Raw genomic sequence first — 55,958 nt, forward strand, 5'->3', positions numbered from 1 at the left:
CTGCTGCACGACGTCGACGGGTTCGCCGCACTGCTGGACGGCAGCCGCCGCGCCCTGCAGGGGCTGGACGACGCGGTGCTGGGCCTGGCCCCGCACAGCCTGCGCGCGGTCACCCCGGACGAACTGGCGACGCTGCTGCCGTTGTGCGGCGGCCCGGTGCACATCCATATCGCCGAGCAGACCCGCGAAGTCGACGCCTGCCTGGCCTGGAGCGGGCAGCGCCCGGTGCAATGGCTGCTGGCGCACGCGCCGGTGGATGCGCGCTGGTGCCTGGTGCACGCCACCCACGTCGACGCCGCGGAAGTGCAGGGCATCGCCGCCAGTGGCGCGGTGGTCGGGCTGTGCCCGATCACCGAGGCCAACCTCGGCGACGGCCTGTTCCCGATGCAGGACTTCCTGCGCGCCGGCGGCCGTTTCGGCGTGGGCTCCGACTCCAATGTGCTGATCGATGCGGCCGAGGAACTGCGCCTGCTCGAGTACGGCCAGCGCCTGAGCCTGCGCGGGCGCAACGTGCTCACCGGCGACACCGCGCTGTCCAGCGGCCGCTTCCTGTTCCAATCCTCCGCGCAGGGCGCGGCGCAGGCGCTCGGTGTCGAACACGGTCTGTGCGTGGGCGCCCCGGCCGATCTGGTCGAACTGGACGCCACGCATCCGGCCTTGCAGGCGCGCGACGGCGACGCCTGGCTCGACAGTTGGCTGTTCGCCGCGCGCGGCGGTGCGGTGCGTTCGGTCTGGCGCCACGGGCGTGCGCTGGTCCGCGAGGGCCGCCACCTGCAGCGCGAGGGCGTCGCCGCCCGCTACGCGCGTGCGCTGACCCGGTTGCTGGACGCATGAGCCGCGACCCGCGCGCGCTGTGCGCTGCCTGCCGCGGCACGAACTGCCGATGACGCCGGCCGCGCCGACGCTGCCGCTCAGCCAGCGCATCCGCCGCGACATCGAGGCGCACATCCGCAGCGGCGCGTGGCCGCCCGGCCATCGCATTCCGTTCGAGCACGAACTGATGGCGCAGTACGGCTGCTCGCGGATGACCGTCAACAAGGTGCTGGCGCTGCTCGCCGACGCCGGCATGATCGAGCGCCGCCGCCGCGCCGGTTCGTTCGTGGCGCGGCCGCATCCGCACATGGAGCAGGTGGCGCTGGAGATCCCGGATATCCCGGTCGAGGTCGCCGCGCGTGGCCATGCCTACCGTTTCGAACTGCTGGAGCGGCAGCAGCGCGCGCCGCGCGCGGCGTTGCCGCAGGAGGCCGAGGTCGCCGCGGGCGGCAGCCTGCTGGCGCTGCAATGCCTGCACTACGCCGACGGCCGTCCGTTCGCGCTGGAAGAGCGGGTGATCAATCCGGTGGCGGTGCCGGAGGCCTTGCAGATGGACTTCGCGGTGACCGTGCCCGGCAGCTGGCTGCTGCAGCACGTGCCGTGGACCCGCGCCGAACACCGCATCAGCGCGGTCGGCGCCAGCGCCGCGCAGGCGGCGCGCCTGCAGGTGCCGGCCGGCACCGCGTGTCTACTTATCGACCGCCGCACCTGGCGCGGCGAGCAGGCGGTGACCTTCGTGCGCCAGGTGTTCCTCGGCGACACCTACGATCTGGTCGCGCGGTTCTCGCCCGGCGCGCGCTGAGCTTGGCGCGTGGCGACTGCAGGCAACTCACGTACGCCGGCGCGACGAAGGTGTCCGTGGAAGGCCGTCGCGGCTGACGTTGCTCTTCCAGGACGCGACACGACGCGCGACGAGCACGGATGATGAGGCACGCGCAGTCGCCTCGCCGGTGCCCGATGCTGCGATGCCGCACGTTCGCCATACGCCGGCGTGCGTTTGTCCTGCCCGCCGCACTCTGGCAAGTTAACGCCAGGGCCGGGCGAGGGGCCGTGGCCGCGGAACGAGGGATGGTTCGGCATGACGTATTTCGTGACAGGCGCCACCGGTTTCATCGGCCGCTACCTGATGGCCAAGTTGATGCGGCGCAAGGGCGTCGTGCATGTCCTGCTGCGCAAGGAGTCGCAGCGCAAGTTCGATGCGCTGGTGCGCGAGCAGGGCTGGGATCCCAAGCGCCTGGTGGTGCTGCACGGCGACGTCGGCGCGGCGTACTGCGGGCTGACCGCGGCGCAGCGCAAGACGCTGCACGGCAAGGTCAAGCATTTCTTCCACCTGGCTGCGCTGTACGATCTCACCGCCAAGGCCGAGGACCAGCGCATCGCCAACCTCGACGGCACCCGCAATGCGCTGGAACTGGCCGCGCAGATCGGCGCCGGCATCTTCCACCACACCAGTTCGATCGCGGTGGCCGGGCTGTACCCGGGCATCTTCCGCGAGGACATGTTCGAGGAAGCCGAGGGCCTGGACGATCCCTACCTGCGCACCAAGCACGATGCCGAGGCGCTGGTGCGCGCCGAGACCCGGATCAAGTGGCGCATCTACCGCCCGGCGATGGTGGTCGGCGATTCGCGCACCGGCGCCATCGACAAGATCGACGGCCCGTACTACTTCTTCCCGCTGATCAAGAAACTGCGCCAGCTGCTGCCGCCGTGGGCGCCGATGCTGGGCATCGAGGGCGGGCGGATCAACCTGGTGCCGGTGGACTTCGTCGCCGACGCGATGGACCACATCGCGCACAAGCCCAAGCTCGACGGCCACACCTTCCACCTCACCGACCCCGAGCCGCTGCGCGTGGGCGAGGTGCTCAACGTGTTCTGCCGTGCCGGCCACGCCCCGGAGATGACCCTGCGGGTGGACGCGCGCATGTTCGCGTTCGTGCCCTCCAGCATCCGCGCCGCGGTCGGCAGCCTGCCGCCGATCCGCCGTTTCACCGGCATGCTGTTGCGCGACTTCCGCATCCCGCGCGAGGTGCTGAAGTTCATCACCTATCCCACGCGTTTCGACAGCCGCGAGACCGAGCGCGCGCTCAAGGGCAGCGGCATCGCCGTGCCGCGGCTGGAAGACTACGCCTGGCGCCTGTGGGACCACTGGGAACGGCACCTGGACCCGGACCTGTTCGTCGACCGTTCGCTCAAGGGCAAGGTCCGCGGCAAGGTGGTGCTGATCACCGGCGGTTCCTCGGGCATCGGCCTGGCCACCGCGCAGCGCGTCGCCGAGGCCGGCGCCATCACCGTCATCGTGGCCCGCGGCGAACAGGAACTGCATGCCGCACGCGATGCGATGAACGCCAAGGGCGGCAAGGTCTTCGCCTACACCGCCGACCTGTCGGACCTGGCCGATTGCGACCGCCTGCTCAAGACCGTGCTGGACGCGCATGGCCACGTCGACGTGCTGATCAACAATGCCGGCCGCTCGATCCGCCGCTCGATCGAACTCAGCTACGACCGCTTCCACGATTTCGAGCGGACCATGCAGCTGAACTACTTCGGCAGCCTGCGCCTGATCATGGGCGTGTTGCCGGGCATGACCGCGCGGCGCAAGGGCCACATCATCAACGTCAGCTCGATCGGCGTGCTGGCCAACTCGCCGCGCTTCTCCGCCTACGTCGCCTCCAAGGCGGCGCTGGACGCCTGGAGCCGCTGCGCGCAGGGCGAGCTGTCGGGCAAGGGCATCAGCTTCACCACGGTCAACATGCCGCTGGTGAAGACCCCGATGATCGCCCCGACCAAGATGTACGACAGCGTGCCGACACTGAGCGTGGACGAGGCCGCCGACCTGATGGTCAAGGCGATCATCGAACGCCCCAGTCGCGTGGCCACGCGCCTGGGCATCTTCGCCGCCCTGGTCAACGCCGTCGCGCCGAAGGCCTACGAGGTAGTGATGAACACCGCCTTCGAACTGTTCCCCGACTCGGCCGCGGCCAAGGGCGACCGCAAGGCGCTACGCGAGACCAAGCCCAGCCAGGAGCAGATCGCGTTTGCGGCGTTGATGCGGGGCGTCCATTGGTAGGAGCTGGGAATCGGGAATGGGGAGTAGGGAATCGGAACAGCGCTGGCTGCACGCGGTGCGGGTTCTGTCCTGTCAGGCAGGAACGTCACGGGTGCATGCTCGTCGCGTGCCGATAGCCCGCTCTACCGATTCCCGATTCCCGATTCCCCAATCCCCGCTCAAAACGTCCTACATTGCCGCCACCGCACCGGTTCCTCGTGGCCGGGGCGCGGGTTGAGCTGGATGCGGACGGTGCGCAGGGATGGGTAGCGCTCCACTTCCTTGCAGATGCGCGGCCACACCTGGGCGTCGTCGCCGCTGCGGTCGACCACCAGGGTCATTTGCGTCTGCCAGATGCCGCGGATCACGCCCGGGGTGGCGGCCAGGGCCTTGGAGAGTTCCTGGCGGTTGCGCTGTTCGGTGGCGGGATCGGGGTCGGCCAGGTCGCCGGCGTCGTCCAGCGCCGGTTGGGGCGCGGCAGCGGTGGTGCTCGTTGGCGTGGTTGCGGCCGGCGTAGGCGCGGCTGCGGCAGCGGCAGCGGGCGTAGGCGATGACGCTGTTGCGGCCACGGCTGTCGGAGGCTCTGCGGGCTGCTGCAACGCCAGCGCACCGACGCCGGTCACCACGCCCAGGGCGAGCGAGGCCAGGCCGGCGATGGCGATGTGGCGCTGCGCGCGGCGGCGGCTGGCGCCGATCACGCCGTCTTCCAGTTCGCTGGGCAGGTAGGGCTTGAGCATCGGCCAGATGCGCGGGCCGTCGAGGATTTCCACCGCCTGCTTCTCGGCCGCGGCGATGCCGTCGCGCTGCACCTTGCCCTCGGTGATCAGGATGCCGCCCTGCGCGCCCATCAGCCGTGCCGCCGCGCCCAGTTCGTTGACCGCGGCCGAGCCGATCCGGTAGGCCCGGCCGTGCTTGCACGACAGCAGCCAGCGCGCCTCGCCTCGGGTCATCACGAAGTCGCTTTGCGGTTCCTGGCTCGTGTGCTCGTCGACGGTGGCGTCCTGCAGGTCGCGCTGTTCGCGCATCGCGCGCCGCACCATGTAGGAGAAATCGCGCCAGTGCAGGCCGGCCAGCGCATGCAGTCCGGCGCTAGCCTCATTCTCGCGGCGCCGTACCAGCCACAGGTAGAGGCTGGCCGCCAGCCATGCCGCGACTGCCAAGATCGCTGCCGCTATCCAGGAAAACATGCTCGCACCCGCACACGCGCCGTAAGGAAGTCAGTGTATCGCCAGCGTGTCACGGCGCCGGCAAGGCGACAGCGGTGGACGGCGGACAAAAAAGACCCGCCAGTCCGAAGCCGAGAGGGGAGGGGAGCAAACGGTCTTCTGATGGACTGGCGGGTCCGTTTCGATTGTCTGGAAAAACGTGCTGCTTTGCAACAATCCGGTTACTCGGCCGGGGTCGGCGTCTCGCTGCGCTTGCGGCTGGCGCGCTTGGGCGCGGCCGCGCGCTTGGCTGGCGCGACCTTGGCGACCACCGGGCCGGCAGGTCGGCGCGCCGGTGCTGCGCGCTTGGCGGCGCCGGCGGGCGACGCCGTGGACTTCCTGGCGGCCTTCTTCGCCGCCGGCGCCTTGCCCGCCGCCTGCGTGGCACGGCCGCCGCGCAGATGCCGCAGTTCGCCATTGAGCGCGTCCACGCGCTCGATCAGCGCACCCAGGTCCTCGCGGCTGGGGACTTCCAGGCGGCGCAGCGCGCGCTGCACGCGGTCCTCGAACACCTTCTCCAGGCGGTCCCAGGTGTCGGCGGCGCGCTCGCGGGCCTGGCCGACCCGGTTCTCCACCGCATCGCGCACCGCATCGACCCCGCCGCCGGCCAGTTTGCGGGTGCTCTGCTCCAGGCTCAGGCCTTCCTTCACCAGGGTCTCGAACAGCTTGCCGCCCTCGGCCTGCGCACGGCCGAACGCGCCGACCCCGGCCAGCCAGACCTGCTGCGCCGATTCGCCCAGGCGCTTGGACAGCTTTTCCGCCTGCGCCTGCAGGGTGTCGTCGGCAGCGGCGGTGCTGCGCTTCTTGCGGGCGGACTTCTTCAGAGTGGCCATGACGGTGCGGTTCCTTCGGCGGGTGAGTGGCGGGGTTCGAGACTCGGGACTGTGACTAGAGTAATCACACCAGCGTGCGCAGGACGTGCGCGGGGAGCGATGGCGACGTCGGTCGGCGCTGCACGCTACGCCTCCGGCGAACGGCGGGTGCGGCGCTTGGCGCGGCGGCCGGCGATGACCTGGTCGACGTCGTCCAGCGCACGCCGCAGGCGCGCGGTGGTCTCGGTCATGCGCCGCGGCTGCACGTCCACACCATCGAGGAAGGTGCGCTTGCGGTCATTGAGGATATCGTGGCGCAGCGCGATGCCGTGAGCGGCCAGCAGCGGTTCCAGCGTCTGCGCGTTGCGGCGCAGGTCCGACAGGGTGTTGCGGTAGGCGAGCTGGCACACGCGGTGGCGCGCGGCGTAGCTGAAGAGATTGGTGAAGAACAGCTCGCCGTTGTCGGCGTTGGGCTCGAAGACCAACTGATCCACCTGCGGGTACTGTCGCGCGTACTTCTCCAGCCCCACCTGCATGCGCGATTGCAGCAGGGTGCGGAAGGTCTGCGACAGCACCGCCGGCAGGCCACCGGCGAGCAGCCGCGCGCGGTCGATGTGGCCATTGCGGCGCGGCGCGTGGGTGGCGTCGTAGGGCACCAGCGGGTTGATCCCGATCATCAGGTCGATGCCGCGCTCCAGCAAGGTGGAGGCATGCATGGTGCGGCGCAGCGCACCGTCCACGTAATGGTGGCCGTCGATCTGCACCGGCGGATACAGCCCCGGCAGCGCCGCGCTGGCCTGGATCGCCAGCGAGATCGGCACGTGGTCCATGCCCGGCTCGCCGAAGCGCACCGCACGACCGCTGTCCAGGTCCACCGCGACCACGAACAGATTGGCGTCGAGGTCGCGGAAATCGTTGCTGCGGCCGCGGCGGCTGAACACGTCCTGCAGGAAACGCTCGACCCCGGCGTTGTCGAACAGGCCGCTGGGCACCAGTCCGCCGAAGCGGGTGATCAGGTCCGACCAGCGGGTCTTGCGCGGTTCGGTGAGCAGGTCGTGCCACCAGCCGTAGGCCAGCCCCGGCAGTGTCGCGGCACGGCGCAGATACTCGTAGACGTTGGGTCGCAGGAAGTCTTCCGGGCGGAACCGCGCATCGTCGCTGTTGCCGGTGACGAAGATCCGGCAGATCTCGGCACTGCTGATGCGGTTGGCCAGACCGGCGGTCAGGAAGGCGCCGGAGCTGACGCCCACGTAGCAATCCAGGCGGGTCAGGTCCAGTCCGTCCAGCGCTTCGTCCAGGGCACGCAGCGCACCGAGGCCGTACATGCCGCCGATCGGGCCGCCGCCGGCGATGGCCAGGCCGATGCGGCCGTTGGAATGGGGACGGGGCGAGGCGCTGTGGAGGGAAAGCATGCGCGGTCCGCAGGAGGCAGTGGCGCGAGTGTAGCCGAGCGCCGTGACGCTTGCGGTCGTGCCGGGCTGCGACCATCATCGGCGCCCATGGCGCGCAGCACTCCCGTCCTGGAACGACTCGGCCGCCGCCTGGCGTGGCACCAGGCGCTGCACGACCCCGCGCGCGAACCGCGCAATGCGCTGCGCTGGCTGCAGGAACTGCGGCGCTGGCAATCGGAGCGGCTGGAGCACAGCTTCGAGCATTTCCTGGAGGATCCGCAGCGGCGTCCGGCGGCGATGTTCTTTCTCACCGACGTCTATGGCGACCGCGACTTCAGCCGTCGCGACGCCGACATCGTCAAGGTGTTGCCGATGATGCAGCGGCTGATGCCGGCGTCGTTGCTGGACACGGTCGCCGACGGCATCGAGCTGGGTGCGCTGACCCACGCTCTGGACCTGCGCATGGCCGAGGCGCTGCAGGCCCTGGCGCCGCGGCGCAAGCGCCTGGACGAAGCGTTGTATGCCGAAGCCTATCGGCAGACCGGGCTACCCCGGCTGCGCCAGCGCCAGATCGACCTGATCGCCCGCGTCGGCCTGGGCCTGGCCAAGGCGGTGCACACACCCGGCGTGCGCATGCTGCTGCGCTTCGCCCGCGGCCCGGCCAAGGCAGCGGGGTTGTCGGAACTGCAGGGATTCCTGGAGCGGGGTTTCGACGCGTTCTCCAAGCTGGGCGATGCCGAGGGGTTCATCGGCGATATCGAGACCACCGAGCGCGCCGTGTCGGAACGATTGTTCGCGGGCGATCCGGATCCGTTTGCGTTGGAGTGAGTGAGCGGCCGGACCCTCACCCCAACCCCTCTCCCGACGGGAGAGGGGCTTTGGCTGCTCCCTTCTCCCGCCGGGACCATGGCCCCCTTTTGCGGGGGAAGGTGCCCCGAAGGGGCGGATGAGGGTACGTGCGAAGCCTCGTGCAACTGATCGCGTCAGCGCTTGCTACCGCACCCTCACCCCAACCCCTCTCCCGAGGGGAGAGGGGCTCGATGCACTGATCAGCCCAGCTTTTCCGACAGCACGCGACGAATCTCGCTTTCCACCGTGCCCTTCATCGCCGACAGCAGGAAGCCCAGTTCGGCAGTCACGTGCACCTGCTTGGGCAGCAGTTCGATGCGTCCGTCCACGCCCGAGCGCGAGAACAGCAGGGAATCGCCATCCCAGTGCGATTCCAGGTCGAAGCGCTCGGACAGTTTCTTGGCGGCGGTTTCGATGGCCTTGCGGGCCTGCGCGGGGGTCTTGTCGTGGTCGTGGCGGATGTCGATGCTGGACATGCTGGCTCCTGTGCGGGCGGGTGCCCGCGTGAACGATCAGGCATTGTGCGTATGCGCGGTGCATTGTCCAGCGCGCGCGCTTCTGCACTCGCAGGCAACCTGCTAGGCTGCCCGCCGTGCACGATCTGCAAGTCCATTTCAGCAACCGCCAACATCCCGACCGGCCCCTGCGCGCGGGCGTGCATCGCATCGTGCGGTTGGCCTCCGGCCAGGTCAGCGTGGTCGACGACACCCAGGGCGCATTGCTGCTGGCGCAGTTCTGCCTGGACCGGCGCGGTCTGTGGCTGCAGGTCGCCAACGGCAGCCGCGGCATTCACGTCAACGGCCGCCCGGTGCGGCGCATGGCGCTGCTGCGCGCCGGCGACGCGGTCTACGCCGACGGCGTCGAAATGGTGGTGCAGGGCAAGTGCGAGCCGCTGCAGCGCCTGCCTGAGGTCAGCGAGGCCGAGTACGACGATCCGCGCCTGGTCCTGCGCGGCGTCGGCGGTCCGCACCATGGCCGCAGTTTCACCGTGGACCGGGTGCGCAGCATCGGCCGTCTGCGCGAGTGCGACATCCGCATCGACGATCCGGCCTGCGCCGAGCAGCACGCGCGCCTGGAACGGCATGGCGAGCGGGTGCTGCTGCGCGGCTTCGGCGAGGCGCAGACCCAGGTCAACGGCGTGGCCGTGCGCAGCTGCTGGCTGCAGCCCGGCGACCAAGTGGTGTTCGATGCCCAGCACCGCTTCGTGCTGGAGGTCCCGCAGGTCGTCGGTGCCGAGCCGCTGCGCGACGACCCGGCCTTGGCTGCGTTGGCGCTGACCCCGGCGGTGGCGCCACGTCCGGCCACCGCGCGGCGCTGGCCGTGGCTGTTGCTCAGTGCCTTGCTGCTGGCCGCCGCGCTCAGCGGGCTGCTGTGGTTCGGCGCGCGCTGAGCGCCCGCCAGCCGCGCCAGCCCAGCAGCACCGCCAGGATCGCCGCGTACAGCAGCGGTTCGCGGATGTCCGATTTCACCAGCCACCAGAAGTGCAGCACGGCGAGTACGCCGATCGCATAGATCGCCTTGTGCAACTTGCCCCAGTTGCGCTTGAGCCGGCGCATCCAGCCCTGGGTGGAGGTGACCGCCAGCGGCACCAGCAGCAACCAGGCCAGGAAGCCGACGGTGATGTACGGGCGTTTGACGATCTCCTCGAAGATCTGCGTCCAGTAGCCGCGCAGGTCCAACCCCAGATAGGCCGCCAGATGCACGGTCGCGTAGAAGAACGCGTACAGCCCGAGCATGCGCCGGAAACGCAGCAGCACCGATTGCCCGGTCAGCTGCCGCAGCGGGGTGATGGCCAGGGTCAACAGCAGCAGCCGCAGCGCCCACAACCCGGTGCGGTGCTCGACCTCGGCCACCGGATCGGCACCGAGCGCATCGCTGCCGGTCTGCCACACCTGCCAGAACTGCCAGCCCAGGTACGCCATCGGCGCCAGCGCCAGCGCATGCACCACCGCCTTGGCAGCGATCAACGAAGCGGAGGTCTTAGCCATGCGCCGTCATCGCGCCGTGTTGGCACAGGTGCCACGCGGCACGCCGACTGCGATTCCAGCCGTCGCGCGAGGCAACCACCAGGCGCCGCGCTTTTCCCATTCCCGATTCCCAGTTCCCCATTCCCAGCCTCTCCTCAATACCATTTCTTCAGATCCATCCCCGCATACAGCGACGCCACCTGATCGGCATAGCCGTTGAACGGGCGGGTGGGAATGCGCTCGGCGAACAGCTTGCTGGCCTTGCCGGCGATACGGCGCTCGGTCTTCTGGCTCCAGCGCGGATGGTCCACCGCCGGATTGACGTTGGAGAAGAAGCCGTACTCGGAGGGTTGCAGCTCGTGCCAGGCGGTTTCCGGCATGCGCTCGACGAAGCGGATCTCGACGATCGACTTGATGCTCTTGAAGCCGTACTTCCACGGCACCACCAGCCGCAGCGGCGCGCCGTTCTGCTGCGGCAGCGGCTTGCCGTACAGGCCGGTGGCGAGCAGGGTCAGCGGGTGCATGGCCTCGTCGATGCGCAGGCCTTCCTTGTACGGCCAGTCGATCGAGCTGTAGCGGATGCCGGGCATCTGCTTGGGATCGGCCAGGGTGGTGAAGGCGACATACTTGGCCTTGGAGGTCGGCGCGAAGCGCTTGAGCACGTCGCCCAGCGGCACGCCCAGCCACGGGATCACCATCGACCAGCCTTCCACGCAGCGCAGCCGGTAGATCCGCTCCTCGGGCGTATGGCCCTTGAGCAGGTCGTCCAGGGACAGCGTGCCGGGCTTCTCGCATTCGCCGGACACCTTCACCGACCATGGCGAGGTGCGCAGGGTCTTGGCCGCCTTCGACGGATCGGTCTTGTCGGTGCCGAATTCGTAAAAGTTGTTGTAGCTGGTCACGTCCTCGTAGCGGGTCAGCTCCTCGTTGGTGCGGAACCCGCTGCGCGCCTGCTCCGGCGTCACCACGGTCTTGGGCGGGGCCGGCGGCTCGGCGTCGGCGCAGCCGACCAGGCCAGCCACCGGGGTCAGCGCCAGGGCCTGCAGCAGGCGCCGCCGGTCGCGGTAGACCGCCTCGTCGGTGATCTCGCGGCTGGGGACGGTGAGGGCATCGCGCAACGACATGGCGGACTCCTGGAGCGAAGGGGGCGAGCAGTGGCGGGGACTTCACCACAGACTACGCATGCGCAGGGCGAATGGATGCAAATGCAACCTAAATTGCCCGGGCCGCAAGCTGTTGCGCTGCGGCATACTAGGGGTCCTGTCCGATAGGTGCCCCATGACGCGCGCGTTCAATTTCAGTGCCGGCCCCGCTGCCTTGCCGGAATCGGTCCTGCGCCAGGCGCAGGCGGAGATGTTGGAGTGGAACGGCGTGGGCGCCTCGATCGTGGAGCTGAGCCACCGCGGCGCCGAGTTCATGGAGGTTGCGGCACAGGCCGACGCCGACTTGCGCCGGCTGATCGGCATTCCCGACGACTATGCCGTGCTGTTCCTGGCCGGTGGCGCCACCACCCAGCAGGCGCTGCTGGCGCTGAACTTCGCCGCGCCCGGGCAGACCGTGGACTACGTGGTGACCGGGCACTGGGGCAAGACCGCGATCAAGCAGGTCGGGCCGTACGTCGACGTGCACGTGGCCGCCAGCAGCGAGGCCGACGGCTTCCGCGACATCCCGCCGCGCGCGGCCTGGCAGTTGCGCGACGATGCCGCCTACGTGCACATCACCGCCAACGAGACCATCCACGGCGTGGAGTTCCGCGACACGCCCGACGTCGGCGACGTGCCGCTGTTCGCCGACTTCAGCTCCAGCATCGCCTCCGAGCCGATCGACGTCTCCAGGTACGCGCTGATCTACGCCGGCGCGCAGAAGAACCTCGGCCCGGTCGGCGTCACCGTGGTGATCATCCGCCGCGACCTGCTCGAACGCGCCGGCCAGCCGCGCGCGGACATCTTCGATTACCGCTCGCATGTGGCGCGCGACTCCATGCTCAACACGCCGCCGACCTGGAACTGGTACCTGGCCGGGCTGGTGTTCAAATGGATGCTGGCCGAGGGCGGCGTGGAGGCGTTCGCCGCGCGCAACCAGGCCAAGTCGGCGCTGGTGTATTCGGCGATCGACGCCTCCGGCGGCTTCTATCGCAACGAAGTCGCGGCGGCGGTGCGCTCGCGGATGAACATCCCGTTCTTCCTGCCGGACGAGACCCTGACCACGCGCTTCGTCGCCGAGTCCAAGGCGGCCGGATTGCTGGCGCTGAAGGGCCACAAGGCGGTCGGCGGCATCCGTGCGTCGCTGTACAACGCCATGCCGCTGGCCGGTGCGCAGGCACTGGTTGCGTTCATGCGCGACTTCCAGCAGCGCCACGGCTGAGTCGCCGATTTTTGTAGGAGCGGCTTCAGCCGCAACCGGATCGCTGCGGCGATCCGGACCACCGAGGAACCCCCGATCCATGGCCGCAAAGCCGAAGAAATCTCCCTCCGCCGACGCCAAGCCGGCCAAGCCCGCGAAACCCGCCGCCACGCCGGCCCTGGCCGACGTGCGCGCCAAGATCGACGAGATCGACCGCAACATCCAGGCGCTGATCGCCGAGCGCGCGCAGTTCGCGCACCAGGTCGGCAAGGCCAAGGGCAAGCTCGCCGCGGCGGTGGACTATTACCGGCCCGAGCGCGAAGCGCAGGTGCTGCGCATGGTGGTCGACCGCAACCAGGGCCCGCTCAGCGACGAAGTGCTGGTGCACGTGTTCCGCGAGATCATGTCCGCGTGCCTGGCGCAGCAGGAGCCGCTGAAGATCGGCTACCTGGGGCCGGAAGGCACCTTCAGCCAGCAGGCGGTGCTCAAGCACTTCGGCCGCTCGGCGGTGGGCCTGCCGATGGCCACCATCGAGGAGGTGTTCCAGGAAGTGGAAAGCGGCAACGCCGATTTCGGCGTGGTGCCGGTGGAGAACTCGGGGCAGGGCACGATCCAGGTCACCCTGGACATGTTCCTGACCTCCAACCTGAAGATCTGCGGCGAGACCGAGCTGCGCGTGCACCAGTTCCTGCTCTCGCGCAGTGGGCGGCTGGACGCGATCGAGCGGATCTACGCGCATCCGCAGTCGTTCGCGCAGACCGCCGGCTGGCTGCGCGCGAATCTGCCCAAGGTGGAGAAGATTCCGGTCTCCAGCAACGCCGAGGGCGCGCGCCGGGCGCGCAATGCCGACGATGCGGCGGCGATCGGCGGGGAGAGTGCGGCGCATGTGTATGCGCTGAAGAAGGTCATCATGAAGTCGATCGAGGACGACGCGGACAACACCACGCGCTTCCTGGTGATCGGGCGGCAGATCTTCCCGCCGTCGGGGCACGATCGTACGTCGGTGCTGGTGTTCATCCACGACAAGCCGGGTGCGTTGTTCGATGTGCTCAGTCCGTTCGCGCGGCATGGGATCAGCATGAATCGGATCGAGTCGCGGCCGTCGCATCAGGCGAAGTGGGAGTACGGGTTCTTCATCGATCTGGCGGGGCATGTGGAGGATGAGGCGATGAAGTTGGCGTTGGCGGAGTTGAAGGCGCATTCGGCGCAGATCAAGGTGTTGGGGTCGTATCCGGTGGCGGTGCCTTGATTTGGTTCCGCGGTTGCTTCGTCTCTAACCGCTGCAGGGCGCTTTGGTCACTAGGAGATGTGCACCTGTAGGAGCGGCTTCAGCCGCGACGGGGCATTCCCTGGAATGTGAAACCGCTTCTTCAGCAGCAACAGCTTTAACGGCAATAGCTTTCGCGCTGACGCGCGAGTCACTTTTCTTTGCTTGTGCAAAGAAAAGTAACCAAAAGAAACACACCCCCGGGCGGGCTGCCCCGCGCTGCGCGCGGGGTCCGCGGACACGACGGGAATTTTCGGAAGGCACATCCATGTGCCTGCCGAAAACGACGCGCATCCTGCGCGTCGCCCCTCACGGGGTTTTACCCGCCATGTCCGCCAGCCCTCACGGGGGATTGAAAGCAACAGCAAAAGCCAGAACAACAGCAAGAGCAACAGCAACAGCAACAGCAACAGCAACAGCAACAGCAAGGGCAACGGCGGTGGCTGACTTGGTGTAGGCATCGTGGCAGCAGCGCAAGCGCGCTGTAGCGGCGCCGATGTCGCCGGGTGGTGGTGAATCTTCGGGTGGTTGGACTTTCAGGAACGATGATGAGCAACGAGCAAGGCTGGATCGCAACGCGCGGCACTGCGCTGCAGGGCACGCTGACGGTGCCGGGGGACAAGTCGGTGTCGCACCGGGCGGTGATGTTCGCGGCGTTGGCCGATGGCACGTCGCGGATCGAGGGGTTTCTCGAGGGCGAGGACACGCGTTCGACCGCGGCGATCTTCGCGCGGCTCGGGGTGCGGATCGAGACGCCGTCGCCGTCGCAGCGTGTCGTGCATGGCGTGGGCGTGGATGGGTTGCAGGCGCCGCAGGGCGAGCTGGATTGCGGGAACGCCGGCACCGGCATGCGTCTGCTCGCCGGGCTGCTCGCGGCGCAGCCGTTCGACAGCGTGCTGGTCGGCGATGCATCGCTGTCCAGGCGGCCGATGCGCCGGGTCACCGAGCCGCTGGCGCTGATGGGCGCGCGCATCGACACCGAGGCCAATGGCGTGCCGCCGCTGCGCATCCATGGCGGCCAGCCGCTGCGCGGCATCGACTTCGTCTCGCCGGTGGCCAGCGCCCAGGTCAAGTCGGCGGTGCTGCTGGCCGGTCTGTATGCCGACGGTGTCACCACGGTGCAGGAGCCGCATCCCACCCGCGACTACACCGAGCGCATGCTGTCCGCGTTCGGCGTGGACATCGAGTTCGCGCCCGGCCAGGCGCGGCTGCGCGGCGGCCAGCGTCTGCGCGCCACCGATATCGCGGTGCCGGCGGACTTCTCCTCGGCGGCGTTCTTCATCGTCGCCGCCAGCATCATTCCCGGCTCGGACATCACCCTGAAGGCGGTCGGGCTCAATCCGCGCCGTACGGGTCTGCTGGCCGCGCTGCGCTTGATGGGCGCGGACATCGTCGAGCACAACCACAGCGAGCACGGCGGCGAGCCGGTGGCCGACCTGCGGGTGCGCTACGCGGCGCTGCGCGGCGCTACGATTCCCGAGAGCGTGGTGCCGGACATGATCGATGAGTTCCCGGCGCTGTTCGTCGCCGCCGCCGCCGCCGACGGCCAGACCGTGGTCAGCGGTGCGGCGGAGCTGCGGGTCAAGGAGTCGGACCGCCTGGCGGCGATGGCCACCGGGCTGCGCAGCCTCGGCATCGTCGTCGATGAGACCCCGGACGGCGCCACCATCCACGGCGGCACGCTGGGCGCCGGGACCATCGAGAGCCACGGCGACCATCGCATCGCCATGGCCTTCGCCATCGCCGGGCAACTGGCGCAGGGCGAGGTGCGGATCCAGGACGTGGCGAACGTGGCGACGTCGTTCCCGGGTTTCGACACGTTGGCGCGGGGCGCGGGCTTCGCGTTGCGCACCGCCTGATCGCCTGCGCAGCCCCGGCCGCGTGCAAGCGCGGCCGGGGGAAGAGGCAAGTCGGGTTGTCGAAACGTCAGCGCGTCGGCTGCGGACGCGGCGGATCGCTGGCGGGTGTGGACTGGGTAGCGCGGTAGCCGCTGCCGTCGTCGTCGCGGTCCACCGCCAGCCACCAGCAGGCCACCGCCAGAGCCAGTGCGATCACGATCATCCAGGCCCACGGCGACCCGCGATCGGCCCGCGCATGCACTTCACCGCGCGCAGACGACGGGCGGGCGGGGCGCTTCCACGCGTCCAGCGGCTGTGTCGACTTGTACGGGGTGGGCATGGCGGCAACTCCGGTGCCGTGGGACGGGTCCAGTGTCACCCAGGACATGCCTCAGGGGTGTCACCCCGATGTGAACGCCGCCCGCGCGTCCGGGCGGCGGTTCAGTTACGGACCCGGCTTGAAGTCGAACGGAATCTCGATGCTGGCCGGCACTGCACGGCCGTTCTGCTGCGCCGGGCGGAACTTCCAGCGGCGCACGGTTTCCATCGCCGCGCGGTCCAGATCGCGCGAGCCGCTGCGCCGGAGCAGGGCCACGCCGGCGGGCGCACCGCTGGCATCGACCTCGACCCGCACCACTACCGTGCCGGCATCGCCGCGGCGCAGCGCCGCCGGGGGATAGCGCGGCGGCGGGGTCTGCCCTTCCAGCGGCACCGGGCGGTTGCCCGGTGCCAGCGCGGTGGCCGTGTTGCCAGCGACATCGCCGCCTGCGGCCGGTGCCGGCGCTTCTGTGGTCGGCGGCGGCGCCGGTGTGGTCTCCACCAGCTTCGGCGCGTCGCCGGCGGGGGCCGGCTTGGCCTGCGGCATGCTGCTGGCGGCGCTGCCGGCGGGCAGCGGCTCGGGCAGCGGCTTCACCTGTTCGGTGTCCTGCTGCACCTGCTGCGCCGGCTGCGGCTTGTAGAAATCGTTGTCCTTGCGTCCGACCAGCCACACCACCAGGAACAGCAGCAGGCCGGCGGCGAAGGCGATGCCGACGATCGCGAGCAGGCGCCGCGGCAGATGCAGCACGATGCCGGGCTTGGAGGACGAGGGCGACGTGGACATGGGACTCACCGTAGGGAACCGTTCGATTCTGGCATAGCCGCAGTGAATCGCGCGCCGCGGCGGGCGCGAGTCGGCAAAACCGCGACGGACAGGCGATAATCCCGGGTTCGTTCCCCTGGCACCCCGCGCCCATGCTCGATCCCGCTCTGCTTCGCCAACAGCCCGCCGACCTCGCCGAGCGCCTGCGCACCAGTCGCGGCTATGCGCTGGACGTGGCCGCCCTGGAGGCCCTGGAGGCCGACCGCAAGCGCATCCAGGTGCGGACCCAGGAACTGCAGAGCCTGCGCAACAGCCGCTCCAAGGCGATCGGCCAGGCCAAGGCCAAGGGCGAGGACGCGAGTGCGCTGATGGCCGAAGTGGCCGGCTTCGGCGACGAGCTAAAGGCCTCCGAGCAGCGCCTGGACGAGATCCGCGCGCAGCTGGAGACGCTGGCGCTGGAGATTCCCAACCTGCCGCAGGCCGACGTGCCGGTGGGCAAGGACGAAGCCGACAACGTCGAACTGCAGCGCTGGGGCAGCCCGCGCAGCTTCGATTTCGAGGTCAAGGACCACGTCGAACTCGGCGCGCGCCACGGTTGGCTGGACGGCGAGGCGGCGGCCAAGCTGTCGGGCGCGCGCTTCACCGTGCTGCGCGGGCCGATCGCGCGCCTGCACCGCGCCCTGGCGCAGTTCATGCTGGACCTGCACACCGGCCCGCACGCCTACCAGGAAACCAATGTGCCGGTGATCGTCAACGCCGACAGCCTGTACGGCACCGGCCAGTTGCCGAAGTTCGAGGAAGACATGTTCGCCACCGCGCTGGGCGAACAGAAGCGCTACCTGATCTCCACCTCGGAGATCTCGCTGACCAACCTGGTGCGCGACGAGATCGTCGAGGCCGAGCGCCTGCCGTTGCGCATGACCGCGCACTCACTGTGCTTCCGCTCCGAGGCCGGCAGCGGCGGCCGCGACACCCGCGGCATGATCCGCCAGCACCAGTTCGAGAAAGTGGAACTGGTCAGCGTGTGCCGCCCGGAAGACAGCGCCGCCGAACACGAGCGCATGACCCGCTGCGCCGAAGTGGTGCTGGAAACGCTCGGCCTGCCGTACCGCAAGATGCTGCTGTGCACCGGCGACATGGGCTTCTCGGCCAGCAAGACCTACGACCTGGAAGTCTGGCTGCCGTCGCAGCAGACCTATCGCGAGATTTCCTCCTGCTCCAACTGCGGCGACTTCCAGGCGCGGCGCATGCAGGCGCGCTGGCGCAACCCCGCCACCGGCAAGCCCGAGCTGCTGCACACGCTCAACGGCTCCGGCACCGCGGTCGGCCGCGCCATGATCGCGGTGATGGAGAACTACCAGAACGCCGACGGCTCGATCACCGTGCCCGACGCGCTGCGCCCGTACATGGGCGGGGCCGAGCGGATCGGCTGATCGCTCGGGCCCGGGGCGTCGGCCCCGGGCGCGCCTCGCGTCGCCGTTGCTGCGGCGACGTCCTCCTGTCCGTCCCTGCGCTCAGGCAACGTGTCCTGATGCGGGCAGTGCCCCGCCTTGCGCCACGGTGGGGCGTCGACCCGGACGGGGCAGGGCGTTCGCATGCAGTGCCCGCTGCAGCACGCGCCGCAGCGGCGTTCCGCGTGCGCCGAGCTCCCGTCCCCGTCACTTCGCGCTAGCCCGGCCGGGGTTACCCTGCGTCCGTCTCTATCCGTGCCTGAGCCACCGCGCGAGCGCGACGGGCGTCCCTGCAGCGCAAATCGTTGTAGGAGTAGAATGAACCGGATCCGATTGTCCCCATCGTTCTAAATATCGAAAGAACATGCACGACCTCAACGATCTGTACTACTTCGCCATGGTGGTCGACCACGGCGGGTTCGCCGCCGCCGAGCGCGCCCTGGGCATCCCCAAGTCGCGCCTGAGCCGCCGCATCAGCCAGTTGGAGAGCGACCTGGGCGTGCGCCTGCTGCAGCGCTCCACGCGCCGTTTCGCCGTCACCGACCTGGGCATGAGCGTGCACCGCCACGCCCAGACCATGCTGGCCGAGGCGCAGGCCGCACGCGAAGTGGTCGACCGGCTCAGCGCCGAACCGCGCGGGCTGGTGCGGGTGAGCGTGCCGGTGTCGCTGGCGCAGATGCAGTTGCCCAAGCTGCTGCCGATGTTCCTGGACCAGTACCCCAAGGTGCGGCTGCAACTGAACATCAGCAATCGCCGCGTCGACATCATCAACGAAGGCTACGACGTCGCCCTGCGCGTGCGTTCGCGCCTTGACGACGACGGCAGCCTGGTGATGCGCAGCTTCGGCCAGGTGCAGGAACTGCTGGTCGCCAGCCCCAAGTACCTGGACCGCGCCGGCCGCCCCAAGGATCCCGAGGAGCTGACCTCGCACGTCACCCTCAGCATCAGCGAGGACGAAGCCCGGCAGCGTTGGGAACTGCACGGCCCGGCCGGCGAAGTGCGCCGCGTCGACCTGCAGCCGCGCGTGGCCGGCTTCGACTTCCCCCTGCTGCAGTCCATGGTCAAGGACGGCTTCGGCATCACCCTGCTGCCCGAGACCGTCTGCGCCGAAGCGGTGCGCAACGGCGAACTGGAAGTGGTGCTGCCGGAATGGTCGCTGCCGCAGGGCATCTGCCACGCCGTGTTCGCCTCGCGCCGCGGCCTGCTGCCGGCGGTGCGCGTGTTCATCGACTTCCTCGCCGAACACCTGCCGCGCCAGATCGAAGCCTCGCGCCTGGACTGCGGCGGCAACTGCCCCGAACGCACCAAGGCGCGGCACTCCACTCTGGGTGCGATGGCGGTCGAGGCGGGTTGATCCAGACGCCGGCCGCGCACGTCGGCCGAGCAAAACCGCCGCGGGCGTGCGAAAATGCCCGCCCTTACCGACGGTTCTTGGTTACCGCCGCGTTCGCAAACGGAGAGATGGCCGAGCGGTTTAAGGCACCGGTCTTGAAAACCGGCGAAGGGTCAAACCTTCCGTGGGTTCGAATCCCACTCTCTCCGCCATGACTGCGGGTAAGTCATTGAATGAACGGACTTACCTTGCTGAGCTTCATGGCGTTCCCTACTTTGTTTCCTGAGCGCTCCTAAGGCTCAGGGCATTTCGCGGACTCGAGCATTCCGGTGCGCACGTGACGGTCTCTTGGAGGCGTTCCCGATGGGTAACCGGACCTTCGTGTATGTCGCTAGCGTGCATGCGCTTCCAGAGCGCCTGGGGCTAGCACGTCGCAGAGCCGAAACGGAAGCGCAGTAGCTGAGCCGGCCATACCGGGAGTGCCGCAGAAATGGCCCGCATTAAACGACTGCTGGGCGCTTTACTAGCGATAGCCTCTTGAATACCCGTCGAACCTGGGTGGCCGTCCACCGCTTCCCTCTGCGTGTCAGCCAGCCCTGAGCATTGAGCCAGGCTGCGTAATCAGTCAAGCTCATCCCAGTTTGCTCTTGCATTGCCCTGTAAAGCAATTTCCCAGTCTCAACGCTGTAACTGTCTGCTAGTAGGCGTCGCTTTTGATTCGCTCGATTGGTGTCCTGATTTCGGACGTGCCCTAGGTGTGGATTTCCGCCTGGCCTCGCCATCCTCTTCCTATTTGCGAAATGTAAAGTACCCACACAAATACCTCACGAGAGCACAGAAACGCAATGCTCCGCGAGGAACGCAATGGAAGACCAGAAATACGAAGCGCGACAAACTGAGCTACAGAAGGGGCTTGCAGGTCATTTCCTGCAGGACGACTACAATGCCTTCATCACCTTGACCTTCAAGTCTGAAGACTCGGTGAGCTACCAATACGCTGAGAAGACCTTTGGTCGTTTCATGCATGCGCTCCGGTGCAGCCTGTTCAAGGAAAGATGCACGTACAGGATGCCCTTGGTTCCGGTCGTTGAAGGTTATCCAGGGAGGCCGTTGTGCAGCGGCGCCCCGTATGACCCCATCGAGCGGACTCATATCCATTGCTGCATCAAGCTTCCCGGAAATCCCCTAGACCAAAAGGAACTGGTTAGGAAGAAGTGGCTTGGTGCAGGCGGAGTATGCGGAGACCCACATGTCTACGACCGAAATGGCGACAGTTGGTTCATTGAAATTGCAACGCCTGCCGAAATGAGGACGTACGTCAACTACTCATTGAAGCAGTGCTGCAGCGACCACCAGCCTGTGCTCTGGAACTTTGTGCGCGAGATTCGGACTGCTTGATTAGCGGCTAGACTGCTTCCCTGCTGGGCGCCAGAGTCAAAGTTGTACATCGCTGAAGTCGTCGGAGTTGGGGGTTGGCCACCCCCCAACCTTCGACTAATCTATTATCAAAAACATTCATCACACGTGCACCGGAACTACAGGCAACACTGCGGACGCTATGGCATACCTGGCTTGCGCAAAGGGAGCCTAATCAGGCGTTCATCCAATTTAGCTGGTTGGTCCGCTGGGCAATTGTAACGTTTCTCCCCAACAGGAATGCCGAGGTGTCGGTGCAGTAGGGATACATAGTCCAAATCCAGAGCTAAATCATGACTCGCATCTGGAATTGCAGCTCCAACTTCGAGGGTCGCGCCGCCAGTGGAAAGAATGGGAATCGGTTTTGCCCTCGGCTGCATTCTTTGGAATAGTTGGAACTCCTCCAGTAGCCCATCTTTTCCGCCGATAAAAATGCCCGCGTCAAACTGGTTCTCGCTGAACATTTGGTGGCGCATGATGTTTAGGCTCGCATCTCGGTCGGGCTCTCTTTGTGTGTACACGACATTCCGAAATTTCTCATTGTCTTCCGGGTATTCGTCCTCAAAAAACCTTGACTGATACAATGTGACCCATTGGGAGTAGTCCACGCCCAGTCCTTCAGCAACTGCGTAGACCATCGGGGTGATTGCGGGGTGTCCGCCCCACACCAGTCGTCGGCGCCCTAGCACGACATGGATGAGAGCACCTACTGCAGTGGCGATAGCTACCGTATCAGCCGTTTGAGCGTATCGATTCTCCCCGCTGCCGTCTGGAACGCTTGCTGACAGGAAGATAGCTGCGTTGATGTTCATCATCAGAACTCCATCAGTGCCCAAGCCGCTTCGCGTGCGCGTATAGCGCGGACAACGTGAATATTGTCATCTAGCCACCTCAAATGCTCCAGCCAAGCTGGCCTGATTCCTAGGTGGTCGTAGACAAGAAGGGCGTCAGATCCTTGACCAGAGCCTTGGGCCTTGTTGGCTACGTCGTTTAGCATATCGGCAGTGGGCACTCCAACCACGGGGTAAGCGAAAACACGCCTGCCATGTGGCAGCACAATTGACACGGCGCGATGTGCTCCAATACCACCTACCTGCGCTCTAATCGCCTGTGCTTCGACTCGAAGCTTTCCGACGATTGACATCATGCGAGCCGCGACGCTTCGGCTGCGAAGGTTCTCAGTGGCTGCAATGATTTGTTTCACAGTTGGCTCAACGATTGGGCCATCTGCTGCTGTTAGCTCTGAAGCTTCGAGGTAAATCGTTTCGGCGAGGTCCGTTTGTGCGTTTCGCCTGTGGTTCGGCCAGACCACTTGAAGTATGTGAATTCCAGTGGCCCTTGCTCTGCCTAGCTCTTGACGGGTCCACTTCCGTTCGAAATACGTCTCGGTATCCAGCATAATCATCACATCGGAGTCGCATAGACGATGCCATAGCGCTTCCTGGAACTGTTCGCCAGGCGAGATGTCATGGGTGTCAAGAAATACATCGAAGCCGTTTGCACTCAGCTCATCATGCAATTGCACAGCTGCAGCTCGTGCTTCAGTGCGGCGATAGCTAACGAAGACCCTGCGCTGTCGTTGCAGCAATCCCATGCATTCCAATAGGGCTGATGCTAGACGCGACATCTCTGGGTCCGCTGCCAAGTCAAGCTTGTAACCATTTGTTGCCTGCAGGCAATCAGGGACGTCGGTTTCGAATGAGCCGGTATTGCTTATGACCGGGATTACAGCTGCGCTACTCCCGACAAGGTCCGCCACAACCTGCTCGTCTGCATGGCCTTTTCCTCGAAAGCAAGCTGCAGCGAACGCGACGTGCCTGTTTCTAGTTGAAACATTCCCTCCATCTAAGAGCAGGACGTCGGCCCCAACCTTAAGGTCGTACGCGGCCAGCATTGCAGTCAGCGTGGTCTCGAGTTGTGTTCGCTCTTCGGGACTGGCATCGCCGAGAATAGCTATTTCGTAGTGGCTCATCTGAGAACTCCCTGTGTAAATGCGAACGTGGGCGCCATTCGGCGCCCACGCTGACAGGCTACTTGCCCGCGGCCTTCGCTGCTTCCTCAATGCGTGCCTTGAGCTTGTCGCCGTCCACATACTTGTAGACTTTGTACCCGCCGTTCGTCAGTGCTGCTGGCGTATTCCCTGCCGTGTCGGTCTCGCCATGCTGGTTCTTCAGCTCGTGGATTTGGATGCCTACGATGCCGTTGCCTCGAGCAATGGATTGCTGGATTTCGTAGTTGATGTATTTGCGATTTGCCGTCTGGTTGCCAATGAACACGACCGTGACTGTGGTGCCCTTAAGCCCATCATCAATCATCTTCTTGATTTCGGCGTCCCCCTTCTTCTTTGCCTCCTCCCACAGCGAAGCATCACGGAATCCTGCAGCAGCGCATCCGACAATCTCGTCCAAGTTGCGGATTTGGTTTACGCGCCAAATGTCACGCTGGTAGTGAAAGCTAAAGAACACGCTTCGCATTAGACACACTCCTTGTAGCCTGCGGCAGAGATGCGAGCCGGCCGCTAACTCGCGCCCGAGCCTCACAAGCCGGGCACGAACATGAATGGTGTCATCTGGTTCTAAATGCAACCCCTTGCACTTCGGAGTCGGTGCCACCCCACGTCTTGGCCAAAATGTATACAACCTGGGATACCTCTAGGCATGTTCCAAATCCCATTCCAAAATGGCATTCTCCAAACATCTAGAGTTTTCGAGACTCCTTGAAATGGAAATCATTGGCTACGCACGTGTCAGCTCGGCCGGTCAATCTCTGGATGTCCAACTGGACAAGCTCACCAAAGCGGGCTGCGGGAAGGTCTACCAAGAGAAGCGCTCTGGCCGTCAGGCAGAGAACCGTCCTGAGCTTCAAGCAGCTCTTGAGTACGTGCGGGATGGTGATGTGCTTGTGGTCTCCCGTCTGGACCGTGTCGCCAGGTCCGTCCTAGACTTGGCCAAGATTGCAGACAGGCTCAAGCGCAAGAACGTCAGCCTTCGCGTCCTGGACCAGGGTTTGGACACCACGACAGCAGAGGGGAAGCTGATGTTCAACCTACTGGGGGCGTTCGCTGAGTTCGAGGCGGATATTCGGGCTGAGCGCCAGCGTGACGGGATTGCGCTTGCTCAGCAGAAGGGAACCAAATTTGGCCGAAAAAAGGCTTTGACAGAGGTGCAGGAAGAGCGTTTACGCAGGATGCGTGCCGAAGACGGCTTTAGCATCGAGCAGCTGGCCGAGCGCTTCTCCATCAGTCGCAGTAGCGTATATCGAGCACTACAGACCTAGCGGATGATTTTGGCCTGGCGCACGAATTCAGCCATCTCCAACATCTGTCTGAGCTCATCATCTATACCGCAGTCCACCTCTCCGGTGAGCTCCCCGCGTAACATCTCAACCAGATGCTGCACCTCGGCAACCGCTGCTTCCCGCCATCGGGTGTTGGCCACGGTGTTGTCATATCGTGCGACTTGCTCTTCGCCCCCCAGGCCAGGGAAGAACGTCTCCCACATGTCGAGGGAATACCTGAGATTGACAGATAGCTGGTCAAAGCGAGCGGAGAGGGCATCGTAGGGCTCTCTGTCGTCCGAGTAGTCAGCCCTGTCGGCAAGGGAGCGAATGCTGTGGCGGAGTCCTCGGACCTCTCGATACAGCGTCAGCGGTTCGGTCTGACTCTTTCCTAGGAAGATGTGCGCCTTGAGAACGCACTCAGCAGCTAACAGCACGTCCACGAAATTCTTCACCCGGCCGGATTTGGTGAAATCCTCTGGCCGCAGTAGTCCATAGCGGCGAAGGAACTCCCGAGCATCATTGTGGTAGTGCCATGCCAAGCTATGTCTAATGTGATGGACCACTGGTCACTCGCGTTTAGGTCTAGTGGGACTGTGCGCACGGCGTCGGCAGACAGCTCTGACGCTAGTTTTCGCTGCTCGGATGGTGATAGCGAGGCTGCGCTCAGAATTATCTGGGCCATTGTGTCATTGTCAGCCACCAGATAGGCCAATAGAGCGCCAAGCTCCTCAGCGAGCATATCTGCCGTGGCGAAGTCGGGTTCCGAAGTTCCCAACTCGTACCTATTCACCCTGCCCGACACGGCTTCCTCCTAGAGGCCAATTCGCCTTCCAAGCTCTCCGCCACACTGGCGGTCAAGGCGTGATGGCGTTTGCGGAGTCCAAGGGTGGGACGCCTGCGTTGATCTAGGGCGGTGGGACCTAAGCAGTGTTTGCGTCCTTAAGACACCCACAGCGTCAGAACTTGGCCGCTATTGATTGCGCGCGATACTGGCTGGGCGATGCATCGAAGTTGCGTTTGAATGCAACCGCGAACGCGCTTTCAGACGAGTAACCGACAGACATCCCGATCGCACCGACCGACAGCGTCGACGTCAGCAGACGATGAGACGCCAGGGCCATGCGCCACCGGGTCAGATAATCCATCGGCGTCTCGCCGGTGACGCGCTCGAAATGGGCGGCGAAGCTGGAGCGCGACATCCGTGCGGCGGCGGCCAATTCTGCGACCGTCCACCGATGGCTGACGTTCGCGTGCATGGCCGTCAGGGCACGATGCAGTGCGGGCACGCCGAGCGCGGCCAGCCATCCCATCTGCTGCTGGCCTGTCTCGAGATGGGCGCGCAAGGCCTCGATCAAGAGCGCCTGCGCAAGGTGTCCAGCGAGCAGATCGCTGCCTGGCCGAGGTTCGCGCAGTTCGACGATGAGGCGCCGTACGCTGGCTTGAAGCGCCGCCTTGTGATCTTGAGACCGGATGTGGACCACCGGCGGTACCGCTGAAAGGATGGCCGCAGCATGTTGGCCGCGCAACGAAAAGAATCCCCCGATGCCTCGACACACCCCGCCGCCATTGAGTTCAGCGACGTGGCCAGGCGGCACCTGTGTCAGGAACGAGATGGCGTCCTGCCACGTCACGGGGGCGCCTGCGTACAGCTGCATGGCGGCTCCTGCTTGCACAAGAATCACATCACCCGGTTCCAAGGCGATAGGAGAGGGGGCGTCCTGCAGCACGATCCTGCATTCCCCCGAATCGATGGCAAAGCATCGGATGCCGTCGGCTGGCGGGAAACGCAGTCCCCAGTCGCTCCCAGCGTCCAACCCGCGAAATCCATACGAGTCGAGCTGAACGAGGGTGAGGATGTCGGAAAGCGGGTCGGTCATGTCTGGACGATAGCGACAGATGTTTCGACGATCGAACATGGGCTCGGCTGCCCGGCACCGATAGTGTTGCACTTGAAGGACGTGGCGGACATGCCGCGGCTTGAAATCCGGCCCATGGCCGCATTTGTCACTCCAGGGAGCAGCATGATGCATTCGGCGTATCGGTCGCAGGCAAGCACGACAGCGAAATCCAGACGGTCGGGCTATGCATGGGGCGTGCTCGCTGTGTTGAGCGGCATGGTCGCCCTGGTGTCCTATCGCTATCTGTTCGACCGAGGCCCCGTGCCACCTGGGGTCGCAGCCAACCGGCATGTGCATCCATGGTTGATCGTGCACGCGACCAGCGCCGCGACGGCGCTGCTCTGTGGGCCCTTGCAGTTTGTTCGCCGGCTTCGTCTGCGTCACCCGGGGTGGCATCGGGCGACCGGACGCGTGTATGTCGCGTGTTGCATGGTCGGAGGCCTCTCCGCCCTGTTTCTTGCTGCCGGGATATCCACCGGGCCTGTCGCTGGCGCGGGGTTCAGCGCACTTGGAATCGCGTGGATGGCGACAACGGCCATCGCGCTACGCAAGGTTCTGACAGGTCGGCTGGCTGAGCATCGGCGCTGGATGATGCGCTCGTTCGCCTTGACCCTGTCTGCGGTGACGCTGCGTCTTTACCTGCCTTTCTCGACGTTTGTCTTGGGCATCGAATTTGTCGTGGCCTATCGGGCAATTGCCTGGTTATGCTGGCTACCGAATCTTCTGGTGGCCGAGTGGCTGATGAAAGCGCGCCCATCGGCCCTCGGGCGAGATGACGTTAGCCCCGATTTCAAGCGCTCAGAATAGGTACCCGCGTCGTGGGATCCGCGATAAGCGCCTTGTCTCTCGCTTGGAGCATTTGCAAGGTGGTCTGGAAGTAGGATCCACAGTGCGGACGGTATCCTGCTTCTCTTCATTCAGTTGCGGGTTGCACGTCTTCGCAACCCGGTGCTACCGTCCGGCCGAGCTTCCAAAAGGGTCACCCGGTTTGGTGAGCAAAGCATCTCTAGGACAGTGGCGGACACGGATGCTGGCCGGGATCGGTGGCATCGCCGCGATCGTGGTGGGGTGGGGCATCGGGTTGTTCGAGGCCAAGGACGTGCCGGTGCCGCCCGCGCTGCAGGTTGGCAAGGACATTGCCGCGGGCGAGTGGTCGCTGCGCTTCGACCACGTGGAGACCAGCGACCGGTTACCGGATGGCGAGGTGGTGTCGCGCGACGGTCGCAAGGCGATCGTGCTGTATCTGCAGGCCACCAATCGCACCACGCAGACCAGCGGCTCGCTGGTGCAGGCGGTGGCGTTGAAGGCACCGCCGCGCGGGGCCGATGCGCGGCCGACTGCTTATCTCTTGCGCGATCGTGCGGCGAACACCGAATTGCAGCCGGGCCTGCCGGAACAGATCGCCCTGGTCTGGACCTATCCGGCGACGGAACAGGTGGCTGGCCGCGTGCGCTTCGACATCACCGCCAGGACCTTCAGGGCCTTCGACAATCTCTACGCGCAGCCGATATGGACCGATCCGCATCCGGTCGGCGTCGTGGAGTTGCCGCTTGGCGCAGCGCGTGCCGGCGCACAGGCGGGTGAACCGTGAAGCGGCTGGCCGCCATCGCGGTCCTGCTGCTCGGCTTCGTGCTGCTTGCCGGGATGCGCTGGACGATGCCGCGCTACGAGCGCATTACTGGCCCGATCGCGGTCTCCGGAGCGCCGGACGGTTGGGTGCAGACCGACAATCTGGCCGTGGACGCCGGCACGCCGCAGCTCGCGCGCACCATCCGTTTCAAAACGGCGGGCGCGCTGCAGCAGCGCGACAGCGGCGGCGTGTGGCTGGTGGTGCCGGTGCGGTCGAAGGTCGCGCGCGCGACCGCGCGCGTGTACGGCCGGGTCTGGGCAACGCCTGATGGCCGCCGCTACCGCGCCAGCGGCCGCGCCGAGATGGGCGATGCGGTGCTGTCGTCGATCAAGACGCTGCAGCCCGGGTTGGAGCGCAAGGACGTGCTGGTGTTCGAACTGCCGTCCGCGCTCGCCAGGGCCGGCGGCACGCTGCTGCTGTCGGAAGACCGCGACCCGCAACTGACGGCCGATGCGCAGGTGCGCTATCCGCCGCCCTCGCCCGCAGCGGCGGTCACCGATGTGCTCGATCTGGATGCGCTGCATGCACGCCTCTGACCGCGACGTGGCCCCGGCCGTTTCCGAGCGGCGCATGCGCTGGCTCGCACTGGCGGCATTGGTGGTGCTGGTGCCGTGCACGATGGCCGCGACCGGCTGGCGCGACGTGCGTGAACTGCTGCATGCGCGCGAATGGCGGCCGGTGGATGTGGCGATGGCGCAGACCGTGGACTACGACGGCGCCGCCGTTCGCCTCGCGTCGGTCGACGTGCTGCCGTTCGAGGCGGGGCTGCCCGCCGATCGCACCTTCGTGCGCACGCGCCTGGCGCTGGCGCCGGGCGCCGCCGGAGCGCAGTGGAGCGATTGCACGCTCAAACTGATCGACAGCACTGGCCGATCCTGGTCCGCGATCGATACCGTGCCGGACCTGTTGCAGCGTGCCCTGGCCAAGCCTGGCGAGTCGCCCGGCGTGGCCTGCGATGGACTGGCCGTGTCCGCGGCCAAGCCGGGCGTGCCGTTGGCGATCGACGGCTACTACCTGGTGCCGCGTGCGGTGGCCGCGCAGCTGCAACTTACCGTGAGCACGCGCGGCGGTCGCCCGCATTACCTCCGTTTCGCGCGGGGGCAAGGCCATGACTGAGTTGGCGCTGCGCGGCGGCCCGCTGGGGCTGATCGGCGACACGCTGCGGCTGTGGTTCCGCTATCTGCCGCAACTGCTGGCCGTGGCGCTGGCCGGCGTGTTGCTCAACGAACTGCTGCTGCAGGCCGCGGTGTGGATCGGCTACCAGAATCGGCTCGCCGGTCTGTTGTCGCTGACGCTGGTGGTACTGGTCAAGCTGGTGATCTTCGTGCTGCTGTTCGAAACGCTGCGCCCGGCCTTGCCGGGGATCGCCAGTGCGGCGCTGGCCGACCAGGCCGACGCGACGACAGCGCAGGACGAGGGCAGGGCGCGCTGGCGTCGCCTGTCGGCGATCGTCTCGCAGGCGCTGGTGCCGTTCTTCGCCTATTACGCCGCCTGGGGGTTTCTCGGCGAGACCATCCGCGCCTACGGACGCGAGGGCTTGGGACAGTTCAATCCGTTCGACCCGACTTACCGGGGATCGCTGTTCGAGGTGTCGGGCGGCTGGTGGCTGGCGGCGTCGGTGGCGCTGCTGTGGCTGATCCGGCGCGGCGCGAAAAAACAGAAGCAGCGCAGCGCGCATCCGGCTTGGAACGTGCTGATCGTGCTGTGCGAGGCCGGCTGGACCTTCGTCGGCATGTACGTGCTCACCGAATGGAAGGGCGGGGTGTTCCGCTGGCTGGCGCATCTGCGCATCGCCGATCTCGGCCAGCAACTGTGGCAGGGCATCGGCCATCCGATCGGCGTCGCGCATGCCGCGCTGCCGGGCGCGGTGGAGCAGGCGCCGCCGGGCGTGGCGGACACGTTGGTGGTGATCTTCTTCTCGGCCTTGTTGCCGGTGGTCTGGCTGGCATTGGCCGCGCTGATCTACCGCTACGACGTGCACAACGCCGAATGGAATGCGCGCGGCAAGTGGTCGAGCAAGGTCGACGGCACGCTGGGGCTGTGGCGGAAGCTGCCAACGTGGTTGCGCGACTTCATCGGCCATTTCTGGGCGGGCACCGTTTCGCGCTATCGCGCTGCGGCCAACAGCGTGCAGTTGGCCGGCGCCACCGGGCTGGCGGCCCTGGTCACCTTGATCGTGCTGTATCGCGCCCTGGACTGGGCCTCGGCCTGGGCCTGGATGGGACTGACCCGGTTGATCGGCCCGCACCCGCAGGTGGTGTGGCAGGCGATCGCCAATCAGCTGTCGGTGGTGCTGGGCACGCCTAGCGACCCGGGCGATGGCATCCTGCCGCAGACGCTGAAGATCTGCCTGCTCGCGGCGACCCTCGAGCGGGCCTTCCGTGCCGGTCGGAGCTGGCGGGCGTTGAAGTAGTCCGCGCCGCCCGAGCCGCGCGCATCGGGCGGTAATGCGTCAGCCGGCGGCGGTCGGCACCGATGGACTCAGGGCTGCGACGCCGGCAGGGCGAACTCGTCGAACAGCGCCTGCAGGACCGGCGTCCTGGGCATCCTGGCCAGCGGGATCTCGGCCTGTTCGAACCAGCTCCGGTCCGCCTCGGGATGCGGACCGCTGAGCACGACGGTGCCGCGGCCGAAGCTGTAGCGCGCCGCGGCCACATCGCCATTGGCGTAGGTGGCGAGCGCGCGGAAGCCACCCTGGGTGCTCTTCGGGAAGTAGGGGCCGTCCTGGAAGAACACGCTGTCGGGGCGGCCCTTCCAGCGAACCGCGACGGCCTCCTCATCGATGGTGGTGACGGGGAAGCCGGGTCGGCCGACCTCGCCATCGAGATCGTCGCCGATCAGGCCCATGTTGGTGTCATCGGCAAGATAGGCGCCCATGCACAGGCCCAGATAGCCGCCGCCCTGCGCGACGAAGTCGCGGATGGCAGCGATCCGGCGCTCGCCCATCGCCTGCAGCGCGGCCGGAATGTCCTGCCCGCCGCCCGGTTGCACATAGATCGCATAGCCGCGCAGGGTGGCGGGCGTGACGTCTTGCGCCTCCTTCGGGCCGATGATGTCGACCTTGTACTGCGGACTCAGTGCCTCGATCGCTTCCTTGGCGGTTTCTGAGCAATCGTCGCAGCCGGCTGCGCCGCGATAGACCGCGACACGGATCGTGGGTTGCGCGTTCGCCGCGGACACGCAGGCGAACGCAAGGCAGCACAGCGCCGCCAGTCGCAATGGAAGTTTCATGGTCGGCGCTCGTGGCGCAAGTCGAAGATTCAGTGTTTGTGCGAATGCGGCGATGCGACCAGTCGGTAGTCGCCGTCGCCGATCGACGGCCCGATCTTGCAATCGGTGAGGCGAACCGCCTCCTTGCCGGCCACCTTGCGCGGCAGGCAACTGCCGCCATGCGTGCAGAACGCGCCGCCCGACGGCGTGTCGCGCGCGATGTCCACCGGCAAGGTCTGGCCCTTGTTCCAGGTGTTCTGCATGTCGTCCTTCACCGTGGCAAGCATCATCGCGTGACAGTCCGGCGCCGGCGTGCGTGCGCTCGCCAGGGCGGGTACTGCGGCCAGCGCGATGATCGTGGCCAGAAGGGTGTTGCGCATGGGTGTCTCCTGTTCGTTGTGGGGCGGCACGGCAAGGACGCAAGGAGCGACGCGGCTGTCGCTGGAGGCGTACATTCGGCCGATCGGCCTGCAACCAGGTATGAACAGGCCAGTGCCTCGCTGCGCAGGCAACTGGTCGGAGGGTGGATCGCGCCGCGGCAAGCGCGGACGCACGCGCATGAAAAACGCCGCGACGGGTCACCGTCGCGGCGCTTGGAACAGGACTGGGATGCTTCCAAAAGCGACGCTGGGCGTCGGCATCAGGACAGGCGCGCTCAGCCGGCAGCCGGCGCCTTGGTATCGCCGGCCTTGATATCGCCCGGCTGACACTCGCCCAGGCGCTTGCCGTCCATCTTCATGTGCGTCTTCATCGACATGCCGCCCGGCAGGCCGGTGATCTCGGAATGCGATTCGGAGGACATCTCGGTGGCGCTGAAGGTGCCGGTGCTGGTGCCGGCGACCTTGATGTCGCCCATCGTGCAATGCATCTTCGCGTCGATCTTTCCGTCCTTCATGCTGAAGGAGTCGTACACGCAGTTCTTCTGCATCGGCGAGGCGCTGCCGAAGAGGCTGGTGGGATCGTTGATCTGCTCGGCGGTGAGGCAGACCTTGGCGGTGCTCGGCGGCACCTTCGGCATCTGCGGCATGTTGCCGGAGCCGCCGCTGGTCTCGCTGCTCACCTGCTCGATCCGCATCTCCCACTGGCCGGGCTGCAGCTTGGCCGCCTGCACCTTGGCCACGTCGGCGACCGAGGCGTTGGACATCGCGACGTTGTCGCCGTTCTTGTCGCCACCCTTGCCGCAGGCAGCGAGCAGCACACACACAGCAACCGTTGCCGGCATGGTCAGACGCATGAACTTCTCCCTAAGTTATGTGAGGTGCGCGGAGCATAGCCGGGGGCGTAATTAAGATGACGTCGACGCCGGGCGCTGCCGTTGGCGCGTGCCTGGTCACGCAGGAGGCGGCGGAGAGGCTGGATCCGACCGCCGCAGGCACGCGCGTCGGCGGCAGAAGAAGCAGCAAACCCTGCGTAATCGCACGCCGCCACCGCGCGTGCATGCGGTGCGTGGCCGCGCGATCCCCGCGATCACTGCGTACGTTGTCCAGGTGCCTGCCGTGCACGGACCATTCCGTTCGGCTCTGCTAGCGTCTGCGCCGCCGCGCGTGACCCCCACACCATCCGCTCCAGGTCCGACCTTCGATGCCCAGCCTCGCCGAACGCCCCGTCATCCTCGAACGCAAACGCACGTTGAAGATGGCCCGCTCCGCCCACGCCTATGTCCGCGGCAACACGCTCAAGTTCTACGAATGGCTGGCAGCGTCGCCGGCGGCGCGGCGCGTGCCGATGGGACCGGCGATCTGGATCTGCGGCGACTGCCATCTCGGCAACCTGGGCCCGGTCGCCGACGGCGAGGGGCGCGTCGAGATCCAGATCCGCGACCTCGACCAGGGCGTGATCGGCAATCCCGCGCACGATCTGATCCGCCTGGGCCTGTCGCTGGCCACTGCGGCACGCGGCTCGGACCTGCCCGGCGTCACCACGGCGCGGATGATGGAGGCGATGATCGACGGCTATGGCGCCGCCATCGAGGATCCGACCCGCGATCACCCCGGTGCCGAACCCGAGACCGTGCGCAGCATCCGCCGCGAGGCCTTCGGCCGGCGCTGGCGGCATCTGGCCAAGGAGCGACTGCAGGCGGTGGAGCCGCGTATCCCGCTTGGCGAGAAGTTCTGGGCATTGGCGCCGGAAGAGCGCGAGGCGCTGGAGCGGCTGTTCGCCGATCCGAAGGTGGCGCAGATGGTGCTGTCGCTGAAGGGAAAGCCCAAGGATCGCGAGGTGCGCCTGGTCGATGCGGCGTACTGGATGAAGGGCTGCAGTTCGCTCGGCCTGCTGCGCTACGCGGCGATCGTCGGCCTGAAGACCGGCAAGGGCCACTGGTCCTATGCGCTGGTCGATCTGAAGGAGGCGGTCGCACCGATCGCGCCGGCAGCGCCCGATGCGCGGATGCCGGCGGACAACGCCGAACGCGTCACCGCCGCGGCGCGGGCGCTGTCGCCCTATCTGGGCAGCAGAATGTTGCCGGTGCATTTGCTGGGCCGCTCGCTGTTCATTCGCGAACTCTCGCCGCGCGACCTGAAACTGGAAGTCGACCAGTTCAATCACGTCGAGGCGGTGCGCTCGGCGCGCTACCTCGCCTTCGTCGTCGGCAAGGCGCATGCGCGGCAGATGAAGCCCAGGACGCGGGCCGCGTGGCTGCAACAGTTGGACGCCGACCGGCGCAAGGCGATCGCCACGCCGTCGTGGCTGTGGGAGAGCGTGGTCGCGCTCGCCGGGCATCACGAAGCCGGTTATCTGGAGCACTGCCGCCGCTATGCGTTGGCCGCCTGACGGCGACTTCTTGAGGCGCGATCCGTTTCAGCCGCGCGTGCGGTCCAGGTCCAGCGCCATGTCCCAACGGTCGAGCCCCGCGCCGTAGCCGTTCGCGACCACGTGCTTGACCGTGAAGCCGAAGCGCGCATAGAACGCCTGGGTGTGCTGGCTGGTGTCCAGTTCGATCCGCGTGACGCCGGCACTGCGGCAGGCGTCGAGCCGGGCCTCGGTCAGTGCGCGGCCCAGGCCCTGGCGGTGCAGGCGGCGGTCGACCATGCCCCAGCCGAAGCTGGCGACGCGGCCGTCGAGGCGCAGCGCGTGGCCGCCGCAAGCCACCACCGCGCCCGCGCGGACGATGACCAGGTAGTGCCAGTCGCCGACGTCATGTTCAAGGAAGCGCTCGAAGGCGGCGCGTTCGCTACGGTCGAAGAACTGCGGGACGTTGCTGTCGAACAGCGCCAGGCAGGCCGCGCGGTCCTGCATGACGTAGGGACGGATCGTGTTCACTCGGGCAGTGTGCCGCAGGCGGCCAGGCATGTCGTGGCTGCGCCGGGTATGGAGGTCGCATCGGCCATTTCCGACGCGAGTGTCGGAAAATTTCGCCGGGCCTGTCCGGGATCCGCAGCGGGATGGTGTCCGGAAGCGGGAAGGGGGAGGGTCAGATAATTCTGACGTGAGATCAGGATTGTCCTGATAACGCTTTTCCCTCCGCACCAGCATACTGGCCTCGGCCTGACGCAGGGACCGTCGCGCGCCTTACGGGGAGAGCGCTGGCAGGTCACTCGACCCTGCGTGCCGAGCCTTGAGTAAGCTCGGCAGGGTTTTGATGACGACACGATGACGTTTCGCGAATTGCAGATGAGCACTCCGTGAAGCGTCGTCGTTTGTCTACAAATTCGTATTGCCCTGAATAATTCACGCAGATAGTCTGGATGGTGCGGTATCCGCTGCGTTGGGGTTATACGAGATGGCCATCAGGGTTTTTCTGGTCGATGATCACGCTCTTGTCCGTACGGGCATGAAGCTGATCCTGTCGAATCAAACGGATATCGAGATCGTCGGCGAGGCCGACAGCGGCGAAAATGCGCTCCCGCAGATCCGGCAGCTGAAGCCGGACATCGTTCTGTGCGATCTGCACATGCCCGGTGTCAGCGGGCTGGAAGTCACCGAGCGCATCGTCAAGGGTGACCACGGCACCAAGGTCATCATCGTGTCGGTACTGGAAGACGGTCCGCTGCCCAAGCGCCTGCTGGAAGCCGGCGCGTCAGGCTACGTTGGCAAGGCCGGCGACGCGCAGGAGCTGCTGCGCGCGGTCCGCGACGTGGCGATGGGCAAGCGCTACCTCGGCGCCAACATCGCGCAGAACCTGGCGCTGGCCAATCTGGAAGGTGGCGGTTCCCCATTCGATGCACTGTCGCCGCGCGAGCTGGAAGTGGCCCTGCTGCTGACCCGCGGCCTGCGCCAGGAAGACATCGCCAAGCGCCTGAGCCTCAGCGCCAAGACCGTCAACACGCACAAGGCGCGGCTGTTCGAAAAGGTCGGCATCCAGGACAACATCGCCCTGGCGCGCCTGGCCACGCAGTACGGCTTGCTGGATCCGACGCATCCGCTGTAGTCGGCGGTGCCTGCCGAGCTGACACGAGAGCGGCCTTCGGGCCGCTTTTGCGTTGTGCTTGCGCCAACGTGCGGACCTGTTCGCAGTGGATCGATTGCGAACCAGCGTCCGCGGCTATCGCCGACGCCCCCGGCACTGGCGCGTGCCGCGGTCGGAATGGCTGGGTTTGGCGAAAGCGGTGGAGTAGGGAGTGCGTGCTCTGCGCGAATGCATCGCTCGCGACTGCAGCGAGCGCGCAACGACGCGGACGTGCATGTGGTGGTGGATCTTCAAGACACTTCGGTAGCCTTCCGCGCAGCACGTACTCCACGCATCGCGTGTTTTCGCAGGCGCGGCTTCAGCCGCGACCGGCGCATCGGGAAAGCCCCGTCGCGGCTGAAGCCGCTTCTGCGGAGGTGATGGTGTGTCTCGTCGAGTCACGGCAAAGCGAGTTTCGCCGTGGCTTTGAAGCCGCTGCTGCCGCGCCGAACAGGACGCGCGAAAGGCAGTACGCGTGCAGACGATCGTCTTGAGCCGTAGCGATGGAAACGCTTCACGGGCGTCCACAAAAAAAAGCGGCCCGAAGGCCGCTTCTTTCATGCTGCACCGGCAGGAGCGGGGATCAGCCGCGATCCTTGTGCTCGTCGCCGTCCGCCTTGTCCGCGGCATGCGGCGCAGGCGCTGCGGACTGCGCCGCGGCAGCAGCACGTTCCTTCCGCGCCGCCTCGTCCACAGCCGCGATCTCCGCCTGCGCCAGCGTCGCCGGAGCAGCGACGGACGTTGCGCTGTCGTCGCGTGCCGGCGTGACCGATGCGGCCTCGGTCGACGCCGCGGCCGCTGCCTCACCACTGTGCGGAACCGCCGCCGGTGCCTCGGCGAAGGCATCGAGCAGGGTGGTCTGCACTGGCGCGTAGGCCGGCTTGGCCGGGGCAGCGTCTTCCGCACGCGGTTCCGCGGGAGCTGTGGGCGTGGCGGCCGGCGCTGCGCTCGGCGCGACGGTGGTCGCCGCCGGCGTGGTCACGCCCGCCGGATCCTCGACGGTGGCCTTGGCATCCGCCGCGTCCGGCTCGGCGACCGGCGCCTTGGCGGCGGTGGCAGTCGGTTGCTCGATGGCGGTGGTGACCGCCTGCGGCTGTGGCGCGACGACCGGCGTTGCGGGTTCGGCCAGTGCCGCGGCGCGCTCGGTGGCGACAGTTTCCTGCGCGACCGGCTTGGTCTCGGCGACTGCGGCCGCCACCGGTGTGGCCGCGACCACGGTGTCGGCGTGGGCCACGGCGGCATCGCTGACGCCCTGGGCTGCAGCGGCCGGCGCGGTCGGCGCAGGCGATCCGGTCACGGCCTCGACGGCCGGCTGCATCGGTGCGGTGGCCGGCGCAGGCACGGCGTCGGCGGTGATCGGCGCGGGGGCCTGGGCAGCGGCGTCGGCCGGTGCCGGCGCACCGACAGCAGCCGGACGCTCGCGACGCGGCTCACGCTTCTCCTGCGGCTCGCGCTTTTCCTGCACGGGCGGCTGCGACTTGGCCGGAGCGGCATCGGTGGTGCCGTCGTCGTCGAAGTCGAACTCCGGCTGGCTGCGGCTCGGCGCGGGCGCGCTTTCGCCATCGCTGTCGCCGGCATCCAGGTCGGCATCGTCCAGGCCTGCGGCATCGCCGGCAGCACCGGCTTCGCCATTGCCACGGCGACGGCGGCGGCCACCGCGACGGCCACGACGGCGGCGGCCGCCGGCGTCGCCGGTACCGTCCTCGCCCTCGGCGCCTTCGCCGGCGGGCACGGCCTGCGCGGTTTCGGCGGCGCTTTCGCGTTCATCGATGCTCGCTGCTGCCGCGGTCTGCGCCGGCTGCACCGGTGCGGCGGCTGCAGCGTCGACGGCTGCTGCCGGTTCCTGCGACGCGGCGATCGCGCCACCGGCGACCGCGGCGGCGGCCAGCGTGGTGGCGTCCTGCACCGGGGTCGCCGGTGCGGTGGCGACCGGTGCGGCCTGCTGCTTGGCGACGGCCTCCTCCGCACGCGGCTGACGCGGCGGCTTGTCGCCCTGCGCGGCGGCCTGTGCCGGCTCCTGCTGCGGCTTCGGCTGGCGCGGCGGGTTCTGCGGCTGCTGCTGCTTCGGCGGCTTCGGCGTTTGTGGCTGCTGCTGCGGCTTGGCCTGCTGCGCGGCCTGCTCGTTGCGCGGCGCCTTGGGCTGCTGGTTCTGCTGCCCGGCCGGCGCGGCGGCGCCGTTGCCGGCGCGGCGCTCGTCGCGGCGCGCGTTGCCGCCGCCGTTGTTGCCGTTGCCGCGCGCGGCATTGCCGCCCTGGCCGCCGTTGCGGTTGCCGTCGCGGCGCGCATTGCGGTCGTTGCGATCGCCACGGTCGTTGCGGTTGCGATTGCCGTCCTGCGGGCGCTGGCGCTGTGCCGGCTCGGCGGCGGCCGGGGCCGGCGCAGGGCTGTCGCCGGCGCCGAAGATGCGCTTCAGCCAGCCGACCACCCCGGTGGCTGGTGGCGCGACCGGGGCCGGCGCAACCACGGGCGCCGGTGCCGGTGCGGCCACCGGTTCTTCGACCACTTCGCGCACCGGGGCCGGCTGCGAGTGCTTCACATTGGTCACCGCGGGCGCCGGGATGTTCAGCTGCGCCTTGGTCAGCGCGTGCACCGGCAGCTTGCGCGGGGTGCCGCGCTGGTAGCTGGGCTTGGTGCTTTCCTCGCCCAGTTCGTTCTCGCGCAGGCGGGTCACTTCGTAGTGCGGGGTGTGCAGCTGCTCGTCGGCGACGATCACGATCGGCGCGTCGTGGCGCTTCTCGATCTCGCTAAGCGCGCGGCGCTTCTCGTTGAGCAGGTAGTTGGCGATCTCCACCGGGGCCTGGACCAGCACCTGCCCGGTGTTCTCCTTCATCGCGTGCTCTTCGGCGACGCGGATGATCGACAGCGACAGCGACTCGACGCTGCGCATGCGGCCGTGGCCGTCGCAACGCGGGCAGACGATCTGGCTGGATTCGCCCAGCGACGGACGCAGGCGCTGGCGGCTCATCTCCAGCAGGCCGAAGCGCGAGATGCGGCCGATCTGCACCCGCGCGCGGTCGTACTTGAGCGCGTTCTGCAGGCGGTTCTCGACCTCGCGCTGGTGCTTGTTGGAGGCCATGTCGATGAAGTCGATCACCACCAGGCCGCCGAGGTCGCGCAGGCGCAGCTGGCGCGCGACCTCTTCGGCCGCCTCCAGGTTGGTCTGGAACGCGGTGTCCTCGATGTCGCTGCCCTTGGTGGCGCGCGAGGAGTTGACGTCCACCGCGGTCAGCGCCTCGGTCTGGTCGACCACGATCGAGCCGCCGGACGGCAGGCGCACGCTGCGCTCGTAGGCGGCCTCGATCTGCGACTCGATCTGGAAGCGGTTGAACAGCGGGATGTCGTCGGTGTAGTGCTTGAGCTTGCGCAGGCTCTGCGGCATCACCTGCTGCATGAACTCCTGGGCGTCGCCGTACATCTCGGCGGTGTCGACCAGGATCTCGCCGATGTCGGCGCGCAGGTAGTCGCGCAGGGCGCGGATGATCAGCCGCGATTCCTGGTAGATCAGGAACGGCGCCGGCTTGGCCAGGGCGGCCTCGGCGATCGACTTCCACACCTGCAGCAGGTAGTCCAGGTCCCACTGCAGCTCTTCGGCATCGCGGCCGACGCCGGCGGTGCGGATGATCACGCCCATGTCGTCGGGGATGTTCAGCTTGTCCAGCGCTTCCTTCAGCGCGGCGCGGTCCTCGCCCTCGATCCGGCGCGAGACGCCGCCGGCGCTGGGCGAGTTCGGCATCAGCACCATGTAGCGGCCGGCCAGGGAGATGAACGTGGTCAGGGCCGCGCCCTTGTTGCCGCGCTCCTCCTTGTCCACCTGCACCACGACTTCCTGGCCCTCGCGCAGCAGTTCGCGGATCGTCGCCTTGTTGTGGTCGACGCCGGCCTGGAAGTAATCGCGGGAGATTTCCTTCAGCGGCAGGAAGCCGTGGCGCTCGCCGCCGTATTCGACGAAGGCCGCTTCCAGCGAGGGTTCGAGCCGGGTGATGCGGCCCTTGTAGATGTTGGACTTCTTCTGTTCCTTGGACGGCTGCTCGATGTCGATGTCGTACAGGGTCTGGCCGTCCACGATGGCCACACGCAGTTCTTCTGCCTGCGTGGCGTTGATCAGCATTCGCTTCATTGTTGCGTTCCTCGCGCTGCTACCGCGCGGAACGCCATGGGGTTTCGCTTCTGGTCACGCTTCGTCGCCCATCGCGCAGGCGCGGGGTGGGCGTCTTGGGTTTCCAGCGCTACGACACCACGGCGAGCCGCGGGAGCGCTTCTTGCTTTTAGGTGGTTCAGGACCGGCGGCGACTCCAGCCAGGCTGGGCGCCGCACGGGGCATGTTCAGCGCGGACGCTTGCGGCATCCGGCGATGGCCGGGTAGGCCGGTGAGCCGCTAACATGGCCGCCCCGGGGGCGGTGGTCGCGCACTGTGCCGGAATCGTCGTAAGCCGGGCTTCTGGCCCTCAACTAACTTCCAACGAAATCAAACCCTTATCTCGCCCCCCGAGTGTAACAGAATAAACTGCCTGATGACTTCCCCCCCGATCCCTCCAAAGCCGCGCGATGTCGCGACCAGCGCGGTGCGCATTCTCAAGGTCCCGGAAGACAGGGCCGGACAGCGCGTAGACAATTTCCTGCTCGGCCAGCTCAAGGGCGCGCCGCGCAGCCTGATCTACAAGCTGATGCGCAGCGGCCAGGTGCGGGTCAACGGCGGCCGCACCAAGGCCGAGCGCAAGCTCGAGGCCGGCGACGAGGTGCGCATCCCGCCGGTGCGGCTGACCGAGGAGGGCGAGAAGAGCACGCCGCCGGACGCGTTCATGGCCCGGCTGGAGGCGGCGATCGTCTACGAGGACGCGCGGCTGCTGGCGCTGAACAAGCCATCCGGCGTCGCCAGCCATGGCGGCAGCGGGATCAGTTTCGGCGCCATCGAGACGCTGCGTGCGCTGCGTCCCAATCAGTCGCTGGAGTTGGTGCACCGGCTCGACCGCGACACCTCTGGGCTGCTGATCGTGGCCAAGAAGCGCTCGGCGCTGACCGAATTGCAGGCGCTGATGCGTGAGGACGACCGGGTCCAGGGCCGCGGCATCAGCAAGCGCTACCTGACCTTGCTGGTCGGGCGCATGCCCGACGGCACCATGAGCGTGGACGCGCCGCTGCACATCGGCCTGCGCCAGGGCGGCGAGCGCCACGTGCAGGTGAACGCGGCCGGCAAGCCGTCGCTGAGCCACTTCCGGGTGCTGGAGCGGCGTGGCGGGCATTCCTATTGCGAGGTGCGGATCGAGACCGGTCGCACCCATCAGATCCGCGTGCACGCCCAGCATCTGGGACATCCGGTCGCCGGCGACGACAAGTACGGCGATCCGGCGGTCAACAAGCGCCTGCGCGAACAGATCGGGCTCAAGCGCCTGTTCCTGCATGCCGCCTCGCTGGAATTCAGCCTGGACGACGGCAAGACGCCTTATCTATTGAATGCCCCGCTGGCCGACGAACTGGCCGAAGCGCTGAACCGCCTCGGCTGAGGCGAGGCTCCTGAACCCGGGAGCGGCATCGTGGCCGCCCCCGGATCGTGCTCAGCTCTCGTGGTGGTCGTGATCGTGGTGCCCGTCGTGGTGGGCGGGTGCCGGGCGTTGTGCCGGATGCGACTCGGCCGGCCGCGGCTCGGGCATGCGCGGTGGCGGGGAGAAGCGGGCCACGCGCTGCTCCTGGCGTTGTTCCTGACGCTGCTCCTGGCGCGGTTCCGGCATCGGCGCACGCATCGCCTCGCGCGGCATCTGCGGCGCGCGCGCCTCGCGCTCGGGCGCCGGCGCATGCCAGGCCTGCGCGCGCGGGGCTTCGCTCGGCAGTGCCTGGCGCGGCGGCTCCGTGCGTGCCATCTCGCGGGCGAAACCGGACGGCTGCATGCCCGGGTCGCCGCGCCGCGGCGGTTCCGCAAAGCGCGCTTCCGGCATGCCGCGATTGGCGATGGCCTCGCGCGGCGCCTGGCTGGGCGTCAGCGCCTGCGGTACCGGGCGGCCATGGAACTGCGGGACCGGCATCGCCGGAGCCGCGCGCGGCACGTTCGGCTGGGTCATCGCCACGGTGCGTTGCGGAGCCGCGGCATGCTGGGCGAAACCGGGCAGCAGGCGCTGGTCACGTGCGGCGGCCATGGCCGCTGGCGTGCCCGGAGCCGGCAGGCGCTGCACCGGCGGTGGCATCGCCGCGACCGGGCGGCCGGCCTGCAGCATCTGGCTGGTAAAATGCGGCATGGTCTGCGGCATCGCCGGAGGTTGGGCCCGCGCGGGTCCGAACGCCGCTGCCGGCGCACGCGCCGACATCGCCGCGGCGGCCATCGCGGCGCCCGCCGGCGCACGCGCGCCAGCGAAGGCCTGCTGCCCGCCCGGACCGCCCATCGGCGCGGCCGGCGGCGGCGCACCGCGGTAGTCGTTGTGCACGTAGCTGCGGTTGTCGTAGTGGTTGTTGATGATGGTGGTGCGCGGCGCGTACACGCTGTTGCGGTAGACCACGTAGTTCGGCGCCGACGGCGGCGCGTTCCAGTTCACCCCCCAGTTGTTCCAGCCCCAGCTGTGCCACGGCGGCGCCGGTTCCAGCCAGCCGAACACGCTGTGGTGGTGGTGTTCGAGCGCGTCGCCGACCAGCACGCCAACGCCGAAGGAGATGATGCCGGCGGTGACCAGGTCGCCGGTGTCGTAGTAGGGGCGCGGCGGGCGATAGCGGTACTCGCGGTAGACGTTGACCGGTGCGCCGTAGACCACGTCGGGGTCGTAACGCGGCACGTAGACCACGTCCGGCTGCGCCGGTTCGATGACGATGGTGCGGGTCGGCGGCGGCACCGCGTCGGCGTAGGCCGGGGCCGGTTCCACCACGGTGCGCTGCACCACCTGCACGCGTTGCTGCGGGGTGCTGCGCAGGTGGCCCTGCGCCTGCGCGCGCTGGCGCATCACCTGCACCGCGTCCAGCACCTGGTTGGGATCGTGGGCATAGGCGTCGCCCAGCGCGCGGGTCCAGTCGCCGTTGCCGGCCAACTGGTCGACCACGTCGGGGAAGGCGGTCAGCGCCTTGACGCTGGGGTCCCAGGGTTGCGCCGCGGCCGCCTGCAGGCGGTCGGTGGCGGACAGGGTACGGTTGTTGCGCAGCCAATCCTGCGCGGACACCACCTGGTCTGGGTACACCGAGGCGGCCAGGGTCTGCGCCAGCAGCTTGTCCGGAAACAGCGCGATCGGCGCGACCAGTTGATAGAGCTGGTCGGCGGTCGGGGCCACATAGGGGGCAGGTGCGGGTGCCGCGGCCGGGGCCGGCGCATCGGCCTGGGCCGCAGGAGTGGGCGTGTCCTGCCGCTGGCAGGCGCCCAGCGCCACCACGCTCAGTGCGGTGAACAGGGCCAGCCTGGCCGGGGGCAGGGGACGGAGATCCATGCGACACCTCATCGAGCGGGGCGAAGGTGGCCGCAGCATGCGCCGCCTTGGGTGTCTGCGACCTTTCTGCGCAGCGCGCTCGCGCAGGCCAGCGAGCGCGCGTTCAGCCGGCGTCGGCCGCTGCCATCAGACCGGTGCGGACAGTCGGAACAGCACCAGGCTGAGCGCCAGCGTGGCCATGCCTGCGACCAGGCCGTACACCGTCTCGTGCCCCTGTGCGTAGCGCTTGGCGGCCGGCAACAATTCGTCCAGGGCCAGGAACACCATCACCCCGGCGATCAGCCCGAACACCGCACCGAACACCGCCTCGGACAAAAAGCGCGCAAGCGCGACGTAGCCGATCAGCGCGCCGATCGGCTCGGCCAGGCCGGACAGCAGGCTGGCGGCGAAGGCATAGGACTTGCGCCCGGTGGCGTAATGCACCGGCACTGCGATGGCGATGCCCTCGGGGATGTTGTGCACGGCGATGGCGAAGGCCAGCGGCATGCCCACCGCCGGACTCTCCAGCGTCGCGAAGAAGGTGGCCAGACCCTCCGGAAAGTTGTGCGCGGTGATCGCCACCGCGGTGAGCAGGCCGACGCGCTTGACGTAGGCGCGGTTGTCGTCGCGGAACAGCGGATCGCGGCTGTTGAGGCTTTCGTGCGGATTGGGCACCAGCCGGTCGATGGCCACGATCAGCACCATGCCGGCCAGGAACGCCAGGGTGGCATAGGCCTGGCCCAGGCGCGGATCGAAGGCATCGCTGAAGGCGGCGATCGACTTGCCGAGGATTTCGGTCAGCGATACGTACACCATCGCGCCGGCGGAGAACGCCAGGCCGAAGGCGAGCAGGCGCGGATTGGGCCCCTTGCTGAACAACACCAGCACGCTGCCCAGGCCGGTGGCCAAGCCGGCGCCGAGGGTCACGGCGAGCGCGACCAGGACATTGTGCAGCGGGATGTCCAGCATGCGCCGGCGGCTCCGAGGAAGAGGCGTCGATCAGACCCGGCGCGGTGCGGGTGTCGCGTGAAGGCGCGCGGTGCGCGCCTGTGGCTCAGCCGGCCTTGTGCGCCTGCGCGTCCAGCGCGAAGCAACGGTCCGGGCGCGGCTGCGGCGGATTGAAGTTGACCGGTACCTGGATGGTCCACGGCACCGCCTGGCCGTTGCGGGTAGCGGGATTGAAAGTCCAGCCGCGCACGGCTTCCTGCGCCGAGGCGTCGAGCTTGGCCTGGCCGCTGCCGGTGACCACGTCGACTTCGGTGGGCTTGCCCTGCACGCCGACCACCACCTTCAGCACCACGGTGCCGCCGATGCCGGCGCAGGCCACGTCGATCGGGTAGTCCGGCGGCGGTGTCTTCACCGCGGCGACCTCGGTCGGCGGCTGGGTCACGGTGTGTTGCTGGGATTGCTGGGATTGACCGCAGGCGCTGAGCAGCACGGCGCTCAGGCAGGCCAGGGGGAGCAGATGGCGGGCGGTGGCGGTCATCGTGATCATTCCGGAAGGGCGGACGCCTTGGCGGCGCAGATGAAGTCGTTCTCGCTGAGGCCACCGACGTCGTGGGTGGAATAGCGCACCACCACGCGGTCGTAGTGCACGCCCAGGTCGGGGTGGTGGTCTTCGCGGTGCGCGATCCAGGCCAGTGCGTTGACGAAGGCCAGGGTGCGGTAATAGTCGGGGAAGCGGAAGGTGCGGCTGATCGCGTTGCCGTTCTCGACCACTTCCCAGCCGGGCACCTGCGGCAGCAGTTCGGCCAGGCGCGCCTGGGTCAGTCTGTATTCGCTGCCCTTGCAGGGCGAGCAATGGGCCTGGGCGAGCGGGATCAGGTCGTTCATGGAAGGTCTCTGCGGTGGAACGGACAGGGCCGGTCAAGATACCGCCCGCGATGAGCGCAGGGCGTGGAAGGGTCTAGAATACCCGCATGATCCAGATCTCAGACAACGCACAGGCCCATTTCCGCAAGCTGCTCGAACGCGAGGCCGTGCCCGGCATGGGCGTGCGCCTGAGCGCGGTCGATGCCGGCACCCCGCGCGCCGATGCGCGGCTGGAGTTCGCCGAGCCGGCGGACCTGGCTGGCGACGAATGGGCGATCGACTGCGCCGGTTTCACCCTGTATGTGGCGGCCGACAGCGTCGGCTGGCTCGACGGCGCCGAAATCGACTACGTCACCCAGGGCACCGGCCAGCAGCTCACCATCAAGGCGCCGAAGATCAAGGGCGAAGCCCCGGGCGAGGCGGCCTCGCTGGTGGAGCGGGTGCGCTGGGTGGTGGAGAACGAGGTCAATCCGCAGCTGGCCCAGCACGGCGGCCGCGTGGCGGTGCAGGAAGTCTCCGCCGACGGCGTGGTGCTGCTGCGCTTCGGCGGCGGCTGCCACGGCTGCGGCATGGCCGACGTGACCTTGAAGCAGGGCATCGAGAAGACGCTGATGGGCCGCGTGCCGGGGGTGACCGCGGTGCGCGACGCCACCGACCACGACAGCGGCAGCGCTCCCTACATCCCGCGCGATTCGGCCGCCTGACGTTTCGCTGCCGGTGACGCGCGCCGCCGACATCCTCGATGTGTTGTTGGCGCGCACGCCGCGCAAGCTGCTGCGCGATCGCCGCACCGGCCTGCCGTATGCATGGGCGCACTGGATCGCGGCGCAGCCTGCGCTGCCGCGGCCGTTCGCGGCTCCCGAACTGATCGCGGCGATGCCGCCAGCGCAGCCGCCGGCGACCCTGCGCCTGCCGGCCTTGCCGCTGTGGCAGGCGTTCCGCCGGTTGTGGTGGCAGCACTGGGATCCGGCGCCGTACGACCAGCGCTGGTGGCGGCGCATCGCCGTGCTGCTCAGCCTGCTGCTGCATCTGCTGTTCGCGGTGTTCCTGCTGTGGGTGGCGTTCGTGCGCTGGCTGCCGCCGCTGACCGATGCGGACCAGGCTGGACGCGTGCAGGTGGAATTCGTCGGCCGCGGCACGCCCGCCGAGAGCGGCGGTGGGGCGCCGGCCGAGGCGGCGGCATCCGCGGAGGCGACGTCGCCGACCCCGCCGCGTGCGCAGCGCGCCGTGTCCGCGCGGCCGCGCCCGACGCCGCCCGCCGCTGCAGCGCCTGCACCGGCCGCGGAGCCGACACCGGCAGCGCCTGCGCCCGTGCCGCCCACTGCCAGTGCGCCACCACCGCCGCCGGCGGAGCAGCCGCTGCAGGTGACCGAAACGCCGACGCCCACCCGTGACTTCGTACTGCCGCCGCCACCGAGCGTGCGTGTAGCGGTGCCGACACCGCGCGCGGTGGTGCCGCCCGACGTGCAGGTGCCGGTGCGCGAGGTCGAAGTGGTCACCGACGTGCCGACCGTGGCGCAACTGCGGTCGCGCGACATCGCGGTGCCGCGCCCAGTCGCACCGCAGGTACAGGTGCGCGAACGCGAGGTGCCGGCACCGCTGCCGCAGGTGCAGGTTCCCGCACCACAGTTGCGCACGCCGACGCCCACGCCGATGTTGCGCAGTGCGGACGTGCCGCAGGTGCGGCAGATCGAAGTGCCGACGCCGAGCACCGCCACCGCGAGCGCACCCACGCCGGCACCGCCGGCTGCCCCGGCCGCAAGCCCGGACACGACGCCGGCGAGCGCGCAGACCCCGCAGCCGGCGCCGGCCGGCGCTGCGGCCAGTGCGACTGCCAAGCCGACCGCGCCCGCGGCCGGCACCGCGCCGCCCGGCAGCCAGGCCGCGAGCCCGGGCAGCGGTCCGGCGCCGGTCGCACGTGACGGTGGCTGGGCCACGCCGCAGCGCGGCGACGACTGGGGCGCGGCCGCACGCAACCGCCCCGGCGATGCCGGTGCCGGCGCCAGCAAGGGCGGCGGCCTGTTCAATGCCGACGGCAGCGTGCGCCTGGCCGATGGCCGCGGCAACGACCAGGCACCGGCGCGCAGCGCGCCTGGCTCGGAGACCGACACCTGGACGCGCGAGCGCATCGAAAAGGCCGGCGAGTGGCTCAAGCGCCCGCCGTACGACTACACGCCGACCTCGTTCGACAAATACTGGCTGCCGAACGCGACGCTGCTGGAAGAGTGGGTGCGGCGCGGCATCAAGTCGGTGAAGATCCCGATTCCGGGCACCACCAGCAGCATTTCCTGTGTGGTCTCGATCCTGCAGGTGGGCGGCGGCTGCAGCATCACCGACCCCAATCTCAACGAGCAGCCGGCTGGCGCGCGGCCGCCGCCGAACGTGCCGTTCAAGCGCGAGCTGCAGGAAGACAACGGCAGTCGCTGAGTGGCGGGGTACCCGCCCGCTCACACATGCGGGCGCCGCACATCACCAGCTGCGGCACACGCGGACCGGGCGCGGTTTGGTCCGAGTGGACGACTTCAGCTGGCACGGCGTTGCCTGCGAGGGCTCATCGCGGATGAAGCCGCTCTTACGTGTGTGCCTCACGTCGTTGGATAGGGTCGAAGCGCCACCGGATCGCGCACCACGCGAAAGTGGCGGCGAGCTGGTCACGCGTCGATGGCGGCGCATCCGGAGCACGCGCTGTGCGCGGTCCCGTCGCCGCTGCTCGGCGCAGCCTGGTGCAGGCGACCGCGCGCGTCATGTGGCGTGCGAGGTCCCTGCGCGCCGTGCGCTCAATTCACGCCGTGCAAATCGCGCAACTGGCTGCTGCGCGAGCCGAAGTAGGCCGCCAGGTCGGCGATGTCCTGGTCGCTCAGCTGCGCTGCCTGCGGGCTCATCAGCGGATGCGTGCGGGTGCCGCCGCGGTAGGCCTGCAGCGCGTGTGCCAGGTAATCGCCGTACTGGCCGCCGAGCTTGGGATAGGTCGGGTCGATCGGCGCGTTGCCGTCGGCGCCGTGGCAGTCGATGCAGCTCTGCCCGGTGGCCTTGCCCTTGGCGTGAGCGAGCTTGTCGCCGGCGTCGATGCGCCCGCCGGGCAGGCCGGCGGAGGAGCCGGAACCGTGCTCGCCGCTGGCGTGGCCGGGGTCGCCGGCGGATTTGCTGGTGGATTCCACCTGCGATTGCGAACAGGCCCCCAGGCACAGGGCGGCAAGCAGGACGAGGGCGGGACGCAAGGCGTGCGCGGCGTTCGGCATGGGAGGCCTACTTGAGGGTGGACAGGAAAGCGGCGATGTCGGCGATCTCCTGATCGGAGAAGCTTTCCGCCTGGGCCTGCATGGTCGGATGCTTGCGCTTGCCGAGCCGGTATTCGGTCAGCGCCTGGGTCAGGTACTGCGCCGACTGCCCGCCGATCTTGGGGATGCGGTAGCTGGGATAGGCGTTCTTGTAGCCGGTGACGCCGTGGCAGCCCTGGCAGGTGTAGGTGAGCACCCGGCCGTTGGCCGCGTTGCCCTGAACAGGCGCGGGTGCCGCGGCTGCGGCAGCGGGAGCGGCGGGCGCCGGCGCGGTCTGCGCCATGGCCGGGGCGGCCCCAACAGAAACGAGTACGGCCAGAGCAAAACAAGCGGCTAGCGGCTGCGTGCGCATGGTTTCGTGGTCCGGAGGACGGATTGGGGTTCCGGCGTGGGGGAACACGGAACGGCCCGAGTATAGCCTCACCTTTCGCGGCTTCGAAACTGGCGGTGGTGGGCGACCCGTGACCTTTGGGGCATTCGGCACGACGTCGATTGGTGATCTACTTATCTACAACACCATTCACGCCATCCACCAAGGACACGACGATGACGCGACCGCTCACGCGCCGCACTGCCACTTGCGCTGCCGCGCTGTTGGTCACCACCACGCTGCTGCTCGGCGGCTGCAAGCCGGCGGCGGAGGCCAAGGCCAAGGCCGCCGACAGCGAAAAGGCACCGGAGGCGGTGCCGGTGGAGGTGGCGGCGGCCAGCCGCCGTGCGGTGGCGGCCAGCTACAGCGGCACCGCGGCGCTGGAGGCGCGCGCCGAATCGCAGGTGGTGGCCAAGACCTCCGGCGTGGCCCTGGCGGTGCTGGCCGAGGAAGGCCAGCAGGTGCGCGCCGGGCAGCCGCTGGTGCGGCTGGACCCCGACCGCGCGCGGCTGGCGCTGGCGCAGAGCGAGGCGCAACTGCGCAAGCTGGAGAACAACTACCGCCGCTCGCAGCAGCTGGTGGGCCAGCAACTGGTCAGCGCCGCCGACGTCGACCAGATCAAGTACGACCTGGCCAACGTGCGCGCGCAACACCAGTTGGCGGCGCTGGAACTGTCCTATGCCACGGTGGTGGCGCCGATCTCCGGAGTGATCGCCTCGCGCTCGATCAAGACCGGCAACTTCGTGCAGATCAATACGCCGATCTTCCGCATCGTCGACGATTCGCGGCTGGAAGCCACGCTCAACGTGCCCGAGCGCGAACTGGCCACGCTCAAGACCGGGCAGCCGGTGACCCTGCTGGCCGATGCGCTGCCGGGCAAGCAGTTCCGCGGCCGGGTCGACCGCATCGCGCCGGTGGTGGATGCCGGCAGCGGCACCTTCCGCGTGGTCTGCGCCTTCGACGAAGGGGCGGAGGCGCTGCAGCCGGGCATGTTCGGCCGCATCCGCATCGATTACGACCAGCGCGCCGATGCGCTGGTGGTGCCGCGGCTGGCGCTGCTCGACGACGGCGAGCCGGCGGTGTTCCGCGTGGTCGCCGGCAAGGTCGCGCGGGTGCCGGTGACGCTGGGCTATGCCGAAGGGCCGTGGGTGGAGATTCGCCAGGGCCTGCAGGCCGGCGACCAGGTGGTCACCGCCGGCAAGGTCGCGCTGCGCGACGGCAGCCGCGTGCAGGTGATCGCGCCGCAGCGCGAGGTTGCCGACGCCGCCCCGGCCACCACCGGCGGAGCGCGCTGATGCACGGCGCCGATTCCGACGCGCACGCACCGCCTGCGCCCGCCGCCGCGCAAGGCGGCGGCCTGGTCGAGTTCGCCACCCGCCGTCGCGTGACCATCGCGATGATCACGCTGACCATGCTGCTGTTCGGCGCGATCGCGCTGCACGGGCTCAAGGTCAACCTGCTGCCGGACCTGAGCTATCCGACCCTGACCGTGCGCACCGAGTACGCCGGCGCCGCGCCGTCGGAGATCGAGACGCTGGTGACCGAGCCGGTCGAAGAAGCGGTCGGCGTGGTCAAGAACCTGCGCAAGCTCAAGTCGGTCTCGCGCACCGGGCAGAGCGACGTGGTGCTGGAGTTCGCCTGGGGCACCAACATGGACCAGGCCAGCCTGGAGGTGCGCGACAAGATGGAGGCGCTGTCGCTGCCGCTGGAGGCCAAGGCGCCGGTGCTGCTGCGCTTCAATCCCTCCACCCAACCGATCATGCGCCTGGTGCTGTCGAGCAAGACCGCCGCGCACACCGACGCCGAGGCGGTGCGCGCGCTGACCCAGTTGCGTCGCTACGCCGACGAGGACCTGAAGAAGAAGCTGGAGCCGGTGGCGGGCGTGGCCGCGGTCAAGGTCGGCGGTGGGCTGGAGGACGAGATCCAAGTGGATATCGACCAGCAGCGGCTGGCGCAGCTCAACATGCCGATCGACACGGTGATCGCGCGGCTCAAGGACGAGAACGTCAATCTCTCCGGCGGACGCCTGGAGCAGGGGACGCAGCGCTACCTGGTGCGCACGGTCAACCAGTTCGCCGACCTGGACGAGATTCGCAACCTGTTGCTGACCACCCAGGGCGCCGGCGGCAACGCGGCCGACGTGGCCCTGCAGCAGATGTATGCGATCGCCGCTTCCACCGGCTCGGAAGCGGCGCTTGCCGCGGCGTCGGCGGCGCAGAGCGCGACTTCCAGCACCACCACCACCGTCGCCGGCGGCATGCCGATCCGGCTCAAGGACGTGGCGCAGGTGCGGCAAGGCTACAAGGAGCGCGAGGCGATCATCCGCCTGGGCGGCAAGGAGGCGGTGGAACTGGCGATCTACAAGGAAGGCGACGCCAACACCGTGGCCACCGCGGCGGCGCTGCGCAAGCGCCTGGAACAGCTGCAGGCGCAGATTCCCGCCGACGCCGAACTGACCACGCTGGAAGACCAGTCGCGCTTCATCGAACACGCCATCGGCGACGTCAAGAAGGACGCGGTGATCGGCGGCCTGCTGGCGATCCTGATCATCTTCCTGTTCCTGCGCGATGGGTGGAGCACGTTCGTGATCGGGCTGTCGCTGCCGGTGTCGATCGTGACCACGTTCTTCTTCATGGATCGGCTCGGCCTGAGCCTCAACGTGATGTCGCTGGGCGGCCTGGCGCTGGCCACCGGCCTGGTGGTGGACGATTCGATCGTGGTGCTGGAAAGCATCGCCAAGGCGCGCGAGCGCGGGCTGAGCGTGCTGGATGCCGCGATCGTCGGCACCCGCGAGGTCGGCATGGCGGTAGTCGCCTCGACCCTGACCACGATCGCGGTGTTCCTGCCGCTGGTGTTCGTGGAGGGCGTGGCCGGGCAACTGTTCCGCGACCAGGCGTTGACCGTGGCGATCGCCATCGCGATCTCGCTGGTGGTGTCGATGACCCTGATCCCGATGCTCAGCTCGCTGAAGGGCCGTGCGCCGCTGGCGTTCCCGGTCGAACCGGCGCCGCCGCACTGGCAGCCGCGGCGCGGCTGGCTGAAGCCGCTGGCCTGGAGCCGGCGCGGCGCAGGTGCGGCGGTGCGTGGGGTGTTCTTTGGCGTGGCCTGGTTGGTCGTGCGGCTGTGGCGCGGTGCGGTGGCGGTGGTTGCGCCGGTGATGCGCAAGGCCAGCGATGTGGCGATGGCGCCGTATGCGCTGGCCGAGCGCGGCTATCTGCGGCTGCTGCCGGGTGCGTTGGCGCGTCCCGGCTGGGTGCTGGGGCTGGCGGCGCTGGCCTTCGCCGCGACCCTGGCGGTGGCGCCGCTGCTGGGCGCCGACCTGATCCCGCAGCTGGCGCAGGACCGCTTCGAGATGACGGTGAAGCTGCCGGCCGGCACGCCGCTGCGGCAGACCGATGCGCTGGTGCGCGAACTGCAGGAGGTGCACGGCAAGGACGCGGGCGTGCAGGCGCTGTACGGGGTCAGCGGCAGCGGCACCCGGCTCGACGCCAACCCCACCGAGAGCGGCGAGAACATCGGCAAGCTGACCATCGCCATGGCCGGCGGCGGCAGCGCGCAGTTCGAGGCGCAGCAGAGCGAGCGCATGCGCGCGACGATGCGCAACCATCCGGGCGTGCAGGTCGGTTTCAGCCGGCCGGAGCTGTTCAGTTTCTCCACGCCGCTGGAGATCGAACTGCGCGGCCAGGATCTGCAGACCATCCAGCACGCCGGGCAGAAGCTGGCGGCGCTGCTGCGCGGCAACGGCCACTTCGCCGACGTCAAATCCACGGTGGAGGAGGGCTTTCCGGAGATCCAGATCCGCTTCGACCAGGAACGTGCCGGTGCGTTGGGACTGACCACGCGGCAGATCGCCGACGTGGTGGTGAAGAAGGTGCGCGGCGACGTCGCCACCCGCTACAGCTTCCGCGACCGCAAGATCGACGTGCTGGTGCGCGCGCAGCAGAGCGACCGCGCCAGCGTCGACAGCATCCGCCGGCTGATCGTCAACCCGGGCAGCAGCCGGCCGGTGACGCTGGACGCGGTCGCCGACGTGGTCGCCACCACCGGTCCCAGCGAGATCCACCGCGCCGACCAGATCCGCGTGGCGATCGTCTCGGCCAATCTGCGCGACATCGACCTGGGCACGGCGGTGCGCGAGGTGCGTGAGATGGTGGCGCGCGATCCGCTCGGCGCCGGCGTCGGCATGCACATCGGCGGGCAGGGCGAGGAACTGGCGCAGTCGGCGCGCTCGCTGCTGTTCGCGTTCGGCCTGGCGGTGTTCCTGGTGTACCTGGTGATGGCCTCGCAGTTCGAGTCGCTGCTGCATCCGTTCGTCATCCTGTTCACCATCCCGCTGGCACTGGTCGGCGCGGTGCTGGCGCTGCTGCTGACCGGCAAGCCGGTGTCGGTGGTGGTGTTCATCGGCCTGATCCTGCTGGTGGGCCTGGTGACCAAGAACGCGATCATCCTGATCGACAAGGTCAACCAGTTGCGCGAGGAGGGCGTGGCCAAGCGCGCGGCGCTGATCGAAGGCGCACGCTCGCGGTTGCGGCCGATCGTGATGACCACGCTGTGCACGCTGTTCGGCTTCCTGCCGCTGGCGATCGCCAGCGGCGAGGGCGCCGAGGTGCGCGCGCCGATGGCGATCACCGTGATCGGCGGGCTGCTGGTGTCCACGCTGCTGACCTTGCTGGTGATCCCGGTGGTCTACGACCGCCTGGACCGCCGCGCCGACGCGTACTACGCCGAGCGCGGGCGGCGTGCGCGGCAACGTGAAAACGGCGAGCAGCGCCTGCAGGACGGCGAGGGCGCGCCGGCATGAGCGTCGCCGAGTTCAGCATCCGCCGTCCGGTCACCACCATCATGTGCTTCGTCTCGCTGGTGGTGGTCGGGCTGATCGCCGCCTTCCGCCTGCCGCTGGAGGCCTTGCCGGACATCTCCGCGCCGTTCCTGTTCGTGCAGCTGCCGTACACCGGCTCGACCCCGGACGAGGTCGAGCGCAACCTGGTGCGGCCGACCGAGGAAGCGCTGGCGACGATGACCGGGATCAAGCGCATGCGCTCGACCGCCACCGCCGACGGCGCCAACATCTTCATCGAGTTCTCCGACTGGGACCGCGACATCGCCATCGCCGCCTCCGATGCGCGCGAGCGTATCGACGCGATCCGCGCCGACCTGCCGGCCGACCTGCGGCGCTACAACGTGTTCAAGTGGTCCAGCAGCGACCAGCCGGTGCTGAAGGTACGTCTGGCCGGCGCGGCCGACCTGACCGGCGCGTACGACATGCTCGATCGCGAGTTCAAGCGTCGCCTGGAGCGCATTCCCGGGGTGGCCAAGGTGTCGGTGTCCGGCGCGCCGCCGAACGAGGTCGAGATCGCCATCGCCCCGGACCGGCTCAGCGCGCACAACCTCAGCCTCAACCAGCTCAGCGAGCGCCTGGGCAAGCTCAACTTCTCGCTGTCGGCCGGGCAGATCGACGACAACGGCCAGCGCCTGCGGGTGCAGCCGGTCGGCGAACTGCGCGACCTGCAGGAGCTGCGCGACCTGGTCATCGACGCCAAAGGCCTGCGCCTGGGCGACATCGCCGAGGTGCGGCTGAAACCGACCCGGATGAGCTACGGCCGGCGCCTGGACGGCCGTCCGGCAGTGGGCCTGGACGTGTTCAAGGAGCGCAGCGCCAACCTGGTCGAGGTCTCGCGCGCGGTGCTGGCCGAGGTCGAGCAGATCCGCAAGCAGCCGGCGCTGAGCGACGTGCAGATCAAGGTCATCGACAACCAGGGCAAGGCGGTGACCTCGTCGCTGGCGGAGCTGGCCGAAGCCGGCGCGGTCGGCCTGCTGCTGTCGGTGACGGTGTTGTTCTTCTTCCTGCGGCACTGGCCGTCGACGCTGATGGTGACCCTGGCGATCCCGATCTGCTTCGCGATCACCCTGGGCTTCATGTATTTCGCCGGGGTCACCCTCAACATCCTGACCATGATGGGCCTGCTGCTGGCGGTGGGCATGCTGGTGGACAACGCGGTGGTGGTGGTGGAGAGCATCTACCAGGAGCGCGAGCGCATGCCCGACCAGCCGCAGCGCGCTTCCATCCTCGGCACCCGCAATGTCGCCATCGCGCTGTCGGCCGGAACCCTGTGCCACTGCATCGTGTTCTTGCCGAACCTGTTCGGCGAGACCAACAACATCAGCATTTTCATGTCGCAGATCGCCATCACCATCTCGGTGTCGCTGCTGGCGTCGTGGCTGGTGGCGGTGAGCCTGATCCCGATGCTGTCGGCGCGCATGCGCACCCCGGCGCTGCTGCATTCCCCGCACGGGCTGATCCCGCGCCTGCAGCGCCGCTACGCGCGGGTGCTGGCCTGGTCGCTGGCGCACCGTGGCTGGAGCGTGTGCGCGATCGTGCTGATCAGCGCGCTGAGCGTGATCCCGATGCTGCAGACCAAGAAGGACATGTTCGGCGGCGACGGCGGCGAGCAGGTCTTCATCGGCTACCAGTGGAAGGGCGCCTACACGCGCGAGCAGATGGCCGAGGAAGTGACCCGGCTGGAACGCTTCATCGACGCGCGTCGCGCGCAATACCACGTGACCCAGGTGTATTCCTGGTTCAGCGAGGAGGAGGGCAGCAGCACCACGCTCACCGTCGATCTGAAGCAGGTCCGCGACCTGCCGGCACTGATGGAACGCATCCGCAAGGAACTGCCGCGCTCGGCGCGGGTGGATTTCCACGTCGGCAACAGCAACGGCGGCGATGGCGGCAACGGCGGCGGGCAGACCGTGCAGGTGCAACTGGTCGGCGATTCCACCGAGGCGCTACGAGCGCTCGCCGACGACGTGGTGCCGCTGCTGGCGCGGCGCAAGGAGCTGCGCGACGTGCGCGTGGACAGCGGCGATCGCAGCGCCGAACTGGCGGTGCGGGTGGACCGCGAGCGCGCCGCCGCGTTCGGCTTCAGCGCCGAGCAGGTCGCCAGCTTCGTCGGCCTGGCGCTGCGCGGCGCGTCGCTGCGCGAGTTCCGCCACGGCGACAACGAGGTGTCGGTGTGGGTGCGCTTCGCCGGTGCCGAGCAGACCTCGCCGGAAGACCTGGACAGCTTCAACGTGCGCACCCAGGACGGGCGCAGCGTGCCCTTGCTGAGCCTGGTCGAGACGCAGCCGCGCGCCGCCGCGACTCAGATCGCCCGCACCAACCGGCAGACCACGCTGACCATTACCGCCAACCTCGGCGCCAAGGTCACCGCGCCGGAAGCCAAGCAGGCGATCGAGGACACCCTCAACGCAGTCAGCTTCCCGGTCGGCTACCGCTACAGCTTCGACGGCGCGGACGGCCAGGACGACGATCAGGCCAGCAAGCAGATGCTGTTCAACCTGCTGATCGCGCTGGTGATGATCTACGTGGTCATGGCCGCGATGTTCGAATCGCTGCTGTTTCCCGTGGCGATCATGAGCGGCGTGCTGTTCTCGGTGTTCGGCGTGTTCTGGCTGTTCTGGATCACCGGCACCAGCTTCGGGATCATGGCCTTCATCGGCATCCTGGTGCTGATGGGCGTGGTGGTGAACAACGGCATCGTGATGATCGAGCACATCAACAACCTGCGCCGGCGCGGCCTGGCCCGTACCGAGGCGCTGATCGAAGGCTCGCGCGAGCGCCTGCGCCCGATCATGATGACCATGGGCACGGCGATCCTGGCGATGGTGCCGATTTCGCTGACCACCACGCAGATGTTCGGCGACGGCCCGGCCTACTACCCGATGGCGCGTGCGATCGCCGGCGGCCTGGCGTTCTCGACCGTGGTCAGCCTGCTGTTCCTGCCGACCATCTACGCGATCCTGGACGATCTGAGTAACGGCGTGGCCAACCTGGTGCGGCGCGCGCGTGGGCGTCGCGACGTCGCCGCGCAGATGGTGTCCTGATCCGGAGGCTTCAGACGACCTGTGGGAG

The 55,958-nt window shown here is 68.1% G+C and carries 49 protein-coding genes and 1 tRNA gene (1 of these 50 only partly in view); 26 read left to right on the forward strand and 24 right to left on the reverse strand.

What is annotated here, in order from left to right; genetic code table 11:
* The 3 genes from SLW55_RS09995 to SLW55_RS10005 all read left to right on the forward strand — a co-directional run.
* Positions 1-834, forward strand: partial view of a formimidoylglutamate deiminase gene (locus SLW55_RS09995; protein WP_295963062.1) — the 3' portion only. 564 nt of this gene lie to the left of the window's left edge; the window shows 834 of its 1,398 coding nt (coding positions 565-1,398); its start codon lies off the left edge, out of view; the stop codon is at positions 832-834.
* A gap of 49 nt (positions 835-883) precedes the next feature.
* A complete protein-coding gene (gene hutC / locus SLW55_RS10000) occupies positions 884-1,615 on the forward strand; it encodes a histidine utilization repressor (RefSeq protein WP_026144128.1) in 732 nt (243 codons plus the stop codon).
* A 276-nt stretch (positions 1,616-1,891) separates the two neighbouring features.
* Positions 1,892-3,880, forward strand: coding sequence for an SDR family oxidoreductase (locus SLW55_RS10005; protein ID WP_295963065.1), 1,989 nt, complete (start codon positions 1,892-1,894; stop codon positions 3,878-3,880).
* 158 nt (positions 3,881-4,038) lie between these two features.
* Here SLW55_RS10005 and SLW55_RS10010 read toward each other — a convergent pair whose 3' ends face one another.
* The 3 genes from SLW55_RS10010 to SLW55_RS10020 form a co-directional block, all read right to left on the reverse strand.
* On the reverse strand, positions 4,039-5,046 hold the full coding sequence (locus SLW55_RS10010; protein ID WP_320745027.1) for a restriction endonuclease: 1,008 nt from the start codon (positions 5,044-5,046) through the stop codon (positions 4,039-4,041).
* 200 nt (positions 5,047-5,246) lie between these two features.
* The gene (locus SLW55_RS10015; protein WP_320745028.1) at positions 5,247-5,897 is read right to left on the reverse strand and encodes a phasin family protein; all 651 of its coding nucleotides are present in this window, start codon (positions 5,895-5,897) and stop codon (positions 5,247-5,249) included.
* A 125-nt stretch (positions 5,898-6,022) separates the two neighbouring features.
* A complete protein-coding gene (locus SLW55_RS10020) occupies positions 6,023-7,288 on the reverse strand; it encodes a patatin-like phospholipase family protein (RefSeq protein WP_320745029.1) in 1,266 nt (421 codons plus the stop codon).
* Positions 7,289-7,375: 87 nt separating this feature from the next.
* Between SLW55_RS10020 and SLW55_RS10025 the strand changes: the two genes are divergently transcribed.
* Positions 7,376-8,095 (forward strand): hypothetical protein, encoded by a 720-nt coding sequence (locus tag SLW55_RS10025; RefSeq protein ID WP_152239091.1) that lies wholly within the window; start codon positions 7,376-7,378, stop codon positions 8,093-8,095.
* A 221-nt stretch (positions 8,096-8,316) separates the two neighbouring features.
* On the opposite strand, the gene SLW55_RS10030 is transcribed toward SLW55_RS10025, so the two are convergent.
* Positions 8,317-8,592, reverse strand: coding sequence for a polyhydroxyalkanoic acid system family protein (locus SLW55_RS10030; RefSeq protein WP_017916064.1), 276 nt, complete (start codon positions 8,590-8,592; stop codon positions 8,317-8,319).
* Positions 8,593-8,708: 116 nt separating this feature from the next.
* Between SLW55_RS10030 and SLW55_RS10035 the strand changes: the two genes are divergently transcribed.
* Complete coding sequence (locus tag SLW55_RS10035) at positions 8,709-9,506, forward strand: FHA domain-containing protein (RefSeq protein ID WP_295941079.1); 798 nt, start codon at positions 8,709-8,711, stop codon at positions 9,504-9,506.
* Here the strand turns inward: SLW55_RS10035 and msrQ are convergent.
* Both msrQ and msrP read right to left on the reverse strand, forming a co-directional pair.
* Complete coding sequence (gene msrQ / locus SLW55_RS10040) at positions 9,475-10,104, reverse strand: protein-methionine-sulfoxide reductase heme-binding subunit MsrQ (protein WP_320745031.1); 630 nt, start codon at positions 10,102-10,104, stop codon at positions 9,475-9,477. The two genes, SLW55_RS10035 and msrQ, sit on opposite strands and share 32 nt — an antisense overlap.
* 134 nt (positions 10,105-10,238) lie before the next feature.
* A complete protein-coding gene (msrP, locus tag SLW55_RS10045; RefSeq protein ID WP_152181387.1) occupies positions 10,239-11,207 on the reverse strand; it encodes a protein-methionine-sulfoxide reductase catalytic subunit MsrP in 969 nt (322 codons plus the stop codon).
* Positions 11,208-11,361: 154 nt separating this feature from the next.
* Here msrP and serC point away from each other — a divergent pair, with 154 nt between their 5' ends.
* The 3 genes from serC to aroA all read left to right on the forward strand — a co-directional run bounded on the left by serC (position 11,362) and on the right by aroA (position 15,552).
* Complete coding sequence (serC, locus tag SLW55_RS10050; RefSeq protein WP_295913988.1) at positions 11,362-12,447, forward strand: 3-phosphoserine/phosphohydroxythreonine transaminase; 1,086 nt, start codon at positions 11,362-11,364, stop codon at positions 12,445-12,447.
* A 79-nt stretch (positions 12,448-12,526) separates the two neighbouring features.
* Positions 12,527-13,675, forward strand: coding sequence for a prephenate dehydratase (gene pheA, locus SLW55_RS10055; RefSeq protein ID WP_320745032.1), 1,149 nt, complete (start codon positions 12,527-12,529; stop codon positions 13,673-13,675).
* Between the two features lie 563 nt (positions 13,676-14,238).
* The gene (gene aroA, locus SLW55_RS10060; protein WP_320745033.1) at positions 14,239-15,552 is read left to right on the forward strand and encodes a 3-phosphoshikimate 1-carboxyvinyltransferase; all 1,314 of its coding nucleotides are present in this window, start codon (positions 14,239-14,241) and stop codon (positions 15,550-15,552) included.
* Between the two features lie 67 nt (positions 15,553-15,619).
* Here aroA and SLW55_RS10065 read toward each other — a convergent pair whose 3' ends face one another.
* Both SLW55_RS10065 and SLW55_RS10070 read right to left on the reverse strand, forming a co-directional pair.
* Complete coding sequence (locus tag SLW55_RS10065; RefSeq protein ID WP_320745034.1) at positions 15,620-15,871, reverse strand: hypothetical protein; 252 nt, start codon at positions 15,869-15,871, stop codon at positions 15,620-15,622.
* A 105-nt stretch (positions 15,872-15,976) separates the two neighbouring features.
* Positions 15,977-16,633: an energy transducer TonB gene (locus SLW55_RS10070; RefSeq protein ID WP_295940188.1), complete on the reverse strand. Its 657-nt coding sequence runs from the start codon at positions 16,631-16,633 to the stop codon at positions 15,977-15,979.
* Between the two features lie 131 nt (positions 16,634-16,764).
* Between SLW55_RS10070 and serS the strand changes: the two genes are divergently transcribed.
* The 4 genes from serS (at position 16,765) to SLW55_RS10090 (ending at position 20,794) form a co-directional block, all read left to right on the forward strand.
* The gene (gene serS, locus SLW55_RS10075; protein WP_017914468.1) at positions 16,765-18,045 is read left to right on the forward strand and encodes a serine--tRNA ligase; all 1,281 of its coding nucleotides are present in this window, start codon (positions 16,765-16,767) and stop codon (positions 18,043-18,045) included.
* A 382-nt stretch (positions 18,046-18,427) separates the two neighbouring features.
* On the forward strand, positions 18,428-19,417 hold the full coding sequence (locus SLW55_RS10080; RefSeq protein WP_010342573.1) for a LysR family transcriptional regulator: 990 nt from the start codon (positions 18,428-18,430) through the stop codon (positions 19,415-19,417).
* Between the two features lie 101 nt (positions 19,418-19,518).
* Positions 19,519-19,608, forward strand: a tRNA-Ser gene (locus SLW55_RS10085).
* Between the two features lie 652 nt (positions 19,609-20,260).
* Positions 20,261-20,794, forward strand: coding sequence for a hypothetical protein (locus SLW55_RS10090; protein WP_320745035.1), 534 nt, complete (start codon positions 20,261-20,263; stop codon positions 20,792-20,794).
* Positions 20,795-20,952: 158 nt separating this feature from the next.
* On the opposite strand, the gene SLW55_RS10095 is transcribed toward SLW55_RS10090, so the two are convergent.
* From SLW55_RS10095 to SLW55_RS10105, 3 genes are read right to left on the reverse strand one after another with little or no spacing between them, the layout of a single operon-like run.
* Positions 20,953-21,624 carry a hypothetical protein gene (locus SLW55_RS10095; protein WP_320745036.1) on the reverse strand — a complete coding sequence of 224 codons (672 nt, stop codon included), beginning with the start codon at positions 21,622-21,624 and terminating at the stop codon, positions 20,953-20,955.
* Between the two features lie 2 nt (positions 21,625-21,626).
* Positions 21,627-22,784 carry a toll/interleukin-1 receptor domain-containing protein gene (locus SLW55_RS10100; protein ID WP_320745037.1) on the reverse strand — a complete coding sequence of 386 codons (1,158 nt, stop codon included), beginning with the start codon at positions 22,782-22,784 and terminating at the stop codon, positions 21,627-21,629.
* 58 nt (positions 22,785-22,842) lie between these two features.
* Complete coding sequence (locus tag SLW55_RS10105; protein WP_320745038.1) at positions 22,843-23,286, reverse strand: TIR domain-containing protein; 444 nt, start codon at positions 23,284-23,286, stop codon at positions 22,843-22,845.
* A 205-nt stretch (positions 23,287-23,491) separates the two neighbouring features.
* On the opposite strand from SLW55_RS10105, the gene SLW55_RS10110 reads away from it, so the two are divergent.
* Positions 23,492-24,088 (forward strand): recombinase family protein, encoded by a 597-nt coding sequence (locus SLW55_RS10110; RefSeq protein ID WP_320745040.1) that lies wholly within the window; start codon positions 23,492-23,494, stop codon positions 24,086-24,088.
* Here SLW55_RS10110 and SLW55_RS10115 read toward each other — a convergent pair.
* Both SLW55_RS10115 and SLW55_RS10120 read right to left on the reverse strand, forming a co-directional pair.
* Positions 24,085-24,630, reverse strand: a complete 546-nt coding sequence (locus SLW55_RS10115) for a hypothetical protein (RefSeq protein ID WP_320745041.1) — start codon at positions 24,628-24,630, stop codon at positions 24,085-24,087. The genes SLW55_RS10110 and SLW55_RS10115 overlap by 4 nt on opposite strands.
* Positions 24,631-25,047: 417 nt before the next feature.
* Positions 25,048-26,007, reverse strand: coding sequence for an AraC family transcriptional regulator (locus SLW55_RS10120; RefSeq protein WP_295919671.1), 960 nt, complete (start codon positions 26,005-26,007; stop codon positions 25,048-25,050).
* Between the two features lie 51 nt (positions 26,008-26,058).
* On the opposite strand from SLW55_RS10120, the gene SLW55_RS10125 reads away from it, so the two are divergent.
* From SLW55_RS10125 to SLW55_RS10145, 5 genes are all read left to right on the forward strand, one after another.
* A complete protein-coding gene (locus tag SLW55_RS10125; protein WP_295969781.1) occupies positions 26,059-26,796 on the forward strand; it encodes a DUF2306 domain-containing protein in 738 nt (245 codons plus the stop codon).
* Between the two features lie 121 nt (positions 26,797-26,917).
* Entirely contained in the window at positions 26,918-27,580 is a 663-nt protein-coding gene (locus tag SLW55_RS10130) for a hypothetical protein (RefSeq protein ID WP_320745043.1), read from the forward strand.
* On the forward strand, positions 27,577-28,155 hold the full coding sequence (locus tag SLW55_RS10135) for a hypothetical protein (RefSeq protein ID WP_320745045.1): 579 nt from the start codon (positions 27,577-27,579) through the stop codon (positions 28,153-28,155). The genes SLW55_RS10130 and SLW55_RS10135 overlap by 4 nt, the downstream gene beginning before the upstream one ends.
* Positions 28,142-28,735, forward strand: coding sequence for a hypothetical protein (locus SLW55_RS10140; RefSeq protein ID WP_320740342.1), 594 nt, complete (start codon positions 28,142-28,144; stop codon positions 28,733-28,735). Before SLW55_RS10135 ends, SLW55_RS10140 begins: the two co-directional genes overlap by 14 nt.
* Positions 28,728-30,032 (forward strand): hypothetical protein, encoded by a 1,305-nt coding sequence (locus SLW55_RS10145; RefSeq protein ID WP_320745046.1) that lies wholly within the window; start codon positions 28,728-28,730, stop codon positions 30,030-30,032. Before SLW55_RS10140 ends, SLW55_RS10145 begins: the two co-directional genes overlap by 8 nt.
* 68 nt (positions 30,033-30,100) lie before the next feature.
* On the opposite strand, the gene SLW55_RS10150 is transcribed toward SLW55_RS10145, so the two are convergent.
* From SLW55_RS10150 to SLW55_RS10160, 3 genes are all read right to left on the reverse strand, one after another.
* Positions 30,101-30,838 carry a BPL-N domain-containing protein gene (locus SLW55_RS10150; protein ID WP_320745047.1) on the reverse strand — a complete coding sequence of 246 codons (738 nt, stop codon included), beginning with the start codon at positions 30,836-30,838 and terminating at the stop codon, positions 30,101-30,103.
* A gap of 41 nt (positions 30,839-30,879) precedes the next feature.
* Positions 30,880-31,284, reverse strand: a complete 405-nt coding sequence (locus tag SLW55_RS10155; protein WP_226978504.1) for a hypothetical protein — start codon at positions 31,282-31,284, stop codon at positions 30,880-30,882.
* 200 nt (positions 31,285-31,484) lie between these two features.
* Positions 31,485-32,063 (reverse strand): DUF3617 domain-containing protein, encoded by a 579-nt coding sequence (locus SLW55_RS10160; protein WP_232757204.1) that lies wholly within the window; start codon positions 32,061-32,063, stop codon positions 31,485-31,487.
* Positions 32,064-32,410: 347 nt separating this feature from the next.
* On the opposite strand from SLW55_RS10160, the gene SLW55_RS10165 reads away from it, so the two are divergent.
* Positions 32,411-33,598 (forward strand): DUF2252 family protein, encoded by a 1,188-nt coding sequence (locus tag SLW55_RS10165; RefSeq protein ID WP_295954126.1) that lies wholly within the window; start codon positions 32,411-32,413, stop codon positions 33,596-33,598.
* A 27-nt stretch (positions 33,599-33,625) separates the two neighbouring features.
* Here the strand turns inward: SLW55_RS10165 and SLW55_RS10170 are convergent, their stop codons facing one another.
* Positions 33,626-34,087, reverse strand: a complete 462-nt coding sequence (locus SLW55_RS10170; protein ID WP_320745049.1) for a GNAT family N-acetyltransferase — start codon at positions 34,085-34,087, stop codon at positions 33,626-33,628.
* Between the two features lie 460 nt (positions 34,088-34,547).
* On the opposite strand from SLW55_RS10170, the gene SLW55_RS10175 reads away from it, so the two are divergent.
* Positions 34,548-35,195 carry a response regulator gene (locus SLW55_RS10175; RefSeq protein WP_026143418.1) on the forward strand — a complete coding sequence of 216 codons (648 nt, stop codon included), beginning with the start codon at positions 34,548-34,550 and terminating at the stop codon, positions 35,193-35,195.
* Positions 35,196-35,796: 601 nt separating this feature from the next.
* Here SLW55_RS10175 and SLW55_RS10180 read toward each other — a convergent pair.
* Complete coding sequence (locus SLW55_RS10180) at positions 35,797-39,330, reverse strand: Rne/Rng family ribonuclease (protein WP_320745051.1); 3,534 nt, start codon at positions 39,328-39,330, stop codon at positions 35,797-35,799.
* A 394-nt stretch (positions 39,331-39,724) separates the two neighbouring features.
* Here SLW55_RS10180 and SLW55_RS10185 point away from each other — a divergent pair, with 394 nt between their 5' ends.
* Complete coding sequence (locus tag SLW55_RS10185) at positions 39,725-40,714, forward strand: RluA family pseudouridine synthase (RefSeq protein ID WP_320745052.1); 990 nt, start codon at positions 39,725-39,727, stop codon at positions 40,712-40,714.
* A 51-nt stretch (positions 40,715-40,765) separates the two neighbouring features.
* Here SLW55_RS10185 and SLW55_RS10190 read toward each other — a convergent pair whose 3' ends face one another.
* The 4 genes from SLW55_RS10190 to SLW55_RS10205 form a co-directional block, all read right to left on the reverse strand.
* Positions 40,766-42,607, reverse strand: coding sequence for a DUF3300 domain-containing protein (locus tag SLW55_RS10190; RefSeq protein ID WP_295941100.1), 1,842 nt, complete (start codon positions 42,605-42,607; stop codon positions 40,766-40,768).
* A gap of 126 nt (positions 42,608-42,733) precedes the next feature.
* The gene (zupT, locus tag SLW55_RS10195; protein ID WP_295925238.1) at positions 42,734-43,555 is read right to left on the reverse strand and encodes a zinc transporter ZupT; all 822 of its coding nucleotides are present in this window, start codon (positions 43,553-43,555) and stop codon (positions 42,734-42,736) included.
* An 85-nt stretch (positions 43,556-43,640) separates the two neighbouring features.
* On the reverse strand, positions 43,641-44,072 hold the full coding sequence (locus tag SLW55_RS10200) for an energy transducer TonB (protein WP_152236258.1): 432 nt from the start codon (positions 44,070-44,072) through the stop codon (positions 43,641-43,643).
* A gap of 5 nt (positions 44,073-44,077) precedes the next feature.
* Entirely contained in the window at positions 44,078-44,419 is a 342-nt protein-coding gene (locus tag SLW55_RS10205; RefSeq protein WP_017910810.1) for a 4a-hydroxytetrahydrobiopterin dehydratase, read from the reverse strand.
* Positions 44,420-44,505: 86 nt separating this feature from the next.
* On the opposite strand from SLW55_RS10205, the gene SLW55_RS10210 reads away from it, so the two are divergent.
* The gene (locus SLW55_RS10210) at positions 44,506-45,102 is read left to right on the forward strand and encodes an NfuA family Fe-S biogenesis protein (protein ID WP_010343876.1); all 597 of its coding nucleotides are present in this window, start codon (positions 44,506-44,508) and stop codon (positions 45,100-45,102) included.
* A gap of 13 nt (positions 45,103-45,115) precedes the next feature.
* Positions 45,116-46,825 (forward strand): transmembrane repetitive protein, encoded by a 1,710-nt coding sequence (locus tag SLW55_RS10215; protein WP_295963110.1) that lies wholly within the window; start codon positions 45,116-45,118, stop codon positions 46,823-46,825.
* A 350-nt stretch (positions 46,826-47,175) separates the two neighbouring features.
* Here the strand turns inward: SLW55_RS10215 and SLW55_RS10220 are convergent, their stop codons facing one another.
* A complete protein-coding gene (locus SLW55_RS10220; RefSeq protein WP_017911097.1) occupies positions 47,176-47,637 on the reverse strand; it encodes a cytochrome c in 462 nt (153 codons plus the stop codon).
* A gap of 7 nt (positions 47,638-47,644) precedes the next feature.
* Positions 47,645-48,028, reverse strand: a complete 384-nt coding sequence (locus SLW55_RS10225; protein WP_026143839.1) for a cytochrome c — start codon at positions 48,026-48,028, stop codon at positions 47,645-47,647.
* Positions 48,029-48,222: 194 nt separating this feature from the next.
* Here SLW55_RS10225 and SLW55_RS10230 point away from each other — a divergent pair, with 194 nt between their 5' ends.
* Genes SLW55_RS10230 through SLW55_RS10240 form a run of 3 tightly spaced genes read left to right on the forward strand, consistent with a single transcriptional unit; the run spans position 48,223 to position 55,930 of the window.
* A complete protein-coding gene (locus SLW55_RS10230) occupies positions 48,223-49,341 on the forward strand; it encodes an efflux RND transporter periplasmic adaptor subunit (RefSeq protein WP_295909851.1) in 1,119 nt (372 codons plus the stop codon).
* A complete protein-coding gene (locus SLW55_RS10235) occupies positions 49,341-52,847 on the forward strand; it encodes an efflux RND transporter permease subunit (protein WP_320694628.1) in 3,507 nt (1,168 codons plus the stop codon). The genes SLW55_RS10230 and SLW55_RS10235 overlap by 1 nt, the downstream gene beginning before the upstream one ends.
* A complete protein-coding gene (locus SLW55_RS10240) occupies positions 52,844-55,930 on the forward strand; it encodes an efflux RND transporter permease subunit (RefSeq protein ID WP_320745054.1) in 3,087 nt (1,028 codons plus the stop codon). The genes SLW55_RS10235 and SLW55_RS10240 overlap by 4 nt, the downstream gene beginning before the upstream one ends.
* The last annotated feature ends 28 nt before the right edge of the window (positions 55,931-55,958 follow it).

This window comes from Xanthomonas sp. LF06-19, from assembly GCF_034105425.1.
Lineage (GTDB): Bacteria > Pseudomonadota > Gammaproteobacteria > Xanthomonadales > Xanthomonadaceae > Xanthomonas_A > Xanthomonas_A sontii.

What these genes read in the sequence shown, in the direction of transcription:
- zupT (WP_295925238.1), bottom strand. Translation starts at nt 43,555, where the DNA reads ATGCTGGACATCCCGCTGCACAATGTCCTGGTCGCGCTCGCCGTGACC.
- SLW55_RS10125 (WP_295969781.1), top strand. Translation starts at nt 26,059, where the DNA reads ATGCCGCGGCTTGAAATCCGGCCCATGGCCGCATTTGTCACTCCAGGG.
- serC (WP_295913988.1), top strand. Translation starts at nt 11,362, where the DNA reads ATGACGCGCGCGTTCAATTTCAGTGCCGGCCCCGCTGCCTTGCCGGAA.
- SLW55_RS10105 (WP_320745038.1), bottom strand. Translation starts at nt 23,286, where the DNA reads ATGCGAAGCGTGTTCTTTAGCTTTCACTACCAGCGTGACATTTGGCGC.
- SLW55_RS10005 (WP_295963065.1), top strand. Translation starts at nt 1,892, where the DNA reads ATGACGTATTTCGTGACAGGCGCCACCGGTTTCATCGGCCGCTACCTG.
- SLW55_RS10015 (WP_320745028.1), bottom strand. Translation starts at nt 5,897, where the DNA reads ATGGCCACTCTGAAGAAGTCCGCCCGCAAGAAGCGCAGCACCGCCGCT.
- pheA (WP_320745032.1), top strand. Translation starts at nt 12,527, where the DNA reads ATGGCCGCAAAGCCGAAGAAATCTCCCTCCGCCGACGCCAAGCCGGCC.
- msrQ (WP_320745031.1), bottom strand. Translation starts at nt 10,104, where the DNA reads ATGGCTAAGACCTCCGCTTCGTTGATCGCTGCCAAGGCGGTGGTGCAT.
- SLW55_RS10080 (WP_010342573.1), top strand. Translation starts at nt 18,428, where the DNA reads ATGCACGACCTCAACGATCTGTACTACTTCGCCATGGTGGTCGACCAC.
- SLW55_RS10095 (WP_320745036.1), bottom strand. Translation starts at nt 21,624, where the DNA reads ATGAACATCAACGCAGCTATCTTCCTGTCAGCAAGCGTTCCAGACGGC.
- SLW55_RS10200 (WP_152236258.1), bottom strand. Translation starts at nt 44,072, where the DNA reads ATGACCGCCACCGCCCGCCATCTGCTCCCCCTGGCCTGCCTGAGCGCC.
- SLW55_RS10120 (WP_295919671.1), bottom strand. Translation starts at nt 26,007, where the DNA reads ATGTTCGATCGTCGAAACATCTGTCGCTATCGTCCAGACATGACCGAC.
- SLW55_RS10205 (WP_017910810.1), bottom strand. Translation starts at nt 44,419, where the DNA reads ATGAACGACCTGATCCCGCTCGCCCAGGCCCATTGCTCGCCCTGCAAG.
- hutC (WP_026144128.1), top strand. Translation starts at nt 884, where the DNA reads ATGACGCCGGCCGCGCCGACGCTGCCGCTCAGCCAGCGCATCCGCCGC.
- SLW55_RS10160 (WP_232757204.1), bottom strand. Translation starts at nt 32,063, where the DNA reads ATGCGTCTGACCATGCCGGCAACGGTTGCTGTGTGTGTGCTGCTCGCT.
- SLW55_RS10235 (WP_320694628.1), top strand. Translation starts at nt 49,341, where the DNA reads ATGCACGGCGCCGATTCCGACGCGCACGCACCGCCTGCGCCCGCCGCC.
- SLW55_RS10230 (WP_295909851.1), top strand. Translation starts at nt 48,223, where the DNA reads ATGACGCGACCGCTCACGCGCCGCACTGCCACTTGCGCTGCCGCGCTG.
- SLW55_RS10175 (WP_026143418.1), top strand. Translation starts at nt 34,548, where the DNA reads ATGGCCATCAGGGTTTTTCTGGTCGATGATCACGCTCTTGTCCGTACG.
- aroA (WP_320745033.1), top strand. Translation starts at nt 14,239, where the DNA reads ATGATGAGCAACGAGCAAGGCTGGATCGCAACGCGCGGCACTGCGCTG.
- SLW55_RS10165 (WP_295954126.1), top strand. Translation starts at nt 32,411, where the DNA reads ATGCCCAGCCTCGCCGAACGCCCCGTCATCCTCGAACGCAAACGCACG.
- SLW55_RS10010 (WP_320745027.1), bottom strand. Translation starts at nt 5,046, where the DNA reads ATGTTTTCCTGGATAGCGGCAGCGATCTTGGCAGTCGCGGCATGGCTG.
- SLW55_RS10070 (WP_295940188.1), bottom strand. Translation starts at nt 16,633, where the DNA reads ATGTCCACGTCGCCCTCGTCCTCCAAGCCCGGCATCGTGCTGCATCTG.
- SLW55_RS10145 (WP_320745046.1), top strand. Translation starts at nt 28,728, where the DNA reads ATGACTGAGTTGGCGCTGCGCGGCGGCCCGCTGGGGCTGATCGGCGAC.
- SLW55_RS10180 (WP_320745051.1), bottom strand. Translation starts at nt 39,330, where the DNA reads ATGAAGCGAATGCTGATCAACGCCACGCAGGCAGAAGAACTGCGTGTG.
- SLW55_RS10100 (WP_320745037.1), bottom strand. Translation starts at nt 22,784, where the DNA reads ATGAGCCACTACGAAATAGCTATTCTCGGCGATGCCAGTCCCGAAGAG.
- SLW55_RS10110 (WP_320745040.1), top strand. Translation starts at nt 23,492, where the DNA reads ATGGCATTCTCCAAACATCTAGAGTTTTCGAGACTCCTTGAAATGGAA.
- serS (WP_017914468.1), top strand. Translation starts at nt 16,765, where the DNA reads ATGCTCGATCCCGCTCTGCTTCGCCAACAGCCCGCCGACCTCGCCGAG.
- SLW55_RS10020 (WP_320745029.1), bottom strand. Translation starts at nt 7,288, where the DNA reads ATGCTTTCCCTCCACAGCGCCTCGCCCCGTCCCCATTCCAACGGCCGC.
- SLW55_RS10030 (WP_017916064.1), bottom strand. Translation starts at nt 8,592, where the DNA reads ATGTCCAGCATCGACATCCGCCACGACCACGACAAGACCCCCGCGCAG.
- SLW55_RS10025 (WP_152239091.1), top strand. Translation starts at nt 7,376, where the DNA reads ATGGCGCGCAGCACTCCCGTCCTGGAACGACTCGGCCGCCGCCTGGCG.
- SLW55_RS10225 (WP_026143839.1), bottom strand. Translation starts at nt 48,028, where the DNA reads ATGCGCACGCAGCCGCTAGCCGCTTGTTTTGCTCTGGCCGTACTCGTT.
- SLW55_RS10155 (WP_226978504.1), bottom strand. Translation starts at nt 31,284, where the DNA reads ATGTACGCCTCCAGCGACAGCCGCGTCGCTCCTTGCGTCCTTGCCGTG.
- msrP (WP_152181387.1), bottom strand. Translation starts at nt 11,207, where the DNA reads ATGTCGTTGCGCGATGCCCTCACCGTCCCCAGCCGCGAGATCACCGAC.
- SLW55_RS10090 (WP_320745035.1), top strand. Translation starts at nt 20,261, where the DNA reads ATGGAAGACCAGAAATACGAAGCGCGACAAACTGAGCTACAGAAGGGG.
- SLW55_RS10240 (WP_320745054.1), top strand. Translation starts at nt 52,844, where the DNA reads ATGAGCGTCGCCGAGTTCAGCATCCGCCGTCCGGTCACCACCATCATG.
- SLW55_RS10065 (WP_320745034.1), bottom strand. Translation starts at nt 15,871, where the DNA reads ATGCCCACCCCGTACAAGTCGACACAGCCGCTGGACGCGTGGAAGCGC.
- SLW55_RS10190 (WP_295941100.1), bottom strand. Translation starts at nt 42,607, where the DNA reads ATGGATCTCCGTCCCCTGCCCCCGGCCAGGCTGGCCCTGTTCACCGCA.
- SLW55_RS10210 (WP_010343876.1), top strand. Translation starts at nt 44,506, where the DNA reads ATGATCCAGATCTCAGACAACGCACAGGCCCATTTCCGCAAGCTGCTC.
- SLW55_RS10220 (WP_017911097.1), bottom strand. Translation starts at nt 47,637, where the DNA reads ATGCCGAACGCCGCGCACGCCTTGCGTCCCGCCCTCGTCCTGCTTGCC.
- SLW55_RS10185 (WP_320745052.1), top strand. Translation starts at nt 39,725, where the DNA reads ATGACTTCCCCCCCGATCCCTCCAAAGCCGCGCGATGTCGCGACCAGC.
- SLW55_RS10140 (WP_320740342.1), top strand. Translation starts at nt 28,142, where the DNA reads ATGCACGCCTCTGACCGCGACGTGGCCCCGGCCGTTTCCGAGCGGCGC.